The organism is Bacteroides sp. 214 (assembly GCF_010501015.1).
GTDB lineage: Bacteria > Bacteroidota > Bacteroidia > Bacteroidales > Bacteroidaceae > Bacteroides.
This window is the reverse complement of record NZ_QVML01000013.1, coordinates 68182-125852: the sequence shown is the minus strand read 5'-3', so window position 1 is coordinate 125852 and position 57671 is coordinate 68182. Positions and strand designations below refer to the sequence as shown.

Here is a 57671-nt window from a genome sequence, read left to right as displayed (position 1 = left end):
TTAATGAAGAGTTCAAACTGTACGACGCGCAAGGCAAAGAAGGAGGGCTAACAGCTACTTACACCCCAGACAAAGAAGGTGTAGCACCCATCGAAAGAATTGAAAACAGCATCTTCTACGAAGATTTGAAATCTGCCAAGAACCTACCACAGGGCTTTCCGCTCAATGGTTCCAAGGTGGTGTACAAGGGCGAAATAGCCGCCAACGAAAGCGGAGTCTATCGCTTCCATCTATATTATGCAGGTTACGTAACGGTCTATTTCGATAACACTCCCATTGTTCCCGAACGCTGGCGTACTGCATGGAACCCCAACAGCTATAAGTTTGTTGCGGATCTCCCTGCCGGCAAACGAATCCCCATCCGTATAGAGTGGCAACCCGATGGTGGAGAGTCGTATTTAGGGTTGCGTGCCCTAAGTCCTGTATCCGATGAGCAGCAAAATAAGCTCTCCATAGATAGCGAGATGGGTAACGAAATAGATTACTACTTCATCAATGGCAACAATATGGACGAAGTAATCAGCGGTTACCGCACCCTCACCGGCAAAGCACCCATCATGCCCAAATGGGCAATGGGGTACTGGCAGAGTCGGGAACGCTACAAAACACAAGAAGAAATCATTGGCGCACTCAAAGAGTTTCGTCAACGACAAATACCTATTGACAACATTGTACTCGATTGGAGTTATTGGCCACAAGACGCATGGGGCAGCCACGAATTTGATGAAGCACGTTTCCCAAGCCCCAAAGCAATGGTAGACTCTATCCATGCCATGAACGCACAAATGATGATTTCTGTTTGGCCCAAATTTTACATCAATACAGAGCATTACAAGGAATTCGACGAAAAAGGCTGGATGTATCAACAAGCTGTGAAAGATAGCATACGCGACTGGATTGGTAAAGGTTACATAGGTTCTTTTTATGATGCCTATGCCGAAGGTGCACGCAAACTATTCTGGCAACAGATGGAGGAGCACCTTTATCCGTTGGGCATTGACGCTTGGTGGATGGACGCCAGCGAGCCCAATGTACGCGACTGCACCGATATGGAATACCGCAAAGCACTCTGCGGCCCTACTGCGCTTGGCCCTTCCACACAGTATTTCAACGCATACGCTTTAATGAACGCGCAAGCTATTCACGAAGGGTTGCTTGCTACCGACCCCAATCGTCGCATCTTCCAACTTACCCGTTCGGGCTTCGCAGGGTTACAGCGTTATTCCACTGCTACTTGGAGTGGCGACATCGCCACCCGTTGGGAAGACATGAAAGCGCAAATCTCCGCAGGGCTCAACTTTGCCATGAGTGGTATTCCATACTGGACAATGGACATTGGAGGCTTCTGCGTAGAGAAGAGATTTGAGAAAGCACAACGCGACTTCAACAAAACCGGCATAGAGAACGCCGACCTCAAAGAGTGGCGCGAGCTAAACACCCGCTGGTATCAGTTTGGCACCTTTACACCGCTCTTCCGTGCACATGGACAATTCCCCTTCCGCGAAGTGTACAACATGGCACCCGAGAATCATCCCGCCTACAAATCGATTGTAGCATACACCCGTTTACGTTATTCCATGATGCCGTATATCTATTCGTTGGCAGGTATGACCTATCATAACGACTACACCATTATGCGGGCATTAGTCATGGATTTTGGTAAAGACAAAAAGGTAGAGAACATTGGCGATCAATATATGTTTGGTCCCTCACTTATGGTTTGTCCGGTTTACGAATATGGTGCACGTAGCCGTAAAGTTTATTTCCCCGAAACAAGCGGTTGGTATGACTTATACACCGGCAAATACATTCAAGGAGGACAGCAACAAACGGTAAGCGCACCCTACGAACAGATACCGCTTTACATCTGCGAAGGTAGCATCATGCCTTATGGCCCCGACATTCAATACGTAGATGAAAAACTTCCCGAACTTATCACTTTATATGTTTATGGAGGAAAAGACGGTGCGTTTACGCTTTACGAAGATGAGGGCGTAAACTACAACTACGAAAAGGGAAAGTACAGCACAATCTCCATGACATACAACGAAGCTTCGGGCAAACTAACCATTGGCGAACGTCAGGGAGAATATCCCGGTATGCTGCAAAGCCGCGCGTTCAACGTAGTATTCGTTGATAAGAATAACCCCAAACCTTATGACGTTAAGATGGAAGGTATAAAGGTTACTTACAATGGCAATCAAGAAATTGTAAATTTGAGATAGTAAAACACCCATAAAACACGAAAGCGATGAAAAGAATCCTTACTTACGGCCTATTTAGCCTCTTTATAAGCTTTGCCACCGCGCAAACCAAACAAACACCAGTTTACCTGGATGACAGCAAAGACATTGAGCTCCGCGTAGAAGATGCGTTAAAGCGAATGACGCTGGAAGAAAAGATAGCATTTATCCACGCACAATCTAAGTTTAGTTCACCGGGCGTTCCTCGCTTGGGTATTCCCGAACTATGGATGAGCGATGGTCCGCACGGTGTGCGCATGGAGATAGAATGGGATTCGTGGAAACATGCAGGTTGGACAAACGACTCGTGTACTGCATTTCCTGCTTTGACTGCACTCGCTGCAACCTTCAATCCTGAGCTTTCGTTGCTCTATGGGCAATCTCTCGGTGCGGAAGCACGCTACCGCAAGAAAGATGTGATACTGGGGCCTGGTGTAAACATCTACCGCATGCCACTAAATGGGCGCAACTTCGAGTACATGGGAGAAGACCCATTCCTTGCCTCTAAAATGGTAGTACCTTATATAATAGGTGTACAAGAAAACGGTGTTGCAGCGTGTTTGAAGCATTATGCACTCAATAATCAGGAAGTATGGCGCGGGCACATCGACGTGGAGGTTAGCGACCGTGCACTCTACGAAATATACCTTCCAGCCTTCAAGGCAGGTGTTGAAAAAGCAGGTGTATGGTCTATTATGGGGTCGTACAACAAATATCGCGGACAATGGTGCAGCCACAACGAACGACTCGTTAACGATATCCTAAAAGGTGAATGGAAGTTCGATGGCGTGTTCATGACCGATTGGGGAAGCGCACACGACACTAAAGAAGCAGCCCTCTACGGATTAGACCTCGAAATGGGAAGTTGGACAAACGGTCTTAACCAAACCAAAGATTTCGCTTACGACAATTACTACATGGCAAAGCCTTATCTCACTATGTTGCGTAACGGTGAAGTGCCTATGTCTACCCTCGATGAGAAGGTGCGCCGCATGCTTCGTCTTGCTTTCCGTACCAACATGAACAGAAACCGTCCTTTTGGTAGTTTCGCCACACCCGAACATGCAGAGGCAGCACGCCTCATTGGTGAAGAGAGTATTGTATTGATGAAAAACACGAATAACTTCTTCCCGATAGCCAAAGACAGATACAACAAAATTCTCGTAGTAGGCGAGAATGCCACCCGTCCACTAACTATAGGTGGTGGCTCTTCGGAACTTAAGGTAAAGAAAGAAGTCTCTCCACTCGAAGGGCTTATCGATAAGTATGGTGCAGATAAAATCTCCTACACGATGGGATATGGTTCGGGACGTTCTTCGTACGGAAAGGTAATTCCATCACCCTACAATGCAGACTCATTAAGAATCAAGGCATTGGAACTGGCTAAAGATGCTGACGTAGTGCTCTTTATTGGCGGGCTCAACAAGAGTCATGAGCAAGACTGCGAAGCAGGCGACCGCGTTACGTATAATTTGGATTTTAACCAAAACGAACTCATTGAAGAGTTGCTCAAAATAAATAAGAACATAGGCGTTATCCTTATCAGTGGCAATGCTGTAGCTACTTCATGGCTGAACAAAGTACCTGCGCTGATACAATCGTGGTATCTTGGTTCATCGGCCGGATATGCTACCGCCAATGTTATTTCGGGTGAAGTAAATCCATCAGGGAAGTTACCGTTCAGTTTTCCAAAGCGTTTGGAGGACAATGGCGCGATAGCAGGTGGTAGCCTCTCCTATCCGGGCGATAGCATTCGTCAGGTTTACACGGAGGATATTTTAGTAGGCTATCGTTGGCACGACACCAAGAAGATTCCAGCGCAGTTTGCGTTTGGATACGGTTTGTCATACACCACGTTTGAATTTGGAAAAGCTTCTACCGACCAAAAAGAATACGGCAAGGATGATACGATAAAGATTTCCGTAAGCATAACCAACAAGGGTAGTGTAGATGGTGCAGAAGTTGTACAGATATATGCTTCGCAACGCAAGCCGTCGCTTCAACGTCCTGCCAAAGAGTTGAAAGGTTTCCAAAAGGTATTCCTCAAAGCAGGCGAAAGCAAAGTGGTGGAGATTGCCATTCTGGTTAAAGACCTTGCGTACTTTGACGACAAAGCACACACATGGGTGGTAGAAAATGATAAGTTTACGCTACACTGTGGGGCTTCATCGGCAGATATCAGGAGCTCGGTGGTGGTTAATGTGAAGTAATTAAGCTATATTTATATTCAAAGAACAACATATTAGGGCTGAAAGCCCGACATATTCAGCCCAGGGTGAGTGAGTGGAACGAACATAACCCTGGGTTTGGACATGAAAAGTGGAGGGATTAATTAGGGTGCCGCTCTTTCAGAGCTTGAATTCACATTGTTGATTCCAAAACCCAGGGTTACACTCGTTTCACTCGCTCACCCTGGGCTAAGTATATCGCGCTTTCAGCGCTATGGATAGTTTGTCTTACCTATACAGGTACACTATCTTCTACTCCACATAAAGCACTAACACATCTGTTGCATCAGTATTAGTTACTACATCTTCCTATCCCCTACTCAACATAAAGAATTCTACAGGGCTGAAAGCCCGACATATTTAGCCCAGGGTGAGTGAGTGAAACGAACGTAACCCTGGGTTTGGACATAAGAAAATGAATTCAAGCTCTGAAAGAGCGGCACAAACTCAAACTTATTCCGTGCTTTGTAAGAACCATAAAGACAGCCAGTAGCAAATGGATGAAGGATTTCAAACCATACTACCGTAACTTTGAATGGCAAAAGGGATACGCAGGTTTTTCTGCATCATAAACAACGTACGTTTCAGGAGGAATATATTATATTTCTGAAGGAATATGGAGTAAAATATGATGAAAGGTATTTGTGGAGGGATTAATTAGTGTGCCGCTCTTTCAGAGCTTGAATTCACATTGTTGGTTCCAAAACCCAGGGTTACGCTCGTTTCACTCCCTGACCCTGGGCTAAGTATATCGCGCTTTCAGCGCTATAGATAGTTTGTCTTACCTATACAGGTACACTATCTTCTACTCCACATAAAGCACTAACACATCTGTTGCATCAGTATTAGTTACTACATCTTCCTATCCCCTACTCAACATAAAGCACTAACCCCTTCAAGTACTCCCCTTCCGGATGATAAATGCTCACCGGATGATCGGCAGGTTGAGTCAGTTGGTGCAAAATACGCACACTCCTTCCTGACATAGCGGCTGCGGTAAAGACCGTAGTACGAAAGTTCTCTTTTGTAACCACTTGTGAACAAGAGAAGGTAAAGATGATTCCTCCCGGTTTAATCTTCTCGAACGCTTTGGCATTAAGACGGCGATAGCCTTGCAGCGCATTGCGGAGCGCGCTTTTATGCTTGGCAAAAGCAGGTGGATCAAGGATTATAAGATCGTATTTATCGTCTATTTTGTCGAGGAACTTAAAACCGTCTTCCTCAAAAGCTTCATGACGCTCATCACCGGGGAAGTTAAGGGCAACATTCTTGTTGGTTAGGTCAATAGCTTTGGCAGAGCTATCAACTGAGTGCACAATATCAGCTCCTCCACGCATGGCATAAAAAGAAAAGCCACCGGTATAGCAAAACATATTAAGCACGGAGCGACCTTTGGAATATTTTTCCAACAGAGCACGGTTCTCGCGTTGATCTACAAAGAAACCGGTCTTCTGTCCTTTAAGCCAATCCACATGGAAGTTCAATCCGTTTTCTTGGGCAATGTTATCAGTATTGCCTCCTTTTAGGAAACCGTTTTCCGAGTTGAGGTCGGCTTTGAATGGCAATGTAGTTTCCGATTTATAATAAATATTTTCAATAACTCCCTCCATTACTTCCGAGAGAGCTTCGGCAATCTCCATACGGTCTACGTGCATCCCCACAGAGTGCGCTTGCACAACAGCAGTCTTGGCATACACATCAATAACTAAACCGGGCAGGTTGTCGCCCTCGCCATGTACTAAGCGAAAGGTGTTATTAAGAGGGTTTCCGGCAACACCAATGGCTTTACGTACCGCATAGGCTGATGCCAGTTTCTTTTTCCAGAACGTCACATCAATGGGTTCTTGCTTAAACGAAAGCACACGCACACTGATACTACCTATTTGATAATGCCCTTCGGCAATAAATTCTTTTTTGGAGGTGTAGACTTCTACTACTTCGCCTTCGGCGATATGTTCGGTAGAAGTGGCAATAGCTCCGGAGAATATCCAAGGATGAAAACGTTTCAAAGAGTCTTCCTTACCGGGCTTGAGGTATATTTTTTGAAGTGTCATTGTTCTGTGGTTTGTAGGGGTTCATCATTAAGTATTTCATATTTGCCTGTTGCTCTCAACTCCTCCAGCAGATTATAAATCCGCAGGCACGCCCACGCATCGGTAGCGGCATATTTCTTCTGTGAATCGCTCAGGGTTTCTGTTTCCCAGTTGGTTAGCCGTTGCGACTTGGATATTTTCATACCGAAGAGTAGCGCATAAATCTTCTGCAGGCTTTTATCTTTAATGCCAAATTCGAGTACATATTCTTGTAGTTCAACACACGATTGCTGTTTGAACTCGGCACGTTTATGCAACATCAGGAAGTCATCTTTCAAAGAAAGTCCTACCTTTATAATATCTTTATTCTCCAGGAAATCGATAAGCGGTTGCGACAATCCCACGTGGTTGAGGCGAAATAAAAAACAGACATCTTCCGTAGATATTTGCAGCAAAGACACCTTATGTGTTTGTCCCTTTACAAATGATGGACGTGTTTCACTATCAATGCCCACCACCCGTTTGGTACTCAGAAAACTAACGGCTTTTTCTACTTCGTTTTCGGTCTGTATCACATGTATATTACCCTCGAAGGAAACCCTCGGCAAATCTTTTACGTCTTCTTTTTGAATGCTTTTCTTGATAACCATAAAATCAATTAATCGTTTTCATCATCCAGATGAAATTCGTCTCCACTTTCGGTATAATTATAATTGTCGTCTTCATCGCCTACAGCGTTGTATTTGATGTCGTGAAGAGCTCGCATCGTGTTTACCAGCTTCTGCCCCCATAGTGAAGAAAAATTCTCTTTGCAAAGGTAGAGTGCATCGTTCATGGTTTCGTTATAACCCAACTGAAAAACAAAGATAAAGTCCTTTATATCCTGATAGATATCAGCAAGATCTTCGGAAACATTTTTCTTTATAGGGGTATCACTGTATGCCATTTCGGGCAGAAATACTTCGAGGTAGTCGTCTTTCTCGGCAAGGATATAAGATATGTTCATGCGAAGTATTTCATAGATTTCTTCCGTTACATATGTTTCGGGAAGCTCTTCGCCCATCATTTCTACTTCGGGGAGCATAGATGCCTTGAGGTAGAGTAACGGTAATATTTTGGTAAGGGTATCGACAAAGCGGGCACGTTCCATGCCATTCGATTTCTCGAGGAATGCACAAAACTCTGCCGCTACAGTAACAAATTCCACGGCATCGCGGTCGAAGATAACCTGACTCTCTTTTTTCATCTTTTGTCCACTTTTAGGCGCAAAGGTAAGAAAAAAAAGAGCCTCAATCTATTTTTTTACTACTTTTGCCGATAAGATATATTTTATAAAGGTTATTATACATGGCAAAGAAGAAAACAGATAAGGGAGCTACCCCCAAAGCACCTTCCACCAATAAAATCAAAGCATTCTTTACTAATGAGAGCGTACGCTTCGTTATTGGATTTGCGTTTGCTTCATTCGCGCTTTATCTGCTGTTGGCTTTTACCTCGTTCCTGTTTACCGGAGCTGCCGATCAAAGTGTTCTGGAAAACGCCACTGCGGAGCAACTGGCTTCGGTTGACAATAAAGTATCCAACTATGCCGGTTCGCGGGGAGCACAGGTTGCCAACTACCTCATCAATCGTTGCTTTGGCTTTGCGTCAATATTTCTGCCCATATTCTTGTTGGCGGCAGCGCTTAAAATGATGAAACTACGTCGCTTCAGATTATGGAAATGGTTTATCTGCTGCTCATCGCTGCTTATCTGGTTCTCCATCTTTCTGGGGTTTGCGTTTGTAGACCACTATAAAGAAACTTCTATTTACTGGGGAGGCTTGCACGGGTTTAATGTGAGCAACTGGCTCGTTTCACAAATCGGTGTTCCCGGTGTGTGGTTGCTATTGTTGATAACCGCCCTCAGCTTCTTTGTTTATGTCAGTTCTCAGACAATTATCTGGCTACGCAAGATACTCTCACTTAGCTATCTCAAACGCGAGAAGAAAGAGAAACCCGTCACAGACAATGGAGAAGAGATTATCAGTAGCTATCAACCCGAGGCTGTGGAACCTTCACATACATCGGTCATTGATTTGGACATCAACAAACCCACCCATACGAGAATGGATGTAGTTGTTCCCGAAGAGGAAGAAGATTATACTCCACCAACAGAGGAAGAGGATGACAATAACGGCATTGATATAGAAATAGAAAGCGAAATCAGCGAAGAAGATGATTATCGGGAAGGTGGTACACTGGAGCCCTATAACCCCAAACTGGATTTGGAGAACTACAGATTCCCCACTCTCGACCTGCTTACCCGCTACGACAGTGGAGAGCCCACTGTGGACATGAACGAGCAGAATGCCAACAAAGATAAGATTATCAACACCTTGCGTAGCTTTGGTATTGAAATTAGTTCGATAAAAGCAACCGTAGGACCTACCGTTACTCTTTACGAAATAACTCCCGAACAGGGTGTGCGCATTTCAAAGATTCGCGGATTGGAAGACGATATCGCCCTTAGCCTTTCTGCACTGGGCATTCGTATCATTGCACCTATTCCCGGAAAAGGTACTATTGGTATTGAAGTACCAAACTCCCACCCTAAAACCGTATCGATGCACTCGGTTATTGGTAGCAAACGCTTCCAAGAGGGCACTTTCGAGCTACCTATGGCACTGGGCAAAACCATCTCCAACGAGGTGTTCATGGTAGACCTTGCCAAGATGCCGCACGTGTTGGTAGCAGGTGCTACAGGGCAAGGTAAGTCCGTAGGACTAAATGCAATCATTACTTCTTTACTATACAAAAAGCATCCGGCGGAGTTGAAGTTCGTACTCATCGACCCTAAGAAGGTAGAGTTCAGCGTATATGCCGACATTGAGAATCATTTCCTTGCCAAGCTACCCGATGGCGAGGATGCTATCATCACGGATGTAACCAAGGTGGTGCACACACTTAACTCGCTTTGTATAGAGATGGATAGTCGCTACGACTTGCTCAAAAAAGCACACGTACGCAACGTAAAAGAGTACAACGAGAAGTTTATCAACCGTCGCCTCAACCCCGAAAAGGGACATCGCTTCATGCCCTACATTGTGGTGATTATCGACGAGTTTGGCGACCTCATTATGACGGCAGGCAAAGAGGTGGAGCTACCCATTGCTCGTATCGCTCAGTTAGCACGTGCGGTAGGTATCCACATGATTATTGCTACACAACGTCCTACCACTAACATCATTACCGGTACTATCAAGGCGAACTTCCCGGCACGTATCGCATTCCGTGTAACATCTATGATAGACTCACGTACCATCCTCGACCGTCCGGGAGCCAATCAGCTCATTGGGCGAGGCGACTTACTCTTCTTGCAAGGAGCCGACCCGGTGCGTGTACAGTGTGCTTTCGTAGACACCCCCGAAGTAGAAAAAATATCATCATTCATTGCTAAACAGCAAAGTTACCCGACAGCATTCTATCTGCCCGAGTATGTGGCACCCGACAGTGGCAACGACCTTGGCGATGTAGACATGGGACGCTTAGACCCGCTCTTCGAAGATGCAGCCCGCCTGATTGTTATTCACCAGCAAGGCTCCACTTCGCTGATTCAGCGTAAATTTGCTATTGGCTATAATCGCGCCGGACGCATCATGGACCAAATAGAAAAAGCAGGTATTGTAGGCCCAAGCGAAGGAAGCAAAGCGCGTCAAGTGCTCTGTCTGGACGAGAATGATTTGGAAATGCGCTTAAACAATCTGTAATAATTGCGTGTTCTTAAAAAGAAAAACAGGAATATGAAAAGAGTTGTTTTCATAGCGATAGTAGGTCTGCTGGCTGTTTCAATGACAGCACAGAACGAAGAAGCGCGTAGGATACTGGATAAAACATCCGACACATTCTACCTCAATAAAGGTATAAAGACGGAGTTTGCCATCAACATAACCAAAGGCGGACAACCGATAGGCTCCACCGAAGGATCTTTGCAGCTAAAAGGGAATAAGTTTCTGCTGCAAACGGAAGAAGTTATCAGCTGGTTCAACGGCGAAACGCAATGGAGCTATCTCACTGGAAGCGAAGAGGTAAACATCAGCAATCCTACCGAAGAGGAGCTACAAAGCATCAATCCTTACGCACTGCTCTCTATCTATAAAGAAGGCTACAACATTGCGCCATATAAAATACAAAAACACAACGGGAAGTCGGTCTACAACATAGCCATGACGAGCGATGACAAAAAGAAAGAGATAACCCGCTTGGTGTTGTTTATTGAAACAGGCACGTATCATCTGCAATATATAGAAGTTGAACTTCGTGATGGAACGCGCAATGAAGTTACCATTACCGGCTATCAAACAGGGTTGAACCTAAACGATTCGTTGTTCTCGTTCGACCACAAAAAATACCCCGATGCCGAGATTATTGATTTACGCTAAATAAATTAAGGAATAAAAAACAATATGGAGAAAACAGAAAAAGTACAATGCCTGATTCTCGGATCGGGCCCTGCAGGCTATACCGCGGCAATTTATGCAGGCCGCGCCAATATAACACCGGTGCTGTATGAAGGAATACAACCCGGAGGTCAGCTAACTACAACAACGGATATTGAGAATTTCCCAGGCTATCCTTCCGGAATCTCGGGTACGCAGATGATGGAAGATTTCCGTGAGCAAGCAGTGCGCTTCGGTGCGGATATTCGCAGCGGACTGGCTACCAAAGCAGACCTGTCGGCTAGCCCGTTTAAGATTACCATAGACAATGAAAAGGTTATTGAAGCACAAACGCTGATTATCGCTACAGGTGCTACCGCCAAGTACTTAGGCTTGCCCGACGAGCAGAAGTATGCCGGCATGGGTGTGAGTGCTTGTGCCACATGCGATGGATTCTTCTACCGCAAGAAAAAAGTTGCCGTAGTGGGTGGTGGAGACACTGCTTGCGAGGAAGCACTTTACCTGGCAGGACTGGCTTCGAAGGTCTATCTCATTGTTCGCAAACCATTCTTGCGTGCTTCGCAAATTATGCGCGACCGTGTAATGGCACACCCCAACATCGAAATATTGTTCGAGCACAACGCAGTAGGCTTATTTGGCGACAATGGCGTAGAAGGTGCACACATCGTAAAACGTATGGGCGAAGCAGACGAAGAACGTTATGACATTGCCATAGATGGATTCTTCCTGGCTATCGGACACAAACCCAACTCGGATATATTTAAGGATTACTTAGAGCTGGACGAAACGGGATATATCAAAACAATCGGTCAGAGTCCGTTCACAAAAATACCGGGTGTTTTTGCAGCCGGAGATGTAGCCGATACAATCTATCGCCAGGCTATTACGGCAGCGGCAAGTGGTTGTAAAGCTGCTATCGAAGTAGAGCGTTATCTGGCTGAGTGCGAATACAAAGAGTGTAAGAAGCAATAATACATCAACCTATCTTGCTGATTTTTTTCAGCTTATCTTCGTCAATGATTTTAATTTTCCGTCCGTCGATGGCAATTAAACGTTCATTGGCGAAGTTTGATAATGTGCGTATAGCATTTGATGTAGTCATGTTAGAAAGATTGGCAAGGTCTTCGCGCGAAAGGTAAATACTGAGTGTAGATTCATCCTCTTCCACTCCATAGCTATCTTTAAGAAAGAGCAAAGACTCGGCAAGCCTGCCACGGATATGCTTCTGTGTGAGGTTTACAGTACGCTCGTCGGCTATACCCAAGTCCACAGATAGCTGGCGAATAAAGAACATGGCTATGTTATTGTTTTCGGCAACCAACGTAGTGATAACGTTCATGGGTATCATACAGATAACCGAAGGCTCTACGGCAGCGGCAGCAGTTACATATTCTTCGTTGGCGAAAAAGGCACGATAACCGAAGTACTCTACCGATTTAATCATGCGAATAATTTGGCTGCGCCCGCCTACGCCATCTTTGTATATCTTGACTTTTCCCGACAGCAAACACATTAAATGAGAGGGTGTCTCACCTTCACAGTATATTGTTTCGTTCTTCTTATAGTATTGCATAGTAAAACTCCCCGACAAATATTCTTTTTGTTCGGCTGTTAAAGGAGTCCATAAATCAACAATATATTCCGGAACTACCATTTTTGACATATCATCTTTTGTCATAACTGCTGAAGAACTGTGTTATAAAGCACAAATGTAAGAAGAAATGCCGAATAATTGCTAATAAAAAATAAAAAAATGAGAGGAACAGCCGCACTGTCAAACCACAGTTTGTTAAAACATCGGCAACCTCCTTTCTATTACAATTATTTTGTCTAAGTTTGTTAGCTCGCTTATGCTTAGATTCATACAATCTATATTGCTCCTACTACTGCTACTGCTCTTTTTCCCGATACGAGCGGTAAGCCAGGATATGCCCGAGAGCAAACGCGATACCCTCATTCAGGAAGAGGTCATTCTCGAAAAGCTTTTCTTCTACGCACCCCTTTATAGCCAAATAGTGGAAGACTATACGGCCGAGGTGTACATTAAAAACAAAACCGTGGTGCGTAAGAAGAATCAACTTATGCGCTTCATCCCCACTATGTTTAAGATCAAGAAAGGGGTCAATGAATACATCATGGAGACTTACAGCAACCTGCACTTTACCGCCCCTAATATTTACGACCAAAAGGTAAAAGCTGTAAGCAACACCGTAGAGAGCTACAAAGGTGTGAGCAAAGACCTATTAAGTTTCACCCATACCAACATCTACTCCTCTTCGCTGCTAAACTCCAAACTGCTATCGCCACTGGCAACCAATGCGCGTAAGTATTATACGTTCAAGGTAGATTCGGTGATGCGCTACAACGGCACGAATTGTTACCATATTTCGTTCGCCCCCCGCCTGAAAAGCTATCAATTGGTAAAAGGATACATGATTGTAAGCGACGAAGTGTTTACGGTACGCGAAATTGAATTCTCCGGACGGTGGGAATACCTAAACTACCATAACCGCATAGAGATGGGAGAAGTAGGCACGAAGGAAGAGTTCCTACCGGTACGTTTTGACCTGACCGCCAAATTCAAGCTGCTGGGCAACAAACTGGATGTAGATTTTGTTGCAGCTTTAGACTTCGACAGTATTACGTTGGGCGAGTCCGTCGCCGACGAACTGCGGAATAAATACAAAAAGGGCGACCTCAACCTCACGCGTGCCTTCACCTTACAGTGCGACACATCCGCCTTCATCACAGACAGCGCCTACTTTGCCAACCTGCGCCCCATCCCTCTGGAAGAGGACGAAAAAGAGGTGTATCGTAATTATTACTCGCACAAAGGCACCACAACCCACACGCCCAAATTGGGGACTATGACCCGCGTGTTCTGGGGGCAGGTAGGCGACATGCTTACCAGCAACTACATGATAGATTTAGCCAGCGTAGGACAGATAAAGGCCTCGCCACTTATCAATCCGCTGCTGCTGAGTTATAGCGCTCGAGACGGGCTATCCTACCGGCAGGAGTTTAAGTACAACCATCTCTTCAATGGCGACCGCTTACTGCGCATTGTGCCTCATGTGGGTTACAATTTCAAACACAAAGAGGTGTACTGGGCACTTAAAGCCGGCTTTGACTACTGGCCCGAGAAGCGTGCAGCGTTCCACCTAAAGCTGGGTAACGGAAACCGCATTTACAGCAGTGATGTAATCGAAGACCTTAAACACATTCCCGACAGTGTTTTCGACTTCGACAAGATGGAACTCAATTATTTCCGCGACTTCTTTATAGACCTCAGGCATAGCTGGGAAATAACCAACGGACTAACCCTCGACTTGGGTACCACCACCCACCGAAGAACACCCGTAGGCAAGTTTAAGCTACCCTCCGAAGACGAAATACCCGAAGGAACTCCCGAGGTAGAAAACAAGCTCCGCAAAGAGTACATCAGTTTCGCACCGCACGTTCGCCTTAGCTGGACACCCCGCCAGTATTATTACCTTAGTGGCGAACGCAAAATAAACCTCCAATCCAGATATCCTACCTTTACAGTAGATTGGGAGCGCGGCATAGCGGGCGTCTTCAACAGCACAGGCAAGTACGAACGCATTGAGTTCGATATGCAGCACAAAATAGCGCTGGGGCTGATGAGCAGCATCTACTATCGCGTCAGCATGGGTGCTTTCACCAATCAGGAAGACCTTTACTTTGTGGACTTCGCCAACTTCTCGCGTAGCAACATCCCCATTGGCTGGAACGACGATATCGGTGGAGTGTTTCACCTGCTCGACCGCCGTTGGTACAACTCCTCCGACAAGTACCTGAAGATAAACTTCACCTACGAAACCCCCTTTCTATTACTGTCGGGACTGCGAAAAATAACCCGAAACATACTCAATGAGCGCATATACGCGGGTTACTTAACCATGCCAAGCCTCAACCCCTACTTCGAGCTGGGCTACGGTGTGGGTACACATATTTTCGACGTAGGCGTGTTTACGAATAACGAAAATGGCAAGTTCGACAGCATTGGTTTTAAGTTTACTTTTGAGCTTTTCAACCGCTAACTTCCGGTGCAAAAGTGTGCGTTTTTTGAAGGAAAAACAGATGGAAAGTGATTGATTTTTATTAAGAAGCTGTTTTGAATTTCCACAGAATAATTATTATATGATGCTTTTGCTTTTTCTTTAGCACTCTTTTCGTCTGTTTCTTCTCTTTTTTACGGCTCAAATAGCCCGCTATTATCGCCTTAAAAAGAAAACAAACAACCTGAAAATAGCACTAAATAAAAGAACAAGCAAATTCAAAACAGCTTCTAAAAAAAAATATTTTTTTGTTTTTTATTTTTTTATTTGTCAAAACTAAAATCACCATTCCCCCAATTAACCTAACAAACAATCCTCAATAAAAACGCTCTTCTTTTAATTGTTTTTCCTAAAACACACGGTTTCATCGATAGTATTAACCCAAGAAGGAATAGAAGAACGCTCAAACCACCACTAATATAAAAACGAAATATCACAACTTTTTGAAAAACAAAAACACCAGGGGTATACCAGCACTAAATAAGATAAGATAAAAATAAAAAGAACTACTAACGTAGTAAGAAAAAGCAGCAGTCGTCGTCTGCCTATGGATAAACACTCTTCAGCCATAAGCTCACGACCCGTCAGCCATAAGCTCACGACCCATCAACCATAAGCACACAGAGTGTTTGCCTATGGCTGACGATCGGTTTACCATAGGCAGACGAGACGAGAACCTCAAACAATGCAATTTTAACAATTATTCCCCGATTATTTCCGCCCTATCACTTTGTACATCAGCAAAATAATTCTACCTTTGCAGCCGATTTTATCGTCAAATATAATGTCTAACTCAATTAACGATTAAAACAAATAAATTATTAATGGAAAATTTAAAGAACATTGCTCCTGTTGAAGATTTCAATTGGGATGCTTACGAGAAAGGCGAAACTTTCGAAGGAGCTGCACGCCAAGACCTCGAAAAGGCTTATGACGGCACGCTAAACAAAGTTAACGACCGTGAGGTAGTTGACGGAACTGTAATTTCAATGAACAAACGCGAAGTTGTTGTGAACATTGGTTACAAATCAGACGGTATCATTCCTTTGAATGAATTCCGCTACAATCCTGAACTTAAAGTTGGTGACAACGTAGAGGTGTACATCGAAAATCAGGAAGACAAAAAAGGACAGCTTATCCTGTCGCACAAAAAAGCACGTGCTGCACGTTCTTGGGATCGTGTTAACGCAGCTTTGGAAAACGAAGAAATCATCAAGGGATTCATCAAATGTCGTACCAAGGGCGGTATGATCGTAGACGTATTTGGCATCGAAGCATTCTTGCCAGGTTCGCAAATCGACGTGAAACCTATCCGCGACTACGACGTATTTGTTGGAAAGACCATGGAATTCAAAGTGGTGAAAATCAACCAAGAATTCAAAAACGTTGTTGTATCTCACAAAGCACTTATCGAAGCAGAGCTTGAACAACAAAAGAAAGAAATCATCGGTAAACTCGAAAAAGGACAAGTTCTGGAAGGAACTGTTAAGAATATTACCTCTTACGGGGTGTTCATCGACCTTGGCGGCGTAGACGGATTGATTCACATTACAGACCTTTCTTGGGGACGCGTTAGCGATCCGAAAGAAGCTGTGGAACTGGATCAAAAACTCAACGTGGTTATTCTCGACTTCGACGACGAGAAGAAACGTATCGCTCTTGGTTTGAAACAACTTACTCCTCACCCATGGGATGCGCTTAGCGAAGAAATCAAGGTAGGCGACAAGGTGAAAGGTAAAGTGGTTGTTATGGCAGACTACGGTGCGTTTATCGAAATCGCAGCAGGCGTAGAAGGACTTATCCACGTATCGGAAATGTCATGGTCGCAACACTTGCGTTCGGCTCAAGACTTCATGAAAGTGGGCGACGAGGTAGAAGCTGTTGTATTGACTTTGGATCGCGAAGAACGCAAAATGTCTTTGGGTATCAAGCAATTGAAACAAGATCCATGGGAAAGCATTGAAGAAAAATACCCAGTAGGTTCTAAACATGCTGCCAAAGTACGTAACTTCACTAACTTCGGTGTATTTGTAGAAATCGAAGAAGGTGTAGACGGTTTGATTCACATCTCTGACCTTTCTTGGACTAAGAAAATCAAACACCCATCAGAATTTACACAAATCGGTACTACAATCGATGTTCAGGTATTGGAAATCGACAAAGAAAACCGTCGCTTGAGCCTTGGTCACAAACAACTCGAAGAAAACCCATGGGATGTATTCGAAACTGTATTTACTGTAGGTTCTATCCACGAAGGTACAATCATCGAAGTACTGGATAAGGGTGCTGTTATTTCTCTTCCTTACGGTGTTGAAGGTTTTGCAACTCCAAAACACTTAGTGAAAGAAGATGGCTCGCAAGCTCAAATGGACGAAAAACTTGAGTTCAAAGTAATTGAGTTCAACAAAGACGCTAAGAGAATCATCCTTTCACACAGCCGCATTTTCGAAGATGTAGCTAAGGCAGAAGAAAGAGCTGAAAAGAAAGCATCTAAGAAAGCTGCTGCTCCTAAGAAAGAAGAAGCTGCTGCTATCCAAAACCAAGCTGCATCGACCACTCTTGGTGATATCGACGCATTGGCTGCTTTGAAAGAGCAATTGGAAAATAATAAGTAAGATACACCTTATTATATATAAAGAGCCGTCCTGCACAAGGGCGGCTTTTTTTGCTTATTTAGAAACTGTTTTGAATACAGGGTTGCGGTTTTGTTCGTACATTTGCATATGGAGAAATTCGAGATACATATATTGGGGTGCGGCTCTGCCCTACCCACCACCCGCCACTTTTCCTCCTCGCAAGTACTCAACATCCGCGAGAAGCTGTTTATGATAGACTGCGGTGAAGGCGCGCAAATACAACTACGCAAAACCCGCTTAAAATTCTCACGCCTGAATCACATCTTTATCTCGCATCTGCATGGCGACCACTGTTTCGGGCTGATGGGACTTATCTCTACCTTCGGACTATTGGGAAGAACCGCCGATTTGCATGTGCACTCCCCTGCCGGATTGGAAGAACTCTTTGCTCCTCAACTCGATTATTTCTGCAAGAACCTGCCCTACAAGGTTGTGTTCCATGCTTTTGGCACAGCAGAGTCTGCTATTATATACGAAGACAAATCCTTGGTCGTAACCACCATCCCGCTACGACACCGCATACCCTGCTGTGGATTTTTGTTTGCCGAGAAGCGAGTACCCGACCATATTTTGCGCGACATGGTTGAGTTCTACCACGTGCCTACCTTCGAGCTAAACCGTATAAAGAACGGTGCCGGATACACCACCCCCGAAGGTGAATTCATTCCGCACGAACGCCTCACACGTCCATCTGCCCCACCACGCAAGTATGCCTACTGCTCGGACACGATTTACCACCCAGCCATTGTGGAACAAATAAAAGGAGTAGATTTACTCTTCCATGAATCAACCTTCAGCAAAAGAGACCTGCCCCGCGCCAAAGAGACCTACCATACCACCGCCGAGCAAGCCGCACAAATAGCCCTTGCCGCCGAAGCAAAACAGCTACTCATCGGACATTTCTCGGCACGTTACGAAGACGAGAACCTTTTGCTGCAAGAAGCAACCGCCCTTTTTCCGCATACACAGCTTGCCCGCGAAGCACTCTGTGTAGAGGTATAACTGCTGATTATCAAGTAGAAAAGAAGTTAAATAAACTTGCTTTTCAAAAGAGAATTATTACATTTGTAGTTGATTTTGTATAAAGAATAACTATTGATGAGAAAAATTACGCTTTATTTCTTCCTATTAATAACCTTTGCTTCGGCACCTGCGCTCTTCGCACAGCAGCCACAGAAGTCCGAAGTTATTAAAGAAGAACAACCCAAAGCACTTGTTACCGTCCACGAGAAGGTAGTAAGTATAGAAAACGCCACGGTGGGTAGCGTAGTAGAAATCTATAACATACTTGGCGTGAAGGTCTTTTCATTTACCATTGAATCTGCCAAGGACACATTTACCATTGACCTTCCCAAAGGATTCTACATCCTGAAAATAGGGAGGATAACAAAGAAAATAGCGATCTAATAAAAATTGCACTATCTCCTGTATAGCATGCAAGATCCGGAAGTAAAACGTAGCACAACTTTCAACGAACGAGAAGTTATTGCCTTGATTCAGGATAAAGAAACCCAGAAGCAAGGTTTTGAACGTATCGTAGCCGAATATAGCGAACAACTATATTGGCAGATACGCCGTATGGTACTATCGCACGATGACACCAACGACCTGCTGCAAAACACCTTCATCAAAGCATGGCTAAACCTGGAATATTTTAGGGCAGAAGCAAAACTCTCCACCTGGCTCTATCGCATAGCATTGAACGAGTGCCTCACCTTCCTGAACAAGCAACGCGCCACGCTATCCATAGACGACCCCGAAGCCGCTGTGATAAACAAATTGGAGAGTGACCCTTACTTCTCGGGCGACGAAGCCCAACTGATGCTTCAGAAAGCATTGTTGACATTGCCCGAAAAACAACGCATGGTGTTCAACCTGAAATACTATGAAGAGATGAAATACGAAGAAATGTCGGAGATATTTGGAACCTCCGTAGGAGCACTGAAAGCATCGTATCATCATGCGGTTAAAAAAATAGAGAAGATTTTAAGTGAAGAGGATTAAACCTTTTAAACTTATAAATATCTAACCATAAAGAGAGGAGATAAATTATGAAAGAGGAAGACAAATTACTAAAAAAGGTAGGAAAGGAAAATCCCTTTACTACTCCACAAGGTTACTTTGAGAACCTGACCTCGGACATTATGAACAAGCTTCCCGAAAAGGAAGAGACGAAAGAAACGGAAAAGGTCATCACCATGTGGGATCGGATAAAACCGTGGGCATACATGGCAGCCATGTTTGCAGGAGCGGCTCTTATTATACAAATAGGAAGCTTTAAGCCTAACCCATTTGCCGACAAGCAAGTGGCTACGACCGACGACATAGAAATGGCTGCCGACGAATATCTCGATATGGCTATCGACAAGGCATTGCTCGACGACTACTCATTGTATGTGTATCTATCGGACGCAAGCATGGATTAACGTAACGAACGAACAACATGAAAAAACTTATTTTTGTATTACTGTTACTGATTGGGACAGCTCCTGTTGTCAGGGCCATAGACGGACATCACCAACACCTGTCGCCCGAGGAGTTCAATGAAAAGATAAAAGCTTTCATTACCGAAAAAGCTGATCTTACTACGGCAGAAGCCGCCAAGTTCTTTCCTGTGTACTTTGAGCTGCAGAAAAGAAAAAAAGAACTGAACGGCAAGATGTGGGATTTACTGCGCAAAGGGAAAGACAAAGAGCTAACCGAAGCCGAGTATGATGACATCATGACAAAGGTATACGACTTGAAAATCAAAGAGAAAGAGGTAGAAAAAGAGTACTACGTTAAATTCAAGAAGATACTTTCCGCCAAGAAAGTCTTTATGGTACAACGTGCCGAAGCAAGATTCAACCGGGAATTGATTCGAAACGTAAACCAGAATGAGAAAGCGAAGAGAGAGAAAGAAAGAGAGAGAGAGAGAAAAAAGCAGTAAGGTTTTACCTTACTGCTTTTTTGTTTTCTTCGCCTCCTCCCAAACAGCGTCCATCTCCTCAAGTGACATTGATTTCAAGTCCTTGCCGTGTTGTTTGGCATACGCTTCCAAGTAGTTGAAACGGTAGATAAACTTCTGGTTGGTACGTTCCAGTGCATTGTCGGGATTAATTTTATAAAGGCGGGCAGCATTAATAAGGCTAAAAAAGAGGTCGCCAAATTCTGCTTCGGCTTTCTCTTGATCCATGTGAGCTATCTCTACTTGCAGCTCATCAAACTCCTCCTTTACCTTATCCCACACCTGCTCTTTCTCTTCCCAATCAAAGCCCACATTGCGTGCCTTGTCCTGAATGCGATAGGCCTTGATGAGCGAAGGCAGCGAAGCAGGCACCCCGCTTAATACAGTTTTGTTTCCACCCTTTTCTTTAAGCTTAAGTTGCTCCCAGTTCTGAGATACCTGTCCGGCTGTCTCGGCTGTTTCGTCGCCAAACACATGCGGATGGCGGAAGATGAGTTTTTCGCACAGACGGTCGCATACGTCTTTCATATCGAATTGTTCTTTCTCAGCACCTATCTTGGCATAGAAAGCAACGTGCAGCAACACATCACCCAGCTCTTTGCATATCTCAGCAGCATCATTCTTAATGATGGCATCTGTTAGTTCGTACACCTCTTCGATAGTATTGGGGCGTAGGCTTTCGTTGGTTTGTTTGCGGTCCCAGGGGCATTTCTCGCGTAGCTCGTCGAGCACGTCGAGAAAGCGACCGAAGGCTTGCATTTGTTCTTCTCGTGTATGCATAATTAATTGATGTATGATTTAATTTCCTTTAATACCTCTTCTATCTCCCGGATATCTTCTTTGTTTGCTTCTCTGGAAACCATCAGGTAGAAATTAAAGATGCCTCTTGCCTCGGGGATGTTGATCCAGCCATCGTCTTTCATAAGATATTCCGTATTCATGTTATATAATTTTTGTATTTCGTTTAGCTTGAGGTTGCTATATTCCAGATAGTTTTCCTTACATCGTTCCAGCAGAGCGTAGCAGTCGGATATTTTCAGGAGCAGTGCTCTATTCCTAAACGACTTTATAACTCCACTGACCTCGAACAATCCGTAGGCTCCTCTTTTATACACAAAAACGTGGGTTTTACCAATGAGGCGCGCTGCCGCGTTGAGACTATCGTTATCAACCTTATCGGGCGTTTCCACAAAGGCGTACAATTGTCGTTTTACGATTTCGTGTGTATCGTAATACTTGTATAACGCCACCAGCTTATCCCTGTTGTACGACAGTTCATCATAGATAGTGCTCAACTGAAGCTTTATATCTTGCTGCTCGCGATTGGACTCAATAATTCCGCTAACGTAGAATGTTACCGCCACCCCAATAATTACCACCGACAGCTCCCGGAAGTAACTACCTACTCTGTACTTCTTATTTTTTCCCTTTAGTACCTTAAACAGTTTGCATTTTGCCATAACACACATATATATTATTTATTATCTTTCTTCTCATACTGCCACCACGACACCAACAGCCCTACAACTTCGGAGTAGTTCTGTCTGCCGCTACTAATTTTATTTCCTTTCAGGTAGAGATCGTATATCCAATTCTGTACCTCGCCAAGAACCCGGCTATATTTTGAAATCCAAAACTCACGATGTTCATTGTAGAGTTCGAGTATTTCGGGACGCAAAGTCGTGATAACTTCTTTGAACTCCTCTTCGGCAAGGAAGCCACGCGCATTGCCCAACACATAGCTCAATACGTTGAAGTATCCGCAAAAACGAGTGGATGCTTCTTCGGCATGGGTACAAACCTGATAAGCGTAGAAATTAGCTTCCGCCTCGCTTGTTATTCCTAAGAAGTGCGCCAATTCGTGCGCATAGGTCGATGCATATTGCGCAGGCAGCAACTCTCCGTTTAGGTTAAACTCACAAAAGAAAGGTCCCATATAACCCGTAATTGCCATCTTGGAAAACAGCGGGGTAAACATCATCGTTTTTGCCCGGGGCGAACCGGCAGGAGTATGCACACCCATCGTATGCCCAATGTACCGATAGGTAGTGATAATATCTTCGTGAACACGCTGCTTGTCTATGCTTTCGATGGGGAGGTAGCTGTTGTTCAAGCTATCCACATATTCGGTAAGAAATTGTTGAAACACCTCTTTTTGATAGCTGTGCACAGGTGCATTTGCGCGCTGATAAAAGTTCGGTTGCGAATAGTTCAGCCCCCAAGCAAGGTAGAACCATATATAAACCCACACAAGGTATTCGGCACTATGCAAGAAAATCATCTTCCATGGCTTCTTACTTTTGATGCGCGTGTAGATTGGATGTATAATTAACCAAAGGATACTTAAAAGGATAAACAAATCACCCACCGAGAATGGAAAGAGGGAAGAGAAAGCAGAAAGGGCTTTGGCAATGAGAGGGTAAATACATTCCGCATAATAGACACTCCACGCAGAGATGTGTTGCGTTAACCCTAAAAGGAGTAACAGAGCAACGGGGAGCGAGTAACGGATTGTTTTTTTAGTCATATTGATTAAAGCCCTTTATCTTTATACGATTGGTGTTTGTTCTCTTATTTGCTTGCAGCTCAGCTAATGATTCGTTTATCAGTTCTAACTGCATCCGGGTATCTTCGTTTATATCGTTGTAATCTGTAAAGACTTCTTCAATGTAACATCTAAGCTCTTGCAGATCAAACTGCAGCTCTTGCAAATCACAACTTTGTTTTGGTGGATTTAGTAATAATTGCCGAACTGCAACGAATGCACGCATAATATTTCGGTTTATTTCAATGGCTGTGTTAGAGTTTAGTACACTACTAAGCATGGCCACACCAAGTTCAGTAAAAGCAAAAGGCATATATTTGAAATGAGTTCCTCGTCCTTTGTTTAAGATCACAATTTGTGATGTTAAAAGTTCATCTTTAGTAAGTTCAAACATAAAATCCTCACCCTCAAAGCGCTTCATATTACGACGGACGGCTTGCTTAAGGACTCTTGTTTCAATACCGTACATTTCTGCCAGGTCAAAGTCCAGCATCACTTTCTGACCTCTTATCTCATATATTTTATTCTGTATCAACTGCAATTCCATAGGTTGGTAATATTAATTTCTCGCAAAGATAAAGAGAATCTCACAAAGATAGGCTCAACAGCTACAAACAAAACATTTTTACCTGTAGACCACACTGTCTTCTGTTTTGAGTACAGATATTTATTCTCTCCGTCTTGTGTATACGATATTCTTTATTAAAATCAGAAACACCATGAAAACAATTCTTCGAATCATCAGTACCAGTTTGTTATTATCTGTCTTGTTATGCACAGAGATTCTTGCACAACAACCTCAGAGTGGCATGATTCCACCACATCCGCCTCGCCTACCCGAAGGTGCTATTCCAGCATTCCCGGGAGCATGGGGTGGAGGTATGTTTACCACAGGAGGACGTGGCGGTCGGGTTATCGCTGTTACAAACCTGAACGATAGTGGTCCGGGTAGCTTGCGTGCCGCTTTGGAGGCCGAAGGAGCTCGAATTGTTGTATTCCGCGTTGCCGGAACTATCAATGTAAACAAAGATATTAACATCGCACATCCCGACATTACTATTGCGGGGCAGTCTGCACCAGGTGACGGTATTTGTGTAGCAGGAACAATTAATATTAATACTTATAATGTTATCATTCGTCATCTACGCGTTCGTCGCGGAGTACCTATGGGTGGACAGGGCGACGATAATATCGGTGGAAATCCTTTCCATCACATCATCATCGACCATTGCTCAACCAGTTGGGGTATGGACGAAAACATTTCACTTTACCGCCACATGCGTCCTTCGCTCGATGGAAAAACCCAAATCAAAGACCCAGCGCAGCACATCACCATTCAATGGACAATCTCCAGCGAAGCGCTCAATGCCAGAGGTCATGCTTTTGGAGGTACCTGGGGAGGAAATCCATCAACATTCCACCACAATCTATTCGCTTGTAATACCGCCCGAAATCCATCTATCGGAATGTCCGGCGCATTTGATTACCGTTACAATGTAGCTTTCAATTGGCGCCACCGCACCATGGACGGCGGAGACGAAACCTCTATGATTAATTACATCAACAATTACTACAAGCCAGGACCTGCTACCAACGAAAACATGCGCAACGTACTTGCCCGTATCGAAGAACGCAACATGTACTCACCCGGTAGTGCATGGGCTGGCGGAGGCGAATGGTACCCCAAAGCCGAGAAACGTCCCGGTAAGTGGTACGTAGCCGGAAATATTATGTACGGAGACGAAGAAGTCACCAAGAACAACTGGTTGGGTATGCGTGGCAACGAGCAACTCGCCCGTGTGAATACTCCTTTCGAAGGATGGCCTGTATCACCACATCACACGGCTCAGGAAGCTTTTGAGGCTGTACTGGCAAAAGCAGGTGCCACACTACCCAAACGCGATGCGGTAGACACCCGCGTAGTAGAAATGGTTCGCTCCGGAAAGACAACAACAGCTACCGGTATTATCAAAGATATTTCGGAAGTAGGTGGCTATCCTAACCTGACCTTCGACCCAACCGAAATCCCGGTAGACAGCGACGGCGACGGCATGCCCGATGAATGGGAAATAAAATACAACCTGAATCCTAACAATCCGGCTGATGGAGCGATTGATTCCGACGGAGACGGTTATACAAATGTGGAAGAATTCCTGAATAACACCAATCCACGAGAAAATATTAACTACCGTAACCTCGACAATAACATCGATACCATCAGTTAATTCATCTCTCATAAGACTTATACCTAAGAAAAGAAGAGCAAGAGATTTCGATAAAAAACGAGATTTCTTGCTCTTTTTAATTACTATACGCACATACAGAAACACCCAAGAATGTAAACTTTAGACATTCCATCAATCTATTATTTTTATTAAATAAGCGCAACTCATGGATTTTTATGTATTTTTGTGCCTTTAAACTCAATTAATTAGTGAATACAGCATGGAATTAGCAAGCAAGTACAACCCTACCGACGTAGAAGGGAAATGGTACCAGTATTGGATGGACAACAAATTGTTTAGTTCAAAACCCGATGGACGTGAAGCATACACCATCGTCATACCGCCACCCAACGTCACCGGAGTACTCCATATGGGACACATGCTCAACAATACCATTCAAGACATACTTATTCGCCGTGCCCGCATGGAAGGCAAAAACGCCTGTTGGGTACCTGGAACCGACCATGCCTCTATCGCTACCGAAGCAAAAGTGGTAAACCGCCTTGCCGCGCAAGGTATCAAGAAAACAGACCTCACCCGAGAAGAATTCCTTAAGTATGCCTGGGAGTGGACCGAAGAACACGGTGGCATCATCTTGAAACAGCTCCGTACCCTCGGTGCTTCGTGCGACTGGGATCGTACCGCCTTTACCATGGATGAGATACGCAGCGAAAGTGTGCTCCACGTTTTTGTAGACTTGTACAAAAAAGGTTTAATATATAGAGGTGTACGCATGGTGAACTGGGATCCACAAGCACTAACCGCTGTATCTGACGAAGAAGTTATCTACAAAGAAGAGCACGGCAAACTCTATTACCTGCGCTACAAAATTGAAGGTGAGGAGGGATACGCCGTTGTGGCTACCACCCGCCCCGAAACAATCATGGGAGATACCGCTATGTGTATCAACCCCAACGACCCGAAGAACGCGCACCTCAAAGGTAAAAAAGTAATCGTGCCGTTGGTAAATCGTGCCGTACCGGTAATTGAGGACGATTATGTAGATGTAGAGTTCGGAACAGGCTGCCTCAAGGTTACCCCTGCTCACGACATAAACGACTACATGCTGGGCGAGAAACACAACTTGCCAACTATTGACATATTCAATGATAACGGAACCATCAGCGAATCCGGAGAATTATACATTGGCATGGATCGCTTTGCTGTTCGCAAACAAATCGTAAAAGATTTGGAGGCTGCCGGATTATTAGAAAAAGAAGAAGCTTACACCAACAAGGTAGGCTACTCCGAGCGTACCAGCGTAGTAATTGAGCCCAAACTCTCCATGCAATGGTTCTTGAAGATGGAACATCTCGCGGAGATTGCCTTAAAACCGGTAATGAATGATGAGTTGAAGTTCTACCCACCGAAATACAAAAACACCTACAACCATTGGTTGGAAAATATTAAGGATTGGTGCATCAGTCGCCAATTGTGGTGGGGACACCGCATTCCTGCGTGGTTCTTACCTGAAGGAGGATACGTGGTAGCCAAAGATGAACAAGAAGCATTGCAACTGGCTAAAGAAAAAACAGGAAACGCCAACCTCACGCTGGGCGACCTTCGCCAAGACGAAGATTGTCTGGATACTTGGTTCTCATCGTGGCTATGGCCCATATCGCTATTCAACGGCATACTCGACCCTAACAATGAAGAGATGAAGTACTACTACCCTACCAGCGATTTGGTTACAGGACCAGACATTATCTTCTTCTGGGTAGCCCGTATGATTATGGCAGGGTACGAATATGAAGGCGAAATGCCATTCAAGAATGTGTACTTCACTGGAATTGTGCGCGACAAGCAAGGACGTAAAATGTCTAAATCGCTTGGCAACTCGCCCGACCCGCTGGAACTGATAGAGAAATACGGTGCCGATGGCGTGCGTATGGGTATGATGCTTGCCGCTCCTGCCGGCAATGACATCCTTTTCGACGAAGCGCTTTGCGAACAGGGACGCAATTTCAATAACAAGATATGGAATGCTTTCCGCTTGATAAGAGGTTGGGAAGTAAGCGACACAGCAGAAGTTCCCGAATCGAGTAGACTGGCCATGCGCTGGTTTGAATCTATTCAAAACCGCACCGCTGCCGAAGTTGCCGATTTATTTAGCAAATACCGCATCAGCGAAGCACTGATGGCTGTGTACAAGCTATTCTGGGATGAATTCTCATCGTGGTTTTTGGAAATGATTAAGCCCGCTTATGGACAACCAATCAGCCGCGAAGTGTTGAACACAACCCTTGGCTTCATGGACAACTTATTGAAATTATTGCACCCATTTATGCCATTTATCACAGAAGAGCTGTGGCAACAAGTACAAGAAAGAAAGGCAGGCGAAAGCATTATGGTTTCTCCATTAACGATAAGCAGCAAAGCAGACGAAGCGTTTATACAATCTTTTGATGTAGTGAAAGAGGTGATTAGCAACATTCGCAACATTCGTTTACAGAAAAACATCGCGCAAAAAGAGGCATTGAGCCTGCAAGTTGTTGGTATAAACGAAGCCGTAGCAGCACTCACTCCGGTTATTCTAAAGATGTGCAACCTAACGGAAGTAACCACTGTAGAGTCGGCAGCCGAAGCTTCGGGCACCTTTATGGTAGGAACCACTGAATTCGCTGTACCTCTTGGCAATATGATCGATGCCGAAGCAGAGATTGCTCGCATGGAAGCCGAACTAAAACACAAAGAAGGTTTCTTACAGGGAGTGTTGAAAAAACTAAGCAATGAGAAATTTGTAAACAGCGCACCTGCGGCAGTTATAGAAATGGAACGCAAAAAACAAGCGGATGCCGAAAGTATCATCAAATCATTATTGGAAAGCATTGCGGCGTTAAAGAAGTAATCTCAAAAAAACTATATATAATAAGGTGTAATTCCTCGCGGAGTTACACCTTATTTATTGGTAGCTATATACAAATTATTCTTTAATTTCAACTAATTATTAAATAAATTCTTATATTTGCCCTCTCTAACTACCCAAAAGTAGCCATTAGGGAGATTATACCTAGTAAGTAATTATTCAGTTGGAGACAAAAACACGCTCTATAATGCGCACAGAAGACCTAAATGCTTTTTCTAAAAGCTTTATACTACAAATAAATAACGATATTCCTTTTCAAGATAAAGTTGAAAAACTCCTGAAGGAACTCGGTGAATTCTTTAACTTTAGTAAAGGATTTATTTATCAAACAGATGGATTTCGCTACTTCCACCTCAAAGAATCTTATGGCAACGAAAATAACGTTCTACGCGAAAGCTTTGAAATTGCCGATATGTCGGAAGAGCACTCTAAAACGACCAATCACACTTTCTACAGGTCCAAAAAAGAAAAAGCCACTGAGTTAGAATTAGATATTCTTGATTTCTACCATGTAAACTCGCTGGTAATCCGCCATTTCAAAGATATAGAAGGAAAGATTATAGGATTTATAGGGTTTGCAGATATTGCCAACGACAGAGTTCTTAACGAAGAAGAAATGGAATGTTTGCAGATGATGACAGGACTTTTCTCTAAAGACATCGTAAACCGCGAGTACAAGGAACGAGGCATCCGTGCTACAAAAACGCTGGAAAGCATCATGAACAACCAAGGGGTTGACATTTATGTAAACTCCTTTCACTCACACGATATGCTATACGTCAACGAATCTATGGCGAAACCTTATGGAGGTGCCGATAAATTCACCGGCAAGAAGTGCTGGCAGGTACTTTACAACGACAAAACAGAGGAGTGTAGCTTCTGCCCCAAACGCAACATTGTTGACGAAAACGGCAATCCTACCAAGAAGATATATTCGTGGGACTACCAACGCCCGTTCGACAAATCATGGTTTCGCGTATTCAGCGCGGCGTTCGAATGGACAGACGGACAGATGGCACACGTAATAACCAGCCTCGACATTACCCATCAGAAGAATATCGAAGAACAACTACGTGAAGCTAAGGAAAAAGCAGAGAACCTCGACCGGTTAAAATCAGCTTTCCTTGCAAACATGAGCCACGAAATACGCACACCGCTTAATGCCATCGTTGGTTTCTCGGACTTGCTTGCCATAACAGATGATATGGAAGAGCGTATGGAGTACAACGAAATTGTGCAGGAGAACAACCAATTGCTACTAAAACTCATTTCGGACATTCTTGACCTTTCGAAGATAGAGGCAGGAACACTCGATTTTGAAATAGAACGCATCAATGCTTACGAACTTTGCGACAGCATTGTAAAATCATACTCCGTAAATACAAACGCCAAGGTGCCCATTCTGTTTGATGAAACTTCCTCATCCGAATATTTCATCAACAGCGACAAAAAGCGCCTGACACAGGTTATTACCAACTTTATCAATAATGCCATTAAGTTTACGACCGAAGGCAGCATAACAGTGGGCTACCATCTTAATGGAAATAATACCATTCATTTCTCGGTAAAAGACACCGGCATGGGCATTGCCGCCGACAAAGTAGACCAAGTATTCGACCGTTTCGTGCAACTGGATGGTTTCACCAAAGGTGCCGGACTGGGACTTGCCATCTGCAAAAGCCTCATCGAGAACCTTGGTGGAGAGATTGGCATTAACTCGGTTATCAAAGAAGGCTCCACCTTCTGGTTTAACCACCCGTATCAAGGATAGAATCTTTTTCCACACACACTTCTATATATGTCAGTGAGTTTCAGTATAGAACTCACTGACTTTTTTAAAAAACTCAGTCAGAACCGAGATAGAAAACACTGAGTTCTTACATCCAACTTAGTGAGATTCTTTTTTGAAGCTCAAAGCATTAAGCCATGAACCCCATTCTATCCAAAAATGGACCTCGTTTTTGGAGTCATCAAGCCGAAATACTTGACGCGTCAACTCTTTATACTTGACGCGTCAAGTATATGAACTTGAAGCGTCAACTCTTTTCTCTTTACTGGGCTTCACCATCAGAACCACAGTGCACAAAAATCACATCCTTTATTGCTTTGAACAAACAGCTACAAATAACAAATCAAGCCATATTTTTGCCTCAATAACGGATTTTCATTAAACAAAAACGGATTTTTTAGATAAAGACAGTCAACAAGCAGCCAGCTATACATTCAACGCATTCTTACACCTTATTAATATAACAGTAAAATAACGCCTATAAAACACGCAAATAACCAGTACGCTTTTACATTAACTAAGTACGCTTTTATAAAATTCTAAGTAAACAAGTCTAAAACGAATATGCAAACAAACCTTCTTGTTAAATAACGTTATACAAACACAAGTTTTTATCAAAAACATGTTTTACAACATAAAAACCCATTACCTTTGCATCGTGTTTTTCATGGTATTAGATTTAAGGTTAATAAAGATTGGTTGCCCGTGAGGGTGACCTTTTTTTTGCTCATTACACAACAATTGCATGCAGAATAATAAATTATTCTTAAATAATAGTTCTTTTTTCTTCCTTAATATATAGGATAATAAAATAATTCATTACATTTGCAGAAATTAACGGCATTATTGACATAAAATAACGTTCAGATAAACCAACATTTTTACATTATGAAGAAAATCATTTTCAATCTATCGACAGTAGGACTCTTAACCGCCTTACTATTTATGACAGCCTCTTGTGAGGAGAAAGATTATTTCAACCCGAACTACAAAGACCCAACGGTGAGTGAAACACCCATGACTTTCGACTTCTCTACTACGCAAGATGTTAAAGTTAATTTTGACATTGCAGATTTGCCAGAAGGTTTTTCTCACAAATTTGAACTTTATTCGGAAAATCCAATGGAGCTAACAAATGGCCAATGGAAAAAACGTGAAGGGGTAACCCCAATTGCTGCTGGTATAAACGTAGCTAAGATTTCGGATATACGTAGAACAATTCCGGCTTACGTAAAAGAAGTGTGGGCGTACTCACTCAATCAGTTTGTTCCACAACTGATGTATGCAGAAGTAGGAGGAGAAGATCTTAATCTACAAGCAGTAGATTTATCTGTAGCTTATTCTGGTGATACAGAGACTAGAACAATTGGCAATAACAGAATTGACCGTTACTTAACCACTACCGGCTCAGTTGCAGGAAGCAATAATACTGCTACGGATGTCAACAGTAGCCACAAACCTAATTATATAGATAAAACGATGGCTATCCCGGCTAAATACCTAGAACGTATAACAAGTACTTTTCAACCTAAGAAAGCTGCTCCCAGCCAATATTTCGAAGACGCACTATTGTATCTACACGAAGAGGCTGAAATCTGGGTATCGGTTATCCACTCGGATGGTTCTTACAACAGTGCTTTAAGCTATTTCTTCTATACTGGAACACCAGAGGAGTTGGCTACGGCAGATAAAACTAAAATTCCTGATATTTTAGCATTTCCCAAAGCTAAAATAGGTACTAAAAACAATGAATTGAAAGCAGGGCAATATGTGAAACTTAAATACATGACTGGCAACAATTACGCTACAGCCAATGATAAATTCCCCGCAGGCACAACAATAGGTTTTGTTCTGCGCTCTAACGCTTACAACGAAGATAATAAAAGAGTAAATCGTAATCCAACTGAAGGAACATATTACTCATACAATGACTGGAATCCAGAAAACGGCACTACAGTACCTAAACAGCACACCATCTATTTTAATGCTGGAGACGAAAATGGAGACCCTTTCATCTGCTTTGGATTTGAAGACATGAACAACAGTAAGGGAGACAAAGACTGTGATGACGTAATGTTTAATGTACAGATAAGTCCGATTGATGCAATTGACCCCCCTGAAATACTCCCAGAACCAGGTTTTCAAATAACAAACGAAGAAAAAGTTGGTATCTTAGCTTTCGAAGACAACTGGCCTGCCAGAGGAGACTATGACATGAATGATGTTGTTGTTCAATACAACTCAAAGATTACTTACGAACGTGAGTTTGAAAATTTGGACGGTAAATTCCAAGGCTGGACTAGTGAAGTCTATGTAAAAGAGATAGAAGACAAATTTACTCTAATACACAATGGAGGACAATTCTACAATGTATTCCAGTTGCATGTACCTATAGATCCAAACAGAATAGAAAGTGTAACACTCAAACAAGGTAATGGCACTGAGACGGCTTGCGAATTAATTCCGTTATACTATGGTCAAACAGGATTCAAAATAGATATGACATCGTATGTAAAAGACATTCTTACATTCAATAAATATTATACAGATGTGGAACTTACGAATATGCTAAAAAATCAGTTCACACTGAAGATGAAGTTTAAGATACCGGAAGATCCTGCCGCACGCTTCTTGCAAACAGAGTTCAATAACAACAAGCTATTTGCTCCATACAATCCGTTTATCACACCATCGCCCCACAAACAAGTACACTTGCCAAACTACCCACCTGCGATAGATGAACATATCGTGAGTGATGGTTGGCAGCTATTTTCGGTTAATGCAGATAGGTCAAATGTAGATAGAGACAATTTTGAAACAGCATGGGGAAATGCAACATTATGGTATGTTTCAGGCAATAATAATAAAGCTCCATTTGCGATTCACTTATCTAACATTACATATAGTGGATTCAAAATACCTGCAGAATACGAACCTATAGACAAGGTTTATCCTGAATTCGATGAATGGGTAAACTCAGGAGGAACATCAGGTACGGGTTGGTACTTAAGGAATAATCCTTAAGTCCTAATTTATCCTTAAGATTAAAACTCTAAAAAAGAGTGCCTCAAACGTCTTTTGGGGCACTCTTTTTACGACCTTACCTTATTTCACCATCCTTACCAGTAACAAATACACATTTTTAATTAATACCCATTGCAGAATATAGAATTAAAGTATATATTTGCAGACCTATTTTCTTGAAATACAATTATTTAATTATAAACCTTATGAGAAAAAAGTTTTTTAGCCTAGCCGCAAGTTGCTGCCTGACCGTTTTATTAATCTCAATCACCTCATGTGAAGAGAAGAACTATTTTGATCCGAATTACAAAGACCCAACAGCAAGTCTTACTCCCATGTCTTTTGATTTTTCAACCGCGCAAACCGTAAAGTTGAATTTGAATTATCAGGCACCTACGGGATTTGTTTCCGAGTTCGCTGTGTACAATGAGAATCCCTGTGTCATTCGCGAAGATGGAATGGCAAGTCTACGTGCTGATGCAGAACCTATTGCCGCAGGTATTAATGTGGCAGGAGTTTCTCAATTAATCAGAACAATTCCGGCATACATCACAGAGTTGTATGTTTACTCTACAAGTAGCTTCGTTCCGCAATTAATGTATGCGAAGATCCAAAATGGAGTTGCTAACTTCACCACTATCGCCTCTTCTAATGCATCCAGAAATGCTGCTACACGTAATATTTCTGACAAAGTCGTTGATTTCTACCTAAACAGCAACGGAGCGGTTGGTATTACACCCGATGTTAATACAGGTCATAAACCAAACTATATTGACTCGGAAAAGACTACAGAGATTGATGCTGCTATTATAAACAGAATAGACGCTGCTTTCCCTAATGACAAAGTACCGGCAGTAGAAGCAACCATAAAAGATGCTTCTATCACTTTGACAAAAGCTGCCAAAGTATGGGTAGCCATGGTATTCTCGGCAGGATCTTACGACAACTCGCTAAGTTACTTCTGGTACAATGGGAATAAAGAGCTGAAAGATTTAACCGATTTGGAAAAACAATCATTGAAAGAGGTGGTAGTATTCCCGTTGGCTAAAGTAGTAAATGATAATGGTATGAATGGAGCTGGTCCTATGAAACCCGGAGAATACGTACAACTCAAATATTACGATGAAGAAAAACAGCAATGGGTCGATGAATTCCCTCAAGGAACTACTATAGGCTGGATGATTCGCGCAAACGGATATAACAGAAATACCCAAAGCATAAGCAGTGGTGCAGGCATCTACTATTCTGTTCCTGAATGGAATCCAGAAGCAACAGCCGAAAACAGAAACCACACGGTTATATTCAATGCCAATCCCAGCAATCCCGAAGAGCCATTCAACTGCTTTGGTTTTGAAGACTGGAACAGAGATAATGAAGCAGGTTGGGAAAAAGACCTTAACGACTTGATGTTCCACGTTATGACCGACCCAGCATCAGCACTCATTGATATCCCTGAAATACCGGAACCCGGAACTATAGAAACCTACGAGAACAAAAAAGGTATATTGGCTTTCGAAGACAACTGGCCTGCTAAGGGAGACTATGACATGAACGACGTGGTGGTTGAGTACGCTTCAAGAATTACTTACCAACAAAAAACGGAAAGTGTGGACGACCCAACACCTATTGGAGATTCATACGTTTCTAAAATAGTAGATAGATACACAGTTCTACATAACGGAGCTCAATACCATAATTATTTTAGTGTTCATGTGGGTATTAATCCAAGCAAAGTAGAAAGTGTAACAGTAAATGGTGTAACGCAAGACATAGTAAGCGCGCCAAGAAATCCGATTGCTCTTGGAGAAGGATTTGTTATTGAGGTTACTCCTACTATAAAAGACTTCCTTACATTTGATCATTACTATACAGCCAATGAATTTGCCGGCATGACATCGAACATCTTCGATGTGGTTATCACATTGAAAGACGAAGAACTAACACAGAATGCTTTCAACACAACAGCCTATGCTAGCGCGCCCTACAATCCATATATATCGCGTTCTCCACACATTCAGGTACACTTGCCCAATTACATTCCGGCAGTAAACGAATGGATGAAAGCTGATGGTGGTATTCTTTTTGGAACTATTTATGACAGGTCTGATGTAGAAAAAGACGCGGAAGGAAATATTATCAATTGGGCATCAGGAACAAAATGGTATGTAACAGGAGATAATATCCTATTCCCATTTGCTATACATCTCTTGGGTGTAGACCGTAATGGATTTAAGATTCCGGAAGAGTATAAGTCCATTGCAGAAACTTATGGAGAAAGCTATAGCAACTGGGTTAACAGTGGCGGCGATACTAACAAAGACTGGTATACTCCTTAATATACAATCCTAATTATATCAAGAGTGCGACGGAAATGTCGCACTCTTTTTTTTAACTCCTCCCTACGTAACTTCTCCCGATTATTAATTATATTTGCTCAATTAAATCTATTTATAAAACGTAAATAAGGAGTTATGAACGTAAAGTTTCGTCTAATTATCATGAATTTCCTCCAGTTTGCAGTCTGGGGAGCCTACCTAACCTCTATGGGAAGTTATCTGGTAGGAGTTGGTCAAGCTGCAAATATTGGTCTTTTTTATGCCATACAAGGTATCGTATCTATGTTTATGCCGGCACTTATTGGTATTATTGCCGACCGATGGGTACCTGCACAAAAGATGTTCAGTATCTGTCACCTGCTTGCCGGACTATTTATGGGCGCCGCCGGATACTATGGTTATGCCACAGGTAGCGAAGTGCAGTTTGCCACACTGTTTACCCTATACACATTGAGCGTAGCTTTCTACATGCCTACGCTGGCACTTTCCAACTCGGTAGCCTATTCGGTATTGGACAAAGCAAAGTTAGACACTGTGAAACACTTCCCTCCTATCCGCATATTTGGAACAATCGGTTTTATCTGCTCTATGTTGCTTGTGGATGTTACGGGCTATCAACATACTTATTCGCAATTTCTCGTATCTGGAGTCATCGGGTTGGCATTGGCGATTTATGCCATTGCGATGTTGCCAAACATTGCCATAACCCACACCAAAGGCGAAAAGAAAAGTCTGGTGGAGAGTCTCGGGTTGGATGCCTTCAAGTTATTCAAACAAAAGAAAATGGCTATTTTCTTTATCTTCTCTATGCTGTTGGGCATGTCATTACAGGTTACCAATGGCTACGGTAATCCGTTCATTACCAGTTTCAAAGACGTAAGCGAGTTTGCCAATTCCTTTGGTGCCAATCATGCCAACGCACTTATCTCCCTTTCGCAAATGTCCGAAACACTCTGTATCCTGCTGATACCTTTCTTCCTGAAGCGATTTGGTATTAAGAACGTGATGCTTATTGCCATGTTGGCATGGGTACTTCGCTTCGGATTCTTTGCAACGGGCAACCCGGGTTCGGGTGTATGGATGTTTATCCTCTCCATGTTGGTATATGGCGTGGCGTTCGACTTCTTTAATATTTCGGGTTCTTTGTTTGTAGACAAAGAGACTACTCCTGCTATCCGTTCCAGTGCGCAAGGGCTATTTATGCTGATGACCAACGGGCTGGGTGCCACCATCGGTACGCTTAGCGCGCAATTTGTGGTAGATAAGTTTGTGTACAACCCTATGGCACAATTCCCTGCGCTTGCCGATGGCGAGTTCTACTCGGAAACAGCAGCCAACACCCTGATGAATGGTTGGAGTACCGCATGGTATATTTTCGCGGCTTACGCGTTGGTAGTAGCAATCGTATTCGCTATTGTTTTCAAATACAAGCATAACCCTGAAGAAATAAACGTGAAGCACTGATGAACGATAAAATTGAGCTGAGAGTAGTAAGCATATCCAATAGCCAAGAGCAGGCATCTGCCTTTGCTCTTGTATTGCAGGAGGTGGGTGGCAACCGCCAACTTCCTATCATTATTGGTCCGTCCGAAGCACAATCCATTGCGCTTCATCTCAAAGGAATCAAGCCACCACGACCGTTGACGCACGATTTGTTTGCCACCACACTCGATGAGTTCAACATCCTTGTCGAAAAAATACATATCTATCGGGCTAAAGATGGCGTGTTTTTTTCGTACATCTATTTTAGAAGTGACAATCAGGCTAAGAAGATAGACTCCCGAACATCCGACGCGATAGGTATTGCCCTTCGTTTTAATGCACCAATCTATATTGAAAGTAGCATTCTGGCAGAAGAGGGTTTCACACCAAGCGAAGAGATAACCAACGAAGAACTGGTTGAAGAAGATGCCGCTGCCATCCATAAAGAAGACCAACTGACCAACCTTAAGTTGGCACTGGAAAAAGCCATCCAAGATGAGAATTATGAACTGGCATCCGTATTGCGCGATGAGATAGCCCGAAGACAGTAAAAATAAGAAAAATATGCACCTGTTTTACGCTCCCGATATTGAAAAAACCCACGAACTTCCCGAAGAAGAAGCTCGCCATTGCCTGAAAGTACTGCGTCTGACCGAAGGAGAAGTCATCACCATAACCGATGGCAAAGGACATTTCTATCAAGCCGCTATCGCCACTGCCGGTAGCAAACGTTGTTTAGTCAACATCCTTGAAAGAACAACGCAAGAACCATTGTGGGAAGGACACCTGCATATCGCCATGGCTCCCACCAAAAACATGGACCGCAACGAATGGTTTGCCGAAAAGGCGACCGAGATTGGTATTGACGAACTAACCTTTCTTGAAACCCGCTTCTCCGAACGAAAGGTCATCAAGACAGACCGTATTGAAAAGATAGTAGTATCCGCTATGAAACAATCGCTGAAAGCGCGACTACCAATTATCAACGAAATGACACCATTCGACCGTTTCATAGGGCAGCCACACAACGGACAAAAGTTTATAGCCCATTGTTACCCAGGCGAAAAGGCGTTATTGAAAGAGTTGCTACAACCGGGCGAAGACACCCTGATACTGATTGGCCCTGAAGGAGACTTCAGCGAAGAAGAAGTTAAGAAGGCATTGGAGCAGGGATTCAAACCTATTAGTTTAGGAAAAGCAAGGTTACGCACAGAAACAGCGGCACTGGTGGCATGTATGACGAGACAGTTATAGAAAACAACAAAGGGCAGGTTTTTCCTGCCCTTTGCTTTTATTATTATTCTTTGACTACAAAGCTCCTACTTGTTTCAAGTCACCATTTGTAGTACGAACAGCCTTTGCACTTGCTTCAAACAACGCTTTTTCTTCAGCGTTCAATGGTAATTCCACTATTTTCTCAATACCATTGCGACCTAAGATTACAGGTACACCGATGCAAATGTCGCTTTCGCCATATTCGCCTTCGAGTGCTACCGAGCAAGGAACCATCTTCATTTGGTTGTGTAAGATAGCTTCTACCACAAACGCTCCTGCTGCACCCGGTGCATACCATGCCGAAGTTCCTAAGAATTTAGTTAACGTAGCACCACCTACCATGGTAGAGCTTGCTACTTCTTTAATTTTCTCTTCAGAAAGGAAGTTGCTGATAGGCAAACCTTTGTATGTAGCAAAACGAGTCAACGGAATCATGGTAGTATCACCGTGTCCGCCAATAACCATACCTTCGACTTCGTTAGCATTGCAACCAATTGCTTGTGACAAGAAATATTTGAAACGCGAGCTATCCAACGCGCCACCCATACCAATGATACGATTCTTTGGCAAACCAAGAGATTTCAAGGCCAAGTATGTCATGGTATCCATCGGATTAGAGATTACAACAAGAATTGCGTTGGGCGAATATTTCAACGCGTTTTCGGCAACAGCTTTCACAATACCCGCGTTAACACCAATCAATTCTTCGCGTGTCATACCCGGTTTACGAGGAATACCCGAAGTTACAACAATTACATCCGAGTTGGCAGTTTGTGCATAATCATTAGTACAGCCTACAACAGTTGTGTCAAATCCAAGCAGCTGAGCTGTTTGCATCATATCCATAGCTTTACCTTCCGAAACGCCTTCTTTCACATCCAGCATCACAACTTCATCGGCTACTTCATTGAAAGCCAATACATTTGCACATGTAGCGCCTACATTACCTGCGCCAATTACGGTTACTTTTGACATAATACTTAATTCTTTTAAATTTATAATTTTGTTATAGAGAATTCGTTCAACTCCAATCTTCGATTAGAGTAAACAAAAGTACAAGGTTATTCCTTATTAGGGAAATTTTTCTCTAATAATTTACGTTAAACAAAAAACAACCCGGCGACAAAATTGTTAATCCCTAGGATTGTTTTTGTTAATCATATATAAAATAGCACAGTCGCAAAAAGAGGTAAGCATGGAAACAGTTTTATAAGAAAACATAAAACACTACTTTTGCAGCTTGCCTCAGTAATTAAGCATTTATTGCAGTATGAAAGAAAATAAGAAAACACTATTTATAATCATCGGCATATTAACAGCTGTCATCCTTGTGGTTGCCTACCTGTTGTTTGCCGAAAAGCGCAACAATAAAGAGCTGGTAGAGATATTCAACATTGAGAAAGAAGAACTCGAAAACGAATATACCCGCTTTGCCACACATTATGACGAGCTACAACTTACATTTACCAACGATTCGCTGGCAGTTCAGCTAGATCGCGAAAAGATAAAAGTACAACGCCTGCTCGAAGAACTGCGTACCGTAAAAAGTAGCAACGCCGCCGAAATTCGTCGTCTGAAGAAAGAGCTCAACACCATGCGCAACGTCATGAGAAGCTATGTAGTACAGATCGACTCTTTAAACCAAGTCACCGAGAAACAACAAAAAGTTATCACAGAGGTAACACGCAAGTACAACGCTGCTTCGCGCCAGATATCTTCTCTCTCCGAAGAAAAAGACAAACTCAATAAACAGGTAACTCTCGCTGCACAACTCGATGCTACCAATATACGCGTGGAACCCAAGAACAAGCGCGACAAAACCGTGAAGAAGGCAAAAGATGTAACCAAATTCACCATCAGCCTGACGCTAGTGAAAAACATCACTGCGCAAACCGGCGAACGCACGCTGTATGTGCGCATCACCAAGCCCGACAATGACGTACTGACCAAAGACCCTTCGCATACCTTCCAATATGAGAATCGCACACTCAATTACTCCATCAAAAAATATGTGGAGTACAATGGCGAAGAGCAGCAAGTAACCGTGTACTGGCATGTAGAAGAGTTTCTTTATGCCGGAGGCTATCGTGTAGATATTTTTACCGAAGATGGCAACCTGATTGGTTCACAAACATTCGAGCTACAGTAATATAAGTAAAAAACATGCTGTCAATAACTGTGTGATAGTTGCCTTGTCAATTATCACTATTCTGCCTATGGACGAAGAGTCATCTGCCTATGGTTGAAGAGCCATCTGCCTATGGCTGAAGGGTCGTCTGCTTATGGACGGAGGTTCGTCTGCCTATGGCTGACGGAGCATGAGACTATGGCAGAATGTTTAAAACATTATTATCAAGAGAGGAAATACTGTGCGCAGTTATGATTATTGCCGATTCCTTAAAGCTAAAGAAGGTACATCAAAAGTCCGAGTAACAAACTATAACTAATATAAGCCCGTAGGGCTTTAACTATGATAACCTCGGGTAAGCAAAGCGCAACCCGAGGTAGGTAAACCCCAGCCACAACAACCCTAAAGGGGTTGAACCCAATTAGGGTTCAGGAAATCAAGAGAGCTATATACCTCGGGTTACGCTTCGCTCACCCGAGGTTATACAAATATTACCCTCTACGGGGTAATGGCTTACAATTTTCAGCTAATTAAAAGAGCAATTGGACTTTTTACATAGCCTCTTTAGCAGCCGGCAATTGATAAATATAACAATTTATTATAGAGTATTCCCCAAGAAACAAAAGAAAGTAGAGCGTAAATCAAATTCAATAAAGTTGCATAAACAATTTATTCTCTCTAATTTTGCAATAAAAACGCGTTAATGCACTGAACAAACTTTTAATTACTATTGTTAAATTAGAGTATCATTGTATAATAAATAAAGTTCGCATGAAGAAACTACTTCTCGCCGTTGTTTTGCCGGCTATCAGCTTATCCCTTTCCGCACAAGTTTATTTAGACTTGGACAGTTGCCGCTCATTAGCCATTGCAAACAATAAAAATTTGCTGATTGGCAATGAAAAGATAACGGCCGCCCACCACGAGCGAAAAGCTGCGGCAACCAACTATTTACCGAAAATTTCGGCTACAGGAGCCTATATGCGCAACCAGAAAGAGTTCTCTCTGCTCAACGACGAGCAAAAAAGCACACTCTCCAATATGGGTACCATACTGGGCAATTCGCCCGAGCTGGCACCACTGCTAAACAACTTGATAGACCCCTTGAATGGCATAGGGAGTGCCCTTGTAGAAGGTTTGCGCACCGACACTCGCAATGTATACGCCGGCGCCATCACCTTGACGCAACCTATCTATATGGGTGGTAAAATACGCGCTTATAACAAAATTACGAAATATGCCGAAGAGCTTGCCCACCAACAGCATAACGCCGAATTACAGGAAGTAATTCTGGAAACCGACCAAGCCTATTGGCAGGTAGTATCCCTCGTCAATAAAAAGAAAATGGCCGAAAGCTATCTTCAACTATTGCAAAAGATGGATAGCGATATCAATAAAATGATTGCTGAAGGAGTGGCAACGAAGTCGGACGGGCTATCTGTGCGCGTTAAGCTCAACGAAGCCGAGATGACCGTGACCAAAGTAGACGATGGACTGAGCCTTTCCAGAATGTTGTTGTGTCAACTATGTGGACTCAACCTCAGCACTCCCATAAGCCTTGCCGACGAATCTATCGAAGAACTTCCAATAAGCAGCGCAAACAGCGCTTTCAATATAGAGACCGTATTTGCCAGCCGCCCCGAAGTACGCGCATTGCAACTTGGACAAGAAATTTACAAGCAGAAAATAAACGTTACACGTGCCGACCATTTGCCCACAGTAGCCCTAATGGGCAATTACATCGTGAGCAACCCCAGCATGTTCAACAGTTTCGAGAATAAATTCCGGGGTATGTGGAACGTAGGTATTATGGTACAGATACCTGTGTGGAGCTGGGGAGAAGGCACGCACAAGGTAAAAGCTGCCAAAGCCGAAGCACGTATCGCCCGCTATAACCTCGAAGATGCCAAAGAGAAAATCGAGTTACAGGTAAACCAAGCTGCCTTCAAAGTAAACGAAGCAGCCAAGAAACTTGTCATGGCAACTAAAAACATGGAGAAGGCAGAAGAAAACCTGCGTTACGCCAACCTTGGATTTCGCGAGGGAGTCATCGCTACCAGCAATGTGCTCGAAGCGCAAACCGTGTGGCTATCGGCACATGCCGAAAAAATAGACGCGCAGATTGACGTGAAGTTAACCGAGGCGTATCTGAAGAAATCGCTCGGGCAACTCCACACAAACGAATAACCCCAATAACAGCAAATTATAAAGAAAGAAAATATGACTACCAACAAATCGCAAAGCAGCAATATGATTTTGGCATTCCTCACCTTGTTGGGGGTAATTGCCGTTGTATCTTTAGTTGGTTTCTTCATGCTCCGCAAAGGTCCCGAGTTAATTCAAGGGCAAGCAGAGGTAACCGAATATCGAGTATCGAGTAAAGTACCCGGACGGATTCTCGAAATCCGTGTGAGCGAAGGAGAAACCGTCAAAGCGGGAGACACACTCGCCATCCTCGAAGCTCCTGATGTGCAAGCCAAATTACAACAAGCACAGGCAGCTCAAGAGGCGGCAAAGGCACAAAGCGACAAAGCCATCAAAGGAGCACGTAAGGAAACCATCCAATCGGCATACGAAATGTGGCAGAAGGCGGTGGCAGGGCTGAACATTGCCGAGAAATCTTACACCCGCGTGAAGAACTTGTATAACGAAGGCGTTATGTCAGCTCAAAAGCACGACGAAGCCGAAGCGCAATACCACGCAGCCATTGCTACTGAGAAAGCGGCCAAATCGCAATACGACATGGCAGTAAATGGTGCTGAGCCCGAAGACAAATTAGCCGCCGCCGCTTTGGTAGGCAAAGCCCAAGGTGCTATCGCCGAGGTAGAGTCGTACCTGAGCGAAACGGTATTGATAGCACAAGCCGATGGCGAAATTTCGGAGATATTCCCCAAACTGGGCGAGTTGGTAGGCACAGGAGCACCCATCATGAACGTATCCATGCCACAAGATATGTGGGTAACCTTCAATGTACGCGAAGACTTACTTGCCGGGCTAACCATAAACACCGAGTTCGAAGCATTTGTACCGGCACTCGGCGACAAAAGCATCCGCTTGAAAGTGTACTACATGAAGGATCTTGGCACTTATGCCGCTTGGAAGGCTACCAAAACCACCGGACAATTTGACATCAAAACCTTTGAGGTAAGAGCGCGCAGCGAGGAAAAAATTGAAGGATTGCGTCCCGGCATGACGGTAATTCTCCGTAAATAATGAGACATAAGCAAAAGAAACATATAGCCCTATGGGCCGTTACAAGACGAGAATGTCATCGCCTTGTGGCACGCCCGCTCTACCTGTTCTGCATGGTAGGTGCACCCCTATTCTGCTATATCTTCTTTACCACGCTGATGAGTTCGGGGTTGCCGCAAAATTTGCCCGTTGCCGTTGTCGACCTCGACAACAGTGCTACCTCGCGCAACTTACTGCGCAACCTAGATGCCTTTCAGCAAACAGCAGTTACCGCACGCTATGGCTCTGTTGCCGAAGCGCGCCGTGCCATGCAAACAGGAGAAATTTATGGCTTCTACTACATCCCCAAGAACCTATCTGCCGACGCACAACGCCAAGAGCAACCTACCATCTCCTTCTATACTAACAACACCTACCTTATTGCCGGTTCGCTGATGTTTAGAGATATGAAGATGATGAGCGAACTTGCTTCGGGTGCTGCTGCCCGCTCGGTACTCTATGCCAAAGGCGCTACCGAAAAGCAAGCTATGGCTTATCTGCAACCCATTGTTATAGATACTCATGCTTTGAAAAATCCGTGGCTCAACTACTCCGTATACCTGTGCAACACCCTTATACCGGGTATCCTGATGATTATGATATTCATGGTAACCGTTTACTCCATTGGCGTGGAGATTAAAGATAGAACCGCACGCGCGTGGCTTCGGATGGGAAACGGTTCGATGTACATATCGCTGGCGGGCAAACTTCTGCCGCAAACGGTGGTCTTCTTTATTATGGGAGCTGCCTACAATGCCTACCTGTATGGCTTCCTGCACTTCCCGCTCAACAGCGGACCATTGCCCATGCTATTGTCCACCTTACTGTTGGTACTGGCTTCGCAAGCACTGGGTGTCTTTATGATAGGTATGTTGCCTTCATTGCGGTTGGGACTGAGTTTCGCCTCCTTGTGGGGGGTGCTTTCGTTCTCCATTTCGGGATTTTCATTTCCGGTAATGGCTATGCACCCTTCGTTGCAAGCACTTAGCACACTGTTTCCGTTGCGACACTATTTTCTTATCTACGTAGATCAGGCGCTTAATGGCTATAACATGGTCTACTCGTGGATCAACTATGTGGCGTTATTACTCTTCATGCTGCTTCCCTTTGTGGTGATAAAACGCCTGAAGGGCGCCCTGATTTATTACAAATACATGCCCTGATGATATGAGCGAAAAAGGATTTATAGCAACAATTAAAGAAGGAATCGGAGTTCTGTTTCACGTTTGGAAGCAGGAGTTCCGCAAGGTGTTCGGCGATGCCGGAGTACTTATATTCTTTATCATCGTACCACTGGGCTACCCTCTCATCTATGCCTTTATTTATAACAACGAAGTAGTACGCGAAGTACCCGTTGTGGTGGTAGATAATTCGAACACTTCGCTCAGCCGGGAATATATGCGTAAGATAGATGCTACGCCCGATATACATATCATTGCGCGGTGCAGCGACATGGAAGAAGCCAAACTGGTGCTCATGGAACGCGATGCGTATGGCATTGTCTATATCCCCGCCTCCTTCGGTAGCGACATTGCCACCGGCAAGCAGACACAGGTAAGCATCTATTGCGATATGAGCGGGTTGCTGTACTACAAAAGCCTTTTGCTCGCCAACACTGCTGTGTCGCTGGAGATGAATCAAGACATTAAGATTGCCAAAGCCGGCAACACCACTGTCCGGCAAGACGAAGTTACCGCCTACCCCATTGACTATGAAGATGTAGCGATGTTCAACCCGGCAAACGGGTTTGCATCGTTCCTTATTCCGGCGGTACTCATATTAATTATTCAGCAAACGCTATTGCTGGGCATAGGACTGGCAGTAGGTACCGACCGCGAAAAAAACAAATTCAAGGAGCTGATACCTATCGAAAAGCAATATCACGGCACACTACGCATTGTGTTGGGCAAAGGTTTGTGCTACCTGATGCTTTACGCGCTCGTCTCTGTCTACATTCTGGTGGTTGTTCCGCGCCTGTTCAGCCTTACACAGATAGGGTTGCCTCATGATTTGATGCTCTTCATCCTCCCCTATTTAGTGGCGTGCATCTTCTTCTCCATGACGGCTTCTATCGCCATTCGCAATCGCGAAACGTGTATGCTTATCTTTGTGTTCACCTCTGTGCCGCTACTGTTTATCTCGGGTATTTCGTGGCCGGGAAGTGCCATCCCCGATTTCTGGCGATACTTCTCCTACCTCTTCCCCTCTACCTTCGGCATCAACGGGTTTGTACGTATAAATAGTATGGGAGCAACACTCAATGAAGTTGGTTTTGAGTACAAAGCATTGTGGATACAAGCAGGTATTTACTTTATTACAACGTGCTTGGTGTATAGATATCAGATTATTAAAAGCAAAAGGCGTATCATAGAGGAATATCGGGAGAGAAACTCCGACGAAGCATAAAGGCGGGGTACATCACGTTCATTTCAGTCTCTTTTCAGTTTTTATCCTTATCTTTAGGGCATGAAGATACTTGTAGTAGAAGATGAGCCCGCCCTGCGCGAAGTCATCATAGGATTCCTTGAGAAAGAAAAATACCTCGTCGAAAGCGCTGCCACTTACGACTGCGCCTACGAGAAAATATCCATATACGACTACGACTGTATCTTGCTCGATATTATGCTGCCCGACGGTAGCGGTCTTGACCTGCTGCGCGACCTGCGCGAAATAGACAAGAACAAAAATGTTATCATCATCTCGGCAAAAGACTCGGTCGAAGATAAAGTAGCCGGATTGGAACTTGGTGCGGACGATTACCTTGCCAAGCCTTTTCATCTTGCCGAACTTAACGCCCGCATCCGCAACGTGCTTCGCCGCAAGACCATGAATGGAGACACTTCCATCACACTAGGCAATGTAAAGGTAGACACCGACGAACTGATAGTCTATATCAACCACGTGCCACTGGAACTTAACCGCAAGGAGTACAACATTCTCTGCTACTTCATAACCCGCCCCAATCATCTCATTGAGAAAACGCGGTTGGCAGAAGCTGTATGGGGCGACCATATAGATCAGGTAGATAACTTTGACTTTATCTACGCACAAATAAAGAACGTGCGCAAGAAAATGAACGAGGCAGGTGCCGACATCGAGATAAAAGCGGTGTACGGAATCGGCTATAAACTGATAGAGAAATGACACTTATATACCGAATCATCGCCAATATCTGCTTAGTACTGCTCGTGGTATTCACTATCTGGGGCATACTTTTTTATTACATCACCATAGACGAGGTGAACGACGAAACCGACGATTCGCTCGAGCTTTACTCCGAGTACATCATCGGACGTGCCCTTGCCGGCGAGAAACTCCCCGAGAGCGAAAACGGCACCAACAATAGTTATTACCTCACCGAAGTAACTGCCGAGTATGCCGAGGAGAACCCGTCGGTCAGATATCTGGACGAGATGGTATATATACATTCCAAATCGGAAACCGAACCGGCACGTATCTTCAAGACCATTTTTAAGGACAAGAACGATACTTACTACGAACTCACCGTGATGATTCCCACCATCGAAAAAGATGACCTCAAACAAACCATCCTCTCGTGGATCATTATTCTCTACTTGTCGCTCCTGATCGTTATCATCGCCATCAATATGCTTGTGCTTCGGCGCAGCCTACGCCCCTTGTACACTATTCTCAGGTGGTTGGGCAAGCTATCCGTGGGCAAGGAAACTCCCCCGTTGGTTATTAATTCCAAAATCACGGAGTTCAACAGGCTATCAGAGGCATTGCTGAGAAGTGCTCAACGCAATGCCGAGCTCTACGAACAACAAAGCATCTTCATAGGGCACGCCTCTCACGAGTTGCAAACACCACTCGCCATCGCACTCAACCATTTGGAAGTGCTTGGCGACGACCCCACCCTCAGCGAATCACAGCTCATAGAAGTAACCAAAACACGCCGCTCGTTGGAGAACATCACCAAGCTCAACAAAACGCTATTACTACTCACGAAGATTGAAAATAAGCAATTCCCCGATAGTAAAGATGTGGATGTCAATGAACTGATGCGCACCCTCACAAGCGACTTTGGCGAAGCCTACGCGCACACCTCCATCAGTTGTTCGGTGATAGAAGAAACAATGCTCACATTACACATGAACGAATCGCTTGCCTCCGTCCTCTTCGGCAACCTGATAAAGAATGCCTACAAGTACAACAAAGAAGGTGGCGAAATAGTCATCACCATCATGCCGGGTGCCATACGTTTTGCCAATTCGGCTACTTCGGGCGCGCTCAATCCTGAATATATTTTCCGCCGGTTCTACCAAGGACAGAAGCGCGAAGGTTCGGCAGGGCTGGGACTTTCGTTGGCAGAGTCCATTTGCAAGCTTTACGGGATGAAGATTTCGTACTGGTACGAAGACGAAACACATTTCTTTGAAGTAAAGAAACTATTTTGAATTTCTAATCGTGTAGATTTCAAAATCTTTTCAAATTCGTATTCCATCTTTGTTGTGTACTAATAAAAATGATTCATATGAAAGCAACAAAGTATTTATTGACGGCACTGTTTTTAATTACATCCGTTTTCACCGCGCAAGCAAGCAATGATAAACCTATTAGTTTTGCACAATTGCCCGAAGCTTGCAAAACATTTATTCGCAAGCATTTCAACGAAAACAATATTTCGTACGCCAAGATGGAGCGAGACTTCCTACAACGCTCTTACGATGTATTCTTCACCAATGGCGACAAAGTGGAGTTCGACAGGAACGGCAAGTGGGAAAGCGTGGAATGTCGTAAAGCCGCTGTGCCCACCGAGATTGTGCCTGCCAAGATTGCAGAGTACGTAGCAAGCAAATTCCCCAACAACTACATCATAAAGATAGACCGCGACAGGCGAGAGTACGAGGTAGACCTGAACAACAATCTGGAAATCAGGTTCGACCTGAAGTTCAATGTGATTGGATATGATGATTAGAATAAAAAAATCCGCGAAGTTTCCAGCACTTCGCGGATTTTTTATGTATTCATAGCTGTGTATCAGGACACCTTCCCCAGTCTGGTTTGAAAGTAATTTACCGCATCCGTTTTCTTCAGGTTTCGTTTGCCTCCTTTTACATAACGCGGCATATCCATAATCATCAGCATCAGGGTAGGATAAGACATTCCCCATAGAATGTACTTCACGCTCCACCCGGTTTGTGTGGCTATTTGCCAGATAAGTCCAAAAGGGCTATGTGAGCTTTCCATATGTCCGCTCGTTAACTCCCTTTTCAGTCGTGGCTCAGTCTCGGCTTCATCAGATTTATCATCTCGACCGATTTGATAATGTTGTGAAAAGACCTTGTGTCCAATAGTGTGATAAGCTGAAACCATGCTTCCTGCAACATCAGCGGGTGCACGCGCCAGCGAAGAAACCATGCCACTGCTTTGTTGAACAAACGCCCTCTGAGGTAGCTTCCGCATACGGCAAAGGCAATCATTTGGCTCATGGCAACACCATGCTCACTATAAAAACGCAGGTTTTCTTCCACGGTGTACTCTTTCACTTCCTCATAAGTAACTCCCATAGCAAGGTACTTATTGGCTATCCGGATTATTCCTCCGTAGGTAGGCGCATGCATGGTAATGCTGCGTGGTTTACCTTGTTTACGAAGAAAACCGGGTGTGCGAATCGGTATCGACACACCCAGTTCCAGAAGTAGCTTCGATGCTCTTTCTTCTGTGTTCATTGGTTTATCCGTTTACAACTACACAGCAGGTACTTCTGCATTAGGCGGATAAATGGTAAATGATGCTCCACCGTCTTCGGGTTTCATCATTTCAATTTCGCAAGCCACGCCAAGCACACCACTCATATTGATGTTGTTGGCAAAATTAGCCGTAAGCAACGCGTTGTGCATGCGGATGGTATGTCCTGACACACATTCCAGGTCGAATACACCTTGTAATTCCACGTCGTCGGAATCGGGAGTGTACACACCGTTCTCGTTACTTCCACCCATCACCTTCACAAGGTTGGCTGCATCAAGCTGAATTAATGTGAATGACCACAATTTAGTGCCTGGGTTAGATTTCAACACCTTGATTGGTGTATCACGCTTTTGAGCTGCGAAAATACGCGTTTTAGAAGGTGCCTCACCGCCCGGTGCCAGTCCGTCCTCAGAGATATATCCGAGTTGATTGTTACTGAATTTTAAGGATTTCACACCATACAAAATTCCATCATTTTCTGCCATAATAATTCTTTTTTAAAGGTAAATAATATACCGGTTGCCTCATATAGCGTTGGCTTCCCGGCGTTAACTATTTACAAAGTTGGCACAAAAAAGCAGCCTTGTCAAGGGCACTAAAGCATGATGCCGTTTTGTAAGATGATGATAACAGATTGTGCCCTCACAGTACTCTACACCTCTTGACTACGCCATATTTTAGCGCAATCTTTGTTCTGTAATAACATTAGTATAAACCCCAATTAAATGAATGATTATGGAAGAATTATTGAACTTTATGCAACAGCGCATTGCCGGAGCAATGCCTATGCTGACAGTGGTAGATGAGGATTACGGACAGTTAAACAGCGACCAGGCAACCTACCCTGTAAACTTTCCGTGTGTATTGATTGGCACACCTCAAACCGAGTGGACGCGTATGGGAGGCACAAACCAACAAGGCAAATGCGTAGTAACAATCCGGTTGGCTATAGACTGCACACAAGGCAGCGGTAGCATTTCCGAGCAAATTGCCACCCGCCAGCAATTGGTTACGCAACTACATCGCACTTTGCAAGGTGTAGCTATAGGTAGCAACGGTGGTAAGCTATCCCGCCGCACATCTACCGCTCAAACATTGCCCGGATCCATCAAAGTATACGAAGCAGAGTACGAGGTTATGCTGTTCGACACGGTGGCGTAAAGCTACTCAGTCTTATTTTATTAGCTAGGCGCATAGTTTTAAACTGTGCGCCTGGTTTTTTTGTAGCAAAAAAGCTGTAACTTTGTCATCATCATTAATTTCTGATTCTCAATAAAATATAATCTGATATGAGCAAAATAAGAATTAACCAATTTGGCCCAATAAAAGATGGATTACTGGATAGTGACTGGATTGAAATTAAAAAAGTAACCATCTTCATCGGCAATCAAGGCTCAGGAAAAAGTACTATTGCTAAACTGATTTCTACATTTACATGGATTGAAAAAGCATTAGTAAGAGGAGATTATGAAAAAGAGTGGTTTGAAAAGGAAGGACGGTTTAGAGAAGAATATCTTAATTATCATCGTCTTGAAAATTACTTTAAGAGTGATAGCTTAATAGAATATCAAGGAGATGTTTACACCATCACTTATAAAAATGACTCATTAACTATTAATGAATCAAGGGGTACTTATCCACTTCCGCAAATAATGTATATACCTGCCGAAAGGAATTTCATCTCTTATGTAAAATCACCTAAAGAATTAAGATTGACTTCTGAGTCCTTACAAGGTTTTCTTACTGAGTTCGATCATGCTAAATCTGACATGAAAGAATTGTTAAAACTCCCAATCAATAATGTAGATTTAGAGTATATTGACTCCACAGATTCTCTTATGATTAAAGGAGACGATTATAACCTCAATATCTTGGAGGCTTCAAGTGGATTTCAGTCTCTTGTTCCGTTATTTTTAGTTTCTCGTTATTTGGCTAAAAGAGTGGAAGCACAAAGCAGAAATAAAGAAACAATGAGTAATGAAGAGCGAACTCGATTTAAGAAGAATGTAGCAGACATTATGAATAATAATGATTTGACGGATATACAAAAAAGAGAAGCAATATCTGCCATTGCTTCCAAATTCAATAAGACTGCTTTCATAAATATAGTAGAAGAACCCGAACAAAACCTATTCCCTTCATCACAATGGGAAATGCTTCAAAGTTTATTGGAATTTAACAATATGAATGAAGGTAATAAATTAATCATGACTACACATAGTCCCTACATTATTAACTACCTGACTTTAGCTGTAAAAGCCCATGAACTGAAAAACAAGAATTGCAATGACGATATTATATCACAAATAGAGAAAATAGTTTCCTTAAAGGCAGCGGTAAATCCTACTGATCTGGCAATATATGAACTGGATGAAACAAATGGAGCTGCTCAAAAACTAGGAAATTACAAGGGACTTCCTTCTGATGAGAACTACCTGAACAATCGGTTAGAAGAAAGTAATGATTCATTTGTTAAACTACTAAACCTGGAAGACTTATGCCGATAAACTTCTTCGATGAAGATGCAAAAACCAACTCTTCTAGCTCCATATTTGGCATTTGCGATGACCCTTCTCCATCTACAACTCCTGCTTATATAGATGAGAATAAGGACAATGAAGACAAAAAGTGGATCGGAGTTGTTCATAACTCAGCTACTCAAAGCATCGATTTTTATCCTATTGATAATTGTGTACCTTTATTAAGACCTAATGGAGACAAAGAAAACAGGTGTGATGGAGTGCTCTCTTATAGCAATAACCTGATTTTTGTAGAATTAAAAGAGAGAGGAGGTAGTGGCTGGATAGGAATAGGGCGCAATCAATTGACTATTACACTACAAAGGTTTAGAGAAAACCACAACATTTCCGACTACACAAAAATAGAAGCTTACATATGTAACAAATTAAGACCAATATCAAGTAAAAACCATGCTAATGAAATTCAAAAATTCAAAGATGAAACAGGTCTTATTTTGAATGTACAACGAAACATTCATATATAGACCCGCTCCTCTTGTTCCTCTATTAGCCCAGACACACCCCCTCTACCCCTCAAGCAGCCTCTGCAATCGTTGCTGCTCTTCGAGTATACGCACCTGTGCTGCCGACACGTGCGGCATGCGCACTTTAGGAACGGGCCTCACAGCTACATCGGCTATCAAGTCGCATTTACTACGTATGATGGTCATAATACGTTCTTCGGAGATAAAAAATTCCTGTAACGAGAGTATCCTCAACGCATCGTCAAAGCGTAAGCGCTTTACCTCTGTCCAGTAATGATACCTGCGGAGCAACGCTTCGTCGCGCCGACTTATCAAATCTTTATTTCTGCCTTTATCTGCCATGGTAATATTTTTTATAGATACGAATACAAACTGTAATCAGTATTATGGCTACCGCCAGGAAAATTCCCCCCCCGATAGCTTTGTTAATACCTTTATCCACATCGGGCAAGATACCCGCTTCCACGTTTTTTTGAAGAGTTTCTTCGGATTCTGTGATGTTCCGAAGCGTGGTTTCGCGCCACTCCTCACCGTTATGTTGCAATGCGTGGTTGCTCTGCCTACCAGTAGTCGTCACCTCGCCCCCGGCTTCTACAATTACAGCAGCTACGGGCGGCAAACCTGTGGTCGAGTCGGTAGGCTTAGAGGTATCGTACGTATGGGTAACACGATACCACGAACCATCCCGCCGGGTTTCTTCGGCTTCGCTGCTCTGTGTGGTAGCATGGGTCGTTTGCCGGTAAGATTGCTCTACGGTTGTTTGCATTTGCTGCGCAATAGTCGAGTTTCGGCTGGCACTGCTACGACACGATACAACCACTGTGCCTACGATCAGACTACCTGTCAAGGCTACGAAGAAGGTGATGTGCTTTTTCATTTCCGTTGTCGGTTTGGGCATTGTACATCAAGACATTTCAGTGTCTTCAGCTCTTTGCGCTCTTTCTCGTATTCGCGCAAGCGATTTTCCATATCGTATTGCTTTTCTTCCACAACACGAATTTTCTCCAGCAGCTTGCGTTCCATCTCATCTTTTTCTTGTTTAATAGATGATTTATCCTTACGCAGGTCATCTATCAGCTCCTGATACACATCCTGCATAGCTCTCATGGCATCTGCCTGAGCACGGGTTTTGGTGTACTTAATGGTCACCAAGGCTGTGATAAAGGATAGTAATCCGCCACCCAGCACAAAACTAAATACATTGTTCATTGCAATTTCGGTCATAACAAATCTTTTTTTAGAACAAATGTAATACACGCCATGTAGCAGCCAAAGGACAGTTAGGCTAGGGTTCGCCCAAATACTGAAAGATGAGGGCTACCTGAACGGGAGTGAGCAATACATCGCGCGGTGTATAACCCGTGGCAAGCAAAGCCCGATAGAGCGGTTCGTTCTTTCTAATCCAGCAGTTCAGCGTTCGGCGCGCAGAAGAAATCTGTACATGGGGCAAGTAAAGCGCTGCAAGTTCTCCTTTACTATACGAACGTATGGGTATTGGGTTTATCATTGAGTCCATGCTGCAAAGATATATACAAGCAAGCGTTTTGGATGGACAGAAAGCGTGCGTTATCGTGATTTTTCGTGCGTTATCATGCGCTATCGCGATGCCAGACGCATAATCGGTGTGCAGGCAGCAAGATAAGTTATTGCTTTGCCGCTGTAACGTTACAATGAGATAAATAAAAACAGTATGAATGATTCTAAAAAAAAACAACAGAATTATGGCACTAATTTACAAAGCAATTCAATCGCAACTTCCTACCAAAGAGGGTAAGAAGCTTTATTATCCTCGCCTTATAAAGATGGGCAGAGTAGTAGATACACAAAAGCTGGGAGAGCTGATAGCCGAGAAGGCATCGCTCACACCGGGCGATGTACACAACGTGATACGCAACCTGATGTCGGTAATGCGTCAGCAGTTACTCAACAGCCGGTCGGTCAGACTCAACGGGCTGGGCACCTTTACCATGATTGCCCATTCAGGTGGCAATGGTGTAGAAAAAGAAGAAGAGGTAACCTCTACACAAATCAAGCGGTTGCAGTGCCGCTTCACTGCCGAGTACACACGCCCCGCGGGTAGTAACGCTACCCGTGCCCTGCTGGATGGTGTAGAGTATGTGAACCTATCCAACCTGACCAAAGGTACGGCACAGACAAATAGTAGTAACAACGGTAACGATGATGAAGGCGACTTCACAGACCCCACAACCTGAAAAGAGTTGACGCGTCAAGAGTAAAGACTTGACGCGTCAAGAAGAAAGAGTAGAGGCGTGAAGATTTTCATCTTCGCGCCTCTCTTATTTTACACCGGTACACGGAACAAAAACACCCACCAAAACGGACAAAAAGCTACACTTGCCGCACTCCTTTTTTGTGCTTTAATTAAGCACATTCTTTCAGGATTACTGGTTGCGTTTACCTCGTTTCTTCCTGCACAGCTCTCTCCAACGATAGAAATTTTTAATAAAAGCATCCTCGCTAATGGATGTAATATCGTACTTACGGGTAAAGTAGTGCACACTTTGTATATACTCCAACCCATGCAAATGTTTATTCGCGTCTACAAATTCGTGAAACTCTGCCCACATCATCACCTGTATTTTTTTGATGATGATGGCTTGCGAGCGAATGCTTAGATAGTTGTACGTTTGCGGAGACTTGCCACATGCGCGGTGGGGCAGCACTATTTCCAGATTACCTTTATCGACAGGGCAGTTCTTGGGGCGCCTCTCGAGCAAATCCCAAATGAGGTGGTAAATGTCTGTGTTGTCAGGAAAACGAATAGCACCGATGGCATGGTTGTTAAACTTACCCACGCAATACTCCTTAAGGTGAGGTGGGATTTCAATTCGTGTTGTTATCATTTAAAAAGTCGACACGCTCCTTCTCGTGTATTTTAGTATTTGTAAAACAGATATATATAATTTATTTGTCGTATATTTGATATCAGTTATTTATTAAGCTGCAGCAAATATGCGGTAATTTTTCCGCATATACAACTTTTCAGACAAAAAAAGTCCTTTTAACAACGAAAAATAAATAAAGATGGAACACTCTGTTAAGCAAAGATTATTTGAACTATGTGCTGCTATTGGGCTTACGCCGAATCAGTTTTCTATTGAAATAGGACACAACAGAGACTATTTAAGAAAAATCACAAAAGAAATTGGGAGCGACAAATTACGACAAATACACCGCCTGTATCCGCAAGTAAACCTTACATGGTTAATAACCGGAGAGGGAAATATGTTTATATCAGAAGAAGAAAAATAAGAAACTATTAAAATCAATTCCACACAGCCCACCCCTTCCTAACAGGTACAGCGAGGAGGAAGCCGGAAAGGAGGTAGAATGAACTACCTCCGTTAATTAATTATTTCTTTATGAATAATTCTAAAAAGACTTCCGCTGTGGAAGAGAGTAGCGCCCGCCCCGGAGAAGGCGAAAACCGGAGAGTACCCAGCAGCATCAGTCAGCCAATGATTGATCGTATAGTAGAAATGCAGGAAAGTGACTCGTTCAACGGGTTCATTGAGCTGATTGATGAGCTTCAGGACTTTGTCCTGTCGCCCAATCCCAACGACGATAGCCCCGAAGCCATCGAACACAGATTTAATCTGCTGCGTTCCTGCCGTTACCTGATTCAGGATCTGCGCGTATTCTTAACACCGGAGCAAAAGGGCGATCTACGCAAGTAGAGGTCACAGTACAAGCGAGTACTTAACTGTGTAGCCCAGCGCATGCGCTGGGCTACATCAATTTTATATCCTTTCCATCCTCCAGGTAATAAACTTGTTGAACCCACTACGGGGTTCACTTTTTGTAGAGTACATACCACCTACCACGGGTTTCACCCGCGGTTATAGATATATAACCCCATACGGGGTAACAAAGTCAATCACTAATAAGTGCGAGTAGCAATTGTAAGCAACGTAACACCGCAGCGGGTTGAGCCCCTATAATCATGAGTGAAACCCATGGGAGAGATAATACCCCTACGACTCAACCCCGTAGGGGTGAAACCTCTATAACCGCGGGTGAAACCCGTGAGAGTAACAGCAACCTAACAAATCAACCCCATAGCGGGTTGAACCCAACACCACCGCACACAAAACCAATAATCAATAACTACAAGTAGCAATTGTGGCACATAACCCCGTAGGGGTGAAGCATCTATAACCACGGGTAAAACCCGTGGGAGCAACAGCAACCATACGACTCAACCCCGTAGCGGGTTGAACCCGGCAAACTACTCCGTAATAGTTTGTACAATTCACCCCATTCCCTTACATTTGTACCAAAACTACCATCTATGGCAACCTATCGTCAAATTCTTTACCACATTGTCTTCCGCACGAAGAACAGTGAAAGAACCCTCTCGCAAGAGAACATCTCACATCTCTACAAGTACATTTGGGGCATCATCTCAAATAAAGGCTGTACCCTATTGCGCATAAACGGAATGGAAGACCACATACATATCTTATCCGACCTACATCCTACTGTTGCTTTAAGCGATTATGTAAAAGAGATAAAAACAGCATCCTCTATTTGGCTCAAAGAATCGGGAGAGTTTCCTCACTTCAAAGGATGGGGCACAGGATATTGCGCCCTCACTTATGCGTTTAGAGACAAAGATATAATAACCCAATATATCAAAAATCAACAGGAGCATCATCAACGAGAAACTTTTCAAGATGAGCTAAAGCGAATTCTAGTTGAAGAGAGGGTTGAATTTGACGAGCATTTTTTGTTACGGGATGATTGAGCAAAATGCTTGTTGCGGGAGTTGAACCCACTACGGGGTTCACTTTTTGTAGAGCCCTCCCTCCTTCCACGGGTTTCACCCGCGGTTATAGATATATAACCCCATACGGGGTAACAAAGTCAATCACTAATAAGTGCGAGTAGCAATTGTAAGCAACGTAACACCGCAGCGGGTTGAGCCCCTATAATCATGAGTAAAACCCGTGGGAGAAATAATACCCCTAAGACTCAACCCCGTAGGGGTGGAACATCTATAACCACGGGTGAAACCCGTGGGAGCAACACTAACCCTATAAATCAACCCCGTAGCGGGTTGAACCCAACACCACCGCACACAAAACCAATAATCAATAACTACAAGTAGCAATTGTGGCACATAACCCCGTAGGGGTGAAGCATCTATAACCGCGGGTGAAACCCGTGGGAGCAGCAGCAACCCTACAAATCAACCCCATAGCGGGTTGAACCCGGCAAACTAGTCCGCAATAGTTTGCATAATTCACCCTATTTATGTATATTTGTAAGAAACTACAAACAAAACACACATGAGAAAGCTAACTATTTTCTTGCTAGTAAGCATATTCTGTGGAATATGCAGTATACAGTCCGTTTTTGCCGGGCCATTCGGTATTGACATGGGAATGAGCATCGCTGATGTAACAAAAGTTTGTGGAGCTGCCC

At 43.6% G+C, this 57671-nt stretch carries 52 protein-coding genes (1 of these 52 running past the window's edge); 35 read left to right on the top strand and 17 right to left on the bottom strand.

Translation table 11 applies throughout. The features are described from left to right. Both D0T50_RS10010 and D0T50_RS10005 read left to right on the top strand, forming a co-directional pair. Positions 1-2225, top strand: partial view of a TIM-barrel domain-containing protein gene (locus D0T50_RS10010; RefSeq protein WP_163223395.1) — the 3' portion only. The gene continues 634 nt to the left of window position 1, outside the view; only the last 2225 of its 2859 coding nucleotides appear in the window; its start codon lies beyond the left edge, outside the window; the stop codon is at positions 2223-2225. A gap of 26 nt (positions 2226-2251) precedes the next feature. Beyond that, positions 2252-4453, top strand: a complete 2202-nt coding sequence (locus D0T50_RS10005) for a beta-glucosidase (RefSeq protein ID WP_163223394.1) — start codon at positions 2252-2254, stop codon at positions 4451-4453. Between the two features lie 887 nt (positions 4454-5340). Here D0T50_RS10005 and D0T50_RS10000 read toward each other — a convergent pair. The 3 genes from D0T50_RS10000 to D0T50_RS09990 are packed head-to-tail and all read right to left on the bottom strand — an operon-like array spanning position 5341 to position 7750. Further along, complete coding sequence (locus D0T50_RS10000; protein ID WP_163223393.1) at positions 5341-6525, bottom strand: class I SAM-dependent rRNA methyltransferase; 1185 nt, start codon at positions 6523-6525, stop codon at positions 5341-5343. Next, complete coding sequence (locus D0T50_RS09995) at positions 6522-7154, bottom strand: 3'-5' exonuclease (protein WP_163223392.1); 633 nt, start codon at positions 7152-7154, stop codon at positions 6522-6524. The genes D0T50_RS10000 and D0T50_RS09995 overlap by 4 nt, the downstream gene beginning before the upstream one ends. Before the next feature lie 8 nt (positions 7155-7162). After that, positions 7163-7750: a DUF5063 domain-containing protein gene (locus D0T50_RS09990; protein ID WP_163223391.1), complete on the bottom strand. Its 588-nt coding sequence runs from the start codon at positions 7748-7750 to the stop codon at positions 7163-7165. Between the two features lie 101 nt (positions 7751-7851). Here D0T50_RS09990 and D0T50_RS09985 point away from each other — a divergent pair, with 101 nt between their 5' ends. From D0T50_RS09985 to trxB, 3 genes are read left to right on the top strand one after another with little or no spacing between them, the layout of a single operon-like run. Then, entirely contained in the window at positions 7852-10251 is a 2400-nt protein-coding gene (locus tag D0T50_RS09985) for a DNA translocase FtsK (RefSeq protein WP_163223390.1), read from the top strand. A gap of 33 nt (positions 10252-10284) precedes the next feature. Next, a complete protein-coding gene (locus D0T50_RS09980; protein ID WP_163223389.1) occupies positions 10285-10923 on the top strand; it encodes a LolA-like putative outer membrane lipoprotein chaperone in 639 nt (212 codons plus the stop codon). A gap of 24 nt (positions 10924-10947) precedes the next feature. Then, entirely contained in the window at positions 10948-11913 is a 966-nt protein-coding gene (gene trxB / locus D0T50_RS09975) for a thioredoxin-disulfide reductase (protein ID WP_163223388.1), read from the top strand. 4 nt (positions 11914-11917) lie between these two features. Here the strand turns inward: trxB and D0T50_RS09970 are convergent, their stop codons facing one another. Next, positions 11918-12604: a Crp/Fnr family transcriptional regulator gene (locus D0T50_RS09970; RefSeq protein ID WP_370520906.1), complete on the bottom strand. Its 687-nt coding sequence runs from the start codon at positions 12602-12604 to the stop codon at positions 11918-11920. Between the two features lie 187 nt (positions 12605-12791). Between D0T50_RS09970 and D0T50_RS09965 the strand changes: the two genes are divergently transcribed. The 7 genes from D0T50_RS09965 (at position 12792) to D0T50_RS09935 (ending at position 20585) form a co-directional block, all read left to right on the top strand. Then, on the top strand, positions 12792-15002 hold the full coding sequence (locus tag D0T50_RS09965; RefSeq protein ID WP_239058247.1) for a DUF5686 family protein: 2211 nt from the start codon (positions 12792-12794) through the stop codon (positions 15000-15002). Between the two features lie 842 nt (positions 15003-15844). Beyond that, positions 15845-17635: a 30S ribosomal protein S1 gene (rpsA, locus tag D0T50_RS09960; protein ID WP_163223386.1), complete on the top strand. Its 1791-nt coding sequence runs from the start codon at positions 15845-15847 to the stop codon at positions 17633-17635. A 108-nt stretch (positions 17636-17743) separates the two neighbouring features. Next, on the top strand, positions 17744-18658 hold the full coding sequence (locus D0T50_RS09955; RefSeq protein WP_163223385.1) for a ribonuclease Z: 915 nt from the start codon (positions 17744-17746) through the stop codon (positions 18656-18658). Between the two features lie 96 nt (positions 18659-18754). Next, complete coding sequence (locus D0T50_RS09950; RefSeq protein WP_163223384.1) at positions 18755-19063, top strand: T9SS type A sorting domain-containing protein; 309 nt, start codon at positions 18755-18757, stop codon at positions 19061-19063. Between the two features lie 27 nt (positions 19064-19090). Continuing rightward, positions 19091-19660, top strand: coding sequence for an RNA polymerase sigma factor (locus D0T50_RS09945; RefSeq protein WP_163223383.1), 570 nt, complete (start codon positions 19091-19093; stop codon positions 19658-19660). Between the two features lie 47 nt (positions 19661-19707). Then, the gene (locus tag D0T50_RS09940) at positions 19708-20082 is read left to right on the top strand and encodes a hypothetical protein (protein ID WP_163223382.1); all 375 of its coding nucleotides are present in this window, start codon (positions 19708-19710) and stop codon (positions 20080-20082) included. Between the two features lie 17 nt (positions 20083-20099). Next, positions 20100-20585, top strand: coding sequence for a hypothetical protein (locus D0T50_RS09935; RefSeq protein WP_163223381.1), 486 nt, complete (start codon positions 20100-20102; stop codon positions 20583-20585). Between the two features lie 9 nt (positions 20586-20594). Here the strand turns inward: D0T50_RS09935 and mazG are convergent, their stop codons facing one another. The 4 genes from mazG to D0T50_RS09915 are packed head-to-tail and all read right to left on the bottom strand — an operon-like array spanning position 20595 to position 23695. Then, entirely contained in the window at positions 20595-21383 is a 789-nt protein-coding gene (gene mazG / locus D0T50_RS09930; RefSeq protein WP_163223380.1) for a nucleoside triphosphate pyrophosphohydrolase, read from the bottom strand. A gap of 2 nt (positions 21384-21385) precedes the next feature. Beyond that, positions 21386-22063 (bottom strand): hypothetical protein, encoded by a 678-nt coding sequence (locus tag D0T50_RS09925; protein WP_163223379.1) that lies wholly within the window; start codon positions 22061-22063, stop codon positions 21386-21388. 14 nt (positions 22064-22077) lie between these two features. Then, positions 22078-23130, bottom strand: coding sequence for a DUF3810 domain-containing protein (locus tag D0T50_RS09920; RefSeq protein ID WP_163223378.1), 1053 nt, complete (start codon positions 23128-23130; stop codon positions 22078-22080). Then, complete coding sequence (locus D0T50_RS09915; RefSeq protein ID WP_163223377.1) at positions 23123-23695, bottom strand: ORF6N domain-containing protein; 573 nt, start codon at positions 23693-23695, stop codon at positions 23123-23125. The genes D0T50_RS09920 and D0T50_RS09915 overlap by 8 nt, the downstream gene beginning before the upstream one ends. 172 nt (positions 23696-23867) lie before the next feature. Here D0T50_RS09915 and D0T50_RS09910 point away from each other — a divergent pair, with 172 nt between their 5' ends. From D0T50_RS09910 to D0T50_RS09875, 8 genes are all read left to right on the top strand, one after another. Then, positions 23868-25373 (top strand): polysaccharide lyase, encoded by a 1506-nt coding sequence (locus D0T50_RS09910; RefSeq protein ID WP_163223376.1) that lies wholly within the window; start codon positions 23868-23870, stop codon positions 25371-25373. A 220-nt stretch (positions 25374-25593) separates the two neighbouring features. Then, a complete protein-coding gene (locus tag D0T50_RS09905; RefSeq protein WP_163223375.1) occupies positions 25594-28221 on the top strand; it encodes a valine--tRNA ligase in 2628 nt (875 codons plus the stop codon). Between the two features lie 205 nt (positions 28222-28426). Beyond that, positions 28427-30010 (top strand): ATP-binding protein, encoded by a 1584-nt coding sequence (locus tag D0T50_RS09900; protein WP_163223374.1) that lies wholly within the window; start codon positions 28427-28429, stop codon positions 30008-30010. 906 nt (positions 30011-30916) lie between these two features. Then, positions 30917-33052, top strand: a complete 2136-nt coding sequence (locus D0T50_RS09895) for an LruC domain-containing protein (protein WP_163223373.1) — start codon at positions 30917-30919, stop codon at positions 33050-33052. Between the two features lie 206 nt (positions 33053-33258). Then, the gene (locus D0T50_RS09890; protein ID WP_163223372.1) at positions 33259-35388 is read left to right on the top strand and encodes an LruC domain-containing protein; all 2130 of its coding nucleotides are present in this window, start codon (positions 33259-33261) and stop codon (positions 35386-35388) included. Positions 35389-35523: 135 nt separating this feature from the next. After that, positions 35524-36852, top strand: a complete 1329-nt coding sequence (locus D0T50_RS09885; protein WP_163223371.1) for an MFS transporter — start codon at positions 35524-35526, stop codon at positions 36850-36852. After that, on the top strand, positions 36852-37421 hold the full coding sequence (locus D0T50_RS09880; RefSeq protein WP_163223370.1) for a bifunctional nuclease family protein: 570 nt from the start codon (positions 36852-36854) through the stop codon (positions 37419-37421). Before D0T50_RS09885 ends, D0T50_RS09880 begins: the two co-directional genes overlap by 1 nt. A 13-nt stretch (positions 37422-37434) precedes the next feature. Then, positions 37435-38124 (top strand): 16S rRNA (uracil(1498)-N(3))-methyltransferase, encoded by a 690-nt coding sequence (locus D0T50_RS09875; protein WP_163223369.1) that lies wholly within the window; start codon positions 37435-37437, stop codon positions 38122-38124. Between the two features lie 54 nt (positions 38125-38178). Here D0T50_RS09875 and mdh read toward each other — a convergent pair whose 3' ends face one another. Then, complete coding sequence (gene mdh / locus D0T50_RS09870; protein ID WP_163223368.1) at positions 38179-39120, bottom strand: malate dehydrogenase; 942 nt, start codon at positions 39118-39120, stop codon at positions 38179-38181. Positions 39121-39415: 295 nt separating this feature from the next. Between mdh and D0T50_RS09865 the strand changes: the two genes are divergently transcribed. The 8 genes from D0T50_RS09865 to D0T50_RS09830 all read left to right on the top strand — a co-directional run bounded on the left by D0T50_RS09865 (position 39416) and on the right by D0T50_RS09830 (position 48443). Next, positions 39416-40294 (top strand): hypothetical protein, encoded by an 879-nt coding sequence (locus D0T50_RS09865; protein WP_163223367.1) that lies wholly within the window; start codon positions 39416-39418, stop codon positions 40292-40294. Positions 40295-41044: 750 nt separating this feature from the next. After that, positions 41045-42460: a TolC family protein gene (locus tag D0T50_RS09860; protein ID WP_163223366.1), complete on the top strand. Its 1416-nt coding sequence runs from the start codon at positions 41045-41047 to the stop codon at positions 42458-42460. A 33-nt stretch (positions 42461-42493) separates the two neighbouring features. After that, a complete protein-coding gene (locus D0T50_RS09855) occupies positions 42494-43486 on the top strand; it encodes an HlyD family secretion protein (RefSeq protein WP_163223365.1) in 993 nt (330 codons plus the stop codon). After that, on the top strand, positions 43486-44667 hold the full coding sequence (locus D0T50_RS09850) for an ABC transporter permease (RefSeq protein WP_163223364.1): 1182 nt from the start codon (positions 43486-43488) through the stop codon (positions 44665-44667). The genes D0T50_RS09855 and D0T50_RS09850 overlap by 1 nt, the downstream gene beginning before the upstream one ends. A 4-nt stretch (positions 44668-44671) precedes the next feature. Then, the gene (locus D0T50_RS09845; protein WP_163223363.1) at positions 44672-45910 is read left to right on the top strand and encodes an ABC transporter permease; all 1239 of its coding nucleotides are present in this window, start codon (positions 44672-44674) and stop codon (positions 45908-45910) included. 60 nt (positions 45911-45970) lie between these two features. Further along, positions 45971-46648, top strand: a complete 678-nt coding sequence (locus D0T50_RS09840) for a response regulator transcription factor (protein ID WP_163223362.1) — start codon at positions 45971-45973, stop codon at positions 46646-46648. Next, positions 46645-47922, top strand: coding sequence for a histidine kinase dimerization/phospho-acceptor domain-containing protein (locus D0T50_RS09835; RefSeq protein WP_163223361.1), 1278 nt, complete (start codon positions 46645-46647; stop codon positions 47920-47922). Before D0T50_RS09840 ends, D0T50_RS09835 begins: the two co-directional genes overlap by 4 nt. A gap of 77 nt (positions 47923-47999) precedes the next feature. Further along, positions 48000-48443, top strand: coding sequence for a PepSY-like domain-containing protein (locus tag D0T50_RS09830; RefSeq protein WP_163223360.1), 444 nt, complete (start codon positions 48000-48002; stop codon positions 48441-48443). A gap of 62 nt (positions 48444-48505) precedes the next feature. Here the strand turns inward: D0T50_RS09830 and D0T50_RS09825 are convergent, their stop codons facing one another. Genes D0T50_RS09825 through D0T50_RS09815 form a run of 3 tightly spaced genes read right to left on the bottom strand, consistent with a single transcriptional unit; the run spans position 48506 to position 49704 of the window. Next, positions 48506-48715, bottom strand: a complete 210-nt coding sequence (locus tag D0T50_RS09825; RefSeq protein WP_163223359.1) for a hypothetical protein — start codon at positions 48713-48715, stop codon at positions 48506-48508. 23 nt (positions 48716-48738) lie between these two features. Beyond that, positions 48739-49197 carry a hypothetical protein gene (locus D0T50_RS09820; RefSeq protein ID WP_163223358.1) on the bottom strand — a complete coding sequence of 153 codons (459 nt, stop codon included), beginning with the start codon at positions 49195-49197 and terminating at the stop codon, positions 48739-48741. Positions 49198-49215: 18 nt separating this feature from the next. After that, positions 49216-49704, bottom strand: a complete 489-nt coding sequence (locus D0T50_RS09815; protein ID WP_163223357.1) for a hypothetical protein — start codon at positions 49702-49704, stop codon at positions 49216-49218. Between the two features lie 250 nt (positions 49705-49954). Here D0T50_RS09815 and D0T50_RS09810 point away from each other — a divergent pair, with 250 nt between their 5' ends. From D0T50_RS09810 to D0T50_RS09800, 3 genes are all read left to right on the top strand, one after another. Next, on the top strand, positions 49955-50380 hold the full coding sequence (locus tag D0T50_RS09810) for a hypothetical protein (protein WP_163223356.1): 426 nt from the start codon (positions 49955-49957) through the stop codon (positions 50378-50380). A 128-nt stretch (positions 50381-50508) separates the two neighbouring features. Continuing rightward, entirely contained in the window at positions 50509-51726 is a 1218-nt protein-coding gene (locus D0T50_RS09805) for an AAA family ATPase (RefSeq protein WP_163223355.1), read from the top strand. Next, positions 51717-52223, top strand: coding sequence for a hypothetical protein (locus tag D0T50_RS09800; protein WP_163223354.1), 507 nt, complete (start codon positions 51717-51719; stop codon positions 52221-52223). Before D0T50_RS09805 ends, D0T50_RS09800 begins: the two co-directional genes overlap by 10 nt. 42 nt (positions 52224-52265) lie before the next feature. Here D0T50_RS09800 and D0T50_RS09795 read toward each other — a convergent pair whose 3' ends face one another. The 4 genes from D0T50_RS09795 to D0T50_RS09780 all read right to left on the bottom strand — a co-directional run bounded on the left by D0T50_RS09795 (position 52266) and on the right by D0T50_RS09780 (position 53739). Next, entirely contained in the window at positions 52266-52565 is a 300-nt protein-coding gene (locus D0T50_RS09795) for a transposase (RefSeq protein WP_163223353.1), read from the bottom strand. Next, positions 52555-53100 (bottom strand): hypothetical protein, encoded by a 546-nt coding sequence (locus D0T50_RS09790; RefSeq protein ID WP_163223352.1) that lies wholly within the window; start codon positions 53098-53100, stop codon positions 52555-52557. The genes D0T50_RS09795 and D0T50_RS09790 overlap by 11 nt, the downstream gene beginning before the upstream one ends. Next, positions 53097-53447, bottom strand: a complete 351-nt coding sequence (locus D0T50_RS09785; protein WP_163223351.1) for a hypothetical protein — start codon at positions 53445-53447, stop codon at positions 53097-53099. Before D0T50_RS09785 ends, D0T50_RS09790 begins: the two co-directional genes overlap by 4 nt. A gap of 61 nt (positions 53448-53508) precedes the next feature. Next, positions 53509-53739, bottom strand: a complete 231-nt coding sequence (locus D0T50_RS09780; RefSeq protein ID WP_163223350.1) for a DUF4248 domain-containing protein — start codon at positions 53737-53739, stop codon at positions 53509-53511. A 205-nt stretch (positions 53740-53944) separates the two neighbouring features. Here D0T50_RS09780 and D0T50_RS09775 point away from each other — a divergent pair, with 205 nt between their 5' ends. Continuing rightward, complete coding sequence (locus D0T50_RS09775) at positions 53945-54436, top strand: HU family DNA-binding protein (protein WP_163223349.1); 492 nt, start codon at positions 53945-53947, stop codon at positions 54434-54436. Between the two features lie 189 nt (positions 54437-54625). On the opposite strand, the gene D0T50_RS09770 is transcribed toward D0T50_RS09775, so the two are convergent. Further along, positions 54626-55087 (bottom strand): hypothetical protein, encoded by a 462-nt coding sequence (locus D0T50_RS09770; protein ID WP_163223348.1) that lies wholly within the window; start codon positions 55085-55087, stop codon positions 54626-54628. A gap of 181 nt (positions 55088-55268) precedes the next feature. On the opposite strand from D0T50_RS09770, the gene D0T50_RS09765 reads away from it, so the two are divergent. The 3 genes from D0T50_RS09765 (at position 55269) to tnpA (ending at position 56991) form a co-directional block, all read left to right on the top strand. Continuing rightward, complete coding sequence (locus D0T50_RS09765; RefSeq protein ID WP_163223347.1) at positions 55269-55496, top strand: hypothetical protein; 228 nt, start codon at positions 55269-55271, stop codon at positions 55494-55496. Between the two features lie 110 nt (positions 55497-55606). Further along, a complete protein-coding gene (locus tag D0T50_RS09760; protein ID WP_163223346.1) occupies positions 55607-55921 on the top strand; it encodes a hypothetical protein in 315 nt (104 codons plus the stop codon). 614 nt (positions 55922-56535) lie between these two features. Then, positions 56536-56991, top strand: a complete 456-nt coding sequence (gene tnpA, locus D0T50_RS09755) for an IS200/IS605 family transposase (protein WP_163223345.1) — start codon at positions 56536-56538, stop codon at positions 56989-56991. The last annotated feature ends 680 nt before the right edge of the window (positions 56992-57671 follow it).

Bases quoted from the DNA above. Each gene is read 5' to 3' on its own strand.
- D0T50_RS10005 (WP_163223394.1), top strand. From the start codon at position 2,252: ATGAAAAGAATCCTTACTTACGGCCTATTTAGCCTCTTTATAAGCTTT.
- D0T50_RS10000 (WP_163223393.1), bottom strand. From the start codon at position 6,525: ATGACACTTCAAAAAATATACCTCAAGCCCGGTAAGGAAGACTCTTTG.
- D0T50_RS09995 (WP_163223392.1), bottom strand. From the start codon at position 7,154: ATGGTTATCAAGAAAAGCATTCAAAAAGAAGACGTAAAAGATTTGCCG.
- D0T50_RS09990 (WP_163223391.1), bottom strand. From the start codon at position 7,750: ATGAAAAAAGAGAGTCAGGTTATCTTCGACCGCGATGCCGTGGAATTT.
- D0T50_RS09985 (WP_163223390.1), top strand. From the start codon at position 7,852: ATGGCAAAGAAGAAAACAGATAAGGGAGCTACCCCCAAAGCACCTTCC.
- D0T50_RS09980 (WP_163223389.1), top strand. From the start codon at position 10,285: ATGAAAAGAGTTGTTTTCATAGCGATAGTAGGTCTGCTGGCTGTTTCA.
- trxB (WP_163223388.1), top strand. From the start codon at position 10,948: ATGGAGAAAACAGAAAAAGTACAATGCCTGATTCTCGGATCGGGCCCT.
- D0T50_RS09970 (WP_370520906.1), bottom strand. From the start codon at position 12,604: ATGTCAAAAATGGTAGTTCCGGAATATATTGTTGATTTATGGACTCCT.
- D0T50_RS09965 (WP_239058247.1), top strand. From the start codon at position 12,792: ATGCTTAGATTCATACAATCTATATTGCTCCTACTACTGCTACTGCTC.
- rpsA (WP_163223386.1), top strand. From the start codon at position 15,845: ATGGAAAATTTAAAGAACATTGCTCCTGTTGAAGATTTCAATTGGGAT.
- D0T50_RS09955 (WP_163223385.1), top strand. From the start codon at position 17,744: ATGGAGAAATTCGAGATACATATATTGGGGTGCGGCTCTGCCCTACCC.
- D0T50_RS09950 (WP_163223384.1), top strand. From the start codon at position 18,755: ATGAGAAAAATTACGCTTTATTTCTTCCTATTAATAACCTTTGCTTCG.
- D0T50_RS09945 (WP_163223383.1), top strand. From the start codon at position 19,091: ATGCAAGATCCGGAAGTAAAACGTAGCACAACTTTCAACGAACGAGAA.
- D0T50_RS09940 (WP_163223382.1), top strand. From the start codon at position 19,708: ATGAAAGAGGAAGACAAATTACTAAAAAAGGTAGGAAAGGAAAATCCC.
- D0T50_RS09935 (WP_163223381.1), top strand. From the start codon at position 20,100: ATGAAAAAACTTATTTTTGTATTACTGTTACTGATTGGGACAGCTCCT.
- mazG (WP_163223380.1), bottom strand. From the start codon at position 21,383: ATGCATACACGAGAAGAACAAATGCAAGCCTTCGGTCGCTTTCTCGAC.
- D0T50_RS09925 (WP_163223379.1), bottom strand. From the start codon at position 22,063: ATGGCAAAATGCAAACTGTTTAAGGTACTAAAGGGAAAAAATAAGAAG.
- D0T50_RS09920 (WP_163223378.1), bottom strand. From the start codon at position 23,130: ATGACTAAAAAAACAATCCGTTACTCGCTCCCCGTTGCTCTGTTACTC.
- D0T50_RS09915 (WP_163223377.1), bottom strand. From the start codon at position 23,695: ATGGAATTGCAGTTGATACAGAATAAAATATATGAGATAAGAGGTCAG.
- D0T50_RS09910 (WP_163223376.1), top strand. From the start codon at position 23,868: ATGAAAACAATTCTTCGAATCATCAGTACCAGTTTGTTATTATCTGTC.
- D0T50_RS09905 (WP_163223375.1), top strand. From the start codon at position 25,594: ATGGAATTAGCAAGCAAGTACAACCCTACCGACGTAGAAGGGAAATGG.
- D0T50_RS09900 (WP_163223374.1), top strand. From the start codon at position 28,427: ATGCGCACAGAAGACCTAAATGCTTTTTCTAAAAGCTTTATACTACAA.
- D0T50_RS09895 (WP_163223373.1), top strand. From the start codon at position 30,917: ATGAAGAAAATCATTTTCAATCTATCGACAGTAGGACTCTTAACCGCC.
- D0T50_RS09890 (WP_163223372.1), top strand. From the start codon at position 33,259: ATGAGAAAAAAGTTTTTTAGCCTAGCCGCAAGTTGCTGCCTGACCGTT.
- D0T50_RS09885 (WP_163223371.1), top strand. From the start codon at position 35,524: ATGAACGTAAAGTTTCGTCTAATTATCATGAATTTCCTCCAGTTTGCA.
- D0T50_RS09880 (WP_163223370.1), top strand. From the start codon at position 36,852: ATGAACGATAAAATTGAGCTGAGAGTAGTAAGCATATCCAATAGCCAA.
- D0T50_RS09875 (WP_163223369.1), top strand. From the start codon at position 37,435: ATGCACCTGTTTTACGCTCCCGATATTGAAAAAACCCACGAACTTCCC.
- mdh (WP_163223368.1), bottom strand. From the start codon at position 39,120: ATGTCAAAAGTAACCGTAATTGGCGCAGGTAATGTAGGCGCTACATGT.
- D0T50_RS09865 (WP_163223367.1), top strand. From the start codon at position 39,416: ATGAAAGAAAATAAGAAAACACTATTTATAATCATCGGCATATTAACA.
- D0T50_RS09860 (WP_163223366.1), top strand. From the start codon at position 41,045: ATGAAGAAACTACTTCTCGCCGTTGTTTTGCCGGCTATCAGCTTATCC.
- D0T50_RS09855 (WP_163223365.1), top strand. From the start codon at position 42,494: ATGACTACCAACAAATCGCAAAGCAGCAATATGATTTTGGCATTCCTC.
- D0T50_RS09850 (WP_163223364.1), top strand. From the start codon at position 43,486: ATGAGACATAAGCAAAAGAAACATATAGCCCTATGGGCCGTTACAAGA.
- D0T50_RS09845 (WP_163223363.1), top strand. From the start codon at position 44,672: ATGAGCGAAAAAGGATTTATAGCAACAATTAAAGAAGGAATCGGAGTT.
- D0T50_RS09840 (WP_163223362.1), top strand. From the start codon at position 45,971: ATGAAGATACTTGTAGTAGAAGATGAGCCCGCCCTGCGCGAAGTCATC.
- D0T50_RS09835 (WP_163223361.1), top strand. From the start codon at position 46,645: ATGACACTTATATACCGAATCATCGCCAATATCTGCTTAGTACTGCTC.
- D0T50_RS09830 (WP_163223360.1), top strand. From the start codon at position 48,000: ATGAAAGCAACAAAGTATTTATTGACGGCACTGTTTTTAATTACATCC.
- D0T50_RS09825 (WP_163223359.1), bottom strand. From the start codon at position 48,715: ATGGAAAGCTCACATAGCCCTTTTGGACTTATCTGGCAAATAGCCACA.
- D0T50_RS09820 (WP_163223358.1), bottom strand. From the start codon at position 49,197: ATGAACACAGAAGAAAGAGCATCGAAGCTACTTCTGGAACTGGGTGTG.
- D0T50_RS09815 (WP_163223357.1), bottom strand. From the start codon at position 49,704: ATGGCAGAAAATGATGGAATTTTGTATGGTGTGAAATCCTTAAAATTC.
- D0T50_RS09810 (WP_163223356.1), top strand. From the start codon at position 49,955: ATGGAAGAATTATTGAACTTTATGCAACAGCGCATTGCCGGAGCAATG.
- D0T50_RS09805 (WP_163223355.1), top strand. From the start codon at position 50,509: ATGAGCAAAATAAGAATTAACCAATTTGGCCCAATAAAAGATGGATTA.
- D0T50_RS09800 (WP_163223354.1), top strand. From the start codon at position 51,717: ATGCCGATAAACTTCTTCGATGAAGATGCAAAAACCAACTCTTCTAGC.
- D0T50_RS09795 (WP_163223353.1), bottom strand. From the start codon at position 52,565: ATGGCAGATAAAGGCAGAAATAAAGATTTGATAAGTCGGCGCGACGAA.
- D0T50_RS09790 (WP_163223352.1), bottom strand. From the start codon at position 53,100: ATGAAAAAGCACATCACCTTCTTCGTAGCCTTGACAGGTAGTCTGATC.
- D0T50_RS09785 (WP_163223351.1), bottom strand. From the start codon at position 53,447: ATGACCGAAATTGCAATGAACAATGTATTTAGTTTTGTGCTGGGTGGC.
- D0T50_RS09780 (WP_163223350.1), bottom strand. From the start codon at position 53,739: ATGGACTCAATGATAAACCCAATACCCATACGTTCGTATAGTAAAGGA.
- D0T50_RS09775 (WP_163223349.1), top strand. From the start codon at position 53,945: ATGGCACTAATTTACAAAGCAATTCAATCGCAACTTCCTACCAAAGAG.
- D0T50_RS09770 (WP_163223348.1), bottom strand. From the start codon at position 55,087: ATGATAACAACACGAATTGAAATCCCACCTCACCTTAAGGAGTATTGC.
- D0T50_RS09765 (WP_163223347.1), top strand. From the start codon at position 55,269: ATGGAACACTCTGTTAAGCAAAGATTATTTGAACTATGTGCTGCTATT.
- D0T50_RS09760 (WP_163223346.1), top strand. From the start codon at position 55,607: ATGAATAATTCTAAAAAGACTTCCGCTGTGGAAGAGAGTAGCGCCCGC.
- tnpA (WP_163223345.1), top strand. From the start codon at position 56,536: ATGGCAACCTATCGTCAAATTCTTTACCACATTGTCTTCCGCACGAAG.